Source organism: Gilliamella sp. X-60 (assembly GCF_057063585.1).
Genome location: NZ_JBXSQJ010000001.1, coordinates 57,672 through 115,342 on the forward strand (window position 1 = coordinate 57,672; position 57,671 = coordinate 115,342).

General features: G+C 35.3%; 60 protein-coding genes and 1 pseudogene (2 of these 61 cut by a window edge). 20 read left to right on the forward strand and 41 right to left on the reverse strand.

Annotation, left to right across the window (positions count from 1 at the left end):
* From hslU to sucC, 11 genes are all read right to left on the reverse strand, one after another.
* Positions 1 to 1,256, reverse strand: partial view of an HslU--HslV peptidase ATPase subunit gene (gene hslU, locus ACYIAM_RS00265; protein ID WP_065637340.1) — the 5' portion only. The gene continues 73 nt to the left of window position 1, outside the view; only the first 1,256 of its 1,329 coding nucleotides appear in the window; the start codon lies at positions 1,254 to 1,256; the stop codon falls past the left edge of the window.
* Between the two features lie 26 nt (positions 1,257 to 1,282).
* Positions 1,283 to 1,810, reverse strand: a complete 528-nt coding sequence (gene hslV / locus ACYIAM_RS00270) for an ATP-dependent protease subunit HslV (protein WP_025316169.1) — start codon at positions 1,808 to 1,810, stop codon at positions 1,283 to 1,285.
* Positions 1,811 to 1,958: 148 nt separating this feature from the next.
* Positions 1,959 to 3,050 (reverse strand): cell envelope integrity protein TolA, encoded by a 1,092-nt coding sequence (tolA, locus tag ACYIAM_RS00275; RefSeq protein ID WP_483746854.1) that lies wholly within the window; start codon positions 3,048 to 3,050, stop codon positions 1,959 to 1,961.
* 27 nt (positions 3,051 to 3,077) lie between these two features.
* The gene (gene tolR / locus ACYIAM_RS00280; RefSeq protein WP_174797347.1) at positions 3,078 to 3,497 is read right to left on the reverse strand and encodes a colicin uptake protein TolR; all 420 of its coding nucleotides are present in this window, start codon (positions 3,495 to 3,497) and stop codon (positions 3,078 to 3,080) included.
* A 2-nt stretch (positions 3,498 to 3,499) separates the two neighbouring features.
* Positions 3,500 to 4,171 carry a protein TolQ gene (gene tolQ, locus ACYIAM_RS00285; RefSeq protein WP_174797348.1) on the reverse strand — a complete coding sequence of 224 codons (672 nt, stop codon included), beginning with the start codon at positions 4,169 to 4,171 and terminating at the stop codon, positions 3,500 to 3,502.
* On the reverse strand, positions 4,168 to 4,569 hold the full coding sequence (gene ybgC / locus ACYIAM_RS00290; RefSeq protein ID WP_446718895.1) for a tol-pal system-associated acyl-CoA thioesterase: 402 nt from the start codon (positions 4,567 to 4,569) through the stop codon (positions 4,168 to 4,170). Before ybgC ends, tolQ begins: the two co-directional genes overlap by 4 nt.
* 170 nt (positions 4,570 to 4,739) lie before the next feature.
* On the reverse strand, positions 4,740 to 4,850 hold the full coding sequence (locus ACYIAM_RS00295) for a cytochrome bd oxidase small subunit, CydX/CbdX family (protein ID WP_174797350.1): 111 nt from the start codon (positions 4,848 to 4,850) through the stop codon (positions 4,740 to 4,742).
* A gap of 9 nt (positions 4,851 to 4,859) precedes the next feature.
* A complete protein-coding gene (gene cydB / locus ACYIAM_RS00300; protein ID WP_483746855.1) occupies positions 4,860 to 5,996 on the reverse strand; it encodes a cytochrome d ubiquinol oxidase subunit II in 1,137 nt (378 codons plus the stop codon).
* A gap of 19 nt (positions 5,997 to 6,015) precedes the next feature.
* Complete coding sequence (locus ACYIAM_RS00305) at positions 6,016 to 7,587, reverse strand: cytochrome ubiquinol oxidase subunit I (protein ID WP_174797352.1); 1,572 nt, start codon at positions 7,585 to 7,587, stop codon at positions 6,016 to 6,018.
* A gap of 100 nt (positions 7,588 to 7,687) precedes the next feature.
* On the reverse strand, positions 7,688 to 8,560 hold the full coding sequence (gene sucD / locus ACYIAM_RS00310; RefSeq protein ID WP_483746856.1) for a succinate--CoA ligase subunit alpha: 873 nt from the start codon (positions 8,558 to 8,560) through the stop codon (positions 7,688 to 7,690).
* 27 nt (positions 8,561 to 8,587) lie between these two features.
* The gene (gene sucC / locus ACYIAM_RS00315; protein WP_483746857.1) at positions 8,588 to 9,745 is read right to left on the reverse strand and encodes an ADP-forming succinate--CoA ligase subunit beta; all 1,158 of its coding nucleotides are present in this window, start codon (positions 9,743 to 9,745) and stop codon (positions 8,588 to 8,590) included.
* A gap of 176 nt (positions 9,746 to 9,921) precedes the next feature.
* Between sucC and fldA the strand changes: the two genes are divergently transcribed.
* The 5 genes from fldA (at position 9,922) to cls (ending at position 13,531) form a co-directional block, all read left to right on the forward strand.
* Positions 9,922 to 10,434, forward strand: coding sequence for a flavodoxin FldA (gene fldA, locus ACYIAM_RS00320; protein WP_174797355.1), 513 nt, complete (start codon positions 9,922 to 9,924; stop codon positions 10,432 to 10,434).
* 77 nt (positions 10,435 to 10,511) lie between these two features.
* On the forward strand, positions 10,512 to 10,964 hold the full coding sequence (fur, locus tag ACYIAM_RS00325; RefSeq protein ID WP_065637350.1) for a ferric iron uptake transcriptional regulator: 453 nt from the start codon (positions 10,512 to 10,514) through the stop codon (positions 10,962 to 10,964).
* Positions 10,965 to 11,034: 70 nt separating this feature from the next.
* The gene (locus ACYIAM_RS00330; RefSeq protein ID WP_174797356.1) at positions 11,035 to 11,580 is read left to right on the forward strand and encodes an inner membrane-spanning protein YciB; all 546 of its coding nucleotides are present in this window, start codon (positions 11,035 to 11,037) and stop codon (positions 11,578 to 11,580) included.
* Positions 11,581 to 11,605: 25 nt separating this feature from the next.
* Entirely contained in the window at positions 11,606 to 12,061 is a 456-nt protein-coding gene (gene yciA / locus ACYIAM_RS00335; protein WP_065637352.1) for an acyl-CoA thioester hydrolase YciA, read from the forward strand.
* A gap of 6 nt (positions 12,062 to 12,067) precedes the next feature.
* The gene (gene cls, locus ACYIAM_RS00340; RefSeq protein ID WP_483746858.1) at positions 12,068 to 13,531 is read left to right on the forward strand and encodes a cardiolipin synthase; all 1,464 of its coding nucleotides are present in this window, start codon (positions 12,068 to 12,070) and stop codon (positions 13,529 to 13,531) included.
* Between the two features lie 42 nt (positions 13,532 to 13,573).
* Here the strand turns inward: cls and cpdA are convergent, their stop codons facing one another.
* A complete protein-coding gene (cpdA, locus tag ACYIAM_RS00345; RefSeq protein ID WP_483746859.1) occupies positions 13,574 to 14,404 on the reverse strand; it encodes a 3',5'-cyclic-AMP phosphodiesterase in 831 nt (276 codons plus the stop codon).
* 169 nt (positions 14,405 to 14,573) lie between these two features.
* Positions 14,574 to 15,203 (reverse strand): ADP-ribose diphosphatase, encoded by a 630-nt coding sequence (gene nudF, locus ACYIAM_RS00350; RefSeq protein ID WP_174797359.1) that lies wholly within the window; start codon positions 15,201 to 15,203, stop codon positions 14,574 to 14,576.
* Positions 15,204 to 15,342: 139 nt separating this feature from the next.
* On the opposite strand from nudF, the gene tolC reads away from it, so the two are divergent.
* Positions 15,343 to 16,689, forward strand: a complete 1,347-nt coding sequence (tolC, locus tag ACYIAM_RS00355; protein ID WP_174797360.1) for an outer membrane channel protein TolC — start codon at positions 15,343 to 15,345, stop codon at positions 16,687 to 16,689.
* Between the two features lie 186 nt (positions 16,690 to 16,875).
* Here tolC and ACYIAM_RS00360 read toward each other — a convergent pair whose 3' ends face one another.
* From ACYIAM_RS00360 to metG, 3 genes are all read right to left on the reverse strand, one after another.
* Positions 16,876 to 17,187, reverse strand: a complete 312-nt coding sequence (locus ACYIAM_RS00360; protein WP_483746860.1) for a hypothetical protein — start codon at positions 17,185 to 17,187, stop codon at positions 16,876 to 16,878.
* Between the two features lie 120 nt (positions 17,188 to 17,307).
* Positions 17,308 to 17,757, reverse strand: coding sequence for a hypothetical protein (locus ACYIAM_RS00365; RefSeq protein ID WP_483746861.1), 450 nt, complete (start codon positions 17,755 to 17,757; stop codon positions 17,308 to 17,310).
* Positions 17,758 to 17,971: 214 nt separating this feature from the next.
* Positions 17,972 to 19,999 carry a methionine--tRNA ligase gene (gene metG / locus ACYIAM_RS00370; protein WP_483746862.1) on the reverse strand — a complete coding sequence of 676 codons (2,028 nt, stop codon included), beginning with the start codon at positions 19,997 to 19,999 and terminating at the stop codon, positions 17,972 to 17,974.
* A 226-nt stretch (positions 20,000 to 20,225) separates the two neighbouring features.
* Between metG and apbC the strand changes: the two genes are divergently transcribed.
* Entirely contained in the window at positions 20,226 to 21,299 is a 1,074-nt protein-coding gene (apbC, locus tag ACYIAM_RS00375; RefSeq protein WP_483746863.1) for an iron-sulfur cluster carrier protein ApbC, read from the forward strand.
* A gap of 103 nt (positions 21,300 to 21,402) precedes the next feature.
* On the opposite strand, the gene ACYIAM_RS00380 is transcribed toward apbC, so the two are convergent.
* Both ACYIAM_RS00380 and ACYIAM_RS00385 read right to left on the reverse strand, forming a co-directional pair.
* Positions 21,403 to 22,146 (reverse strand): acid phosphatase, encoded by a 744-nt coding sequence (locus ACYIAM_RS00380; RefSeq protein ID WP_483746864.1) that lies wholly within the window; start codon positions 22,144 to 22,146, stop codon positions 21,403 to 21,405.
* 285 nt (positions 22,147 to 22,431) lie between these two features.
* A complete protein-coding gene (locus ACYIAM_RS00385) occupies positions 22,432 to 22,785 on the reverse strand; it encodes a DMT family protein (RefSeq protein WP_065582439.1) in 354 nt (117 codons plus the stop codon).
* Between the two features lie 286 nt (positions 22,786 to 23,071).
* Here ACYIAM_RS00385 and tpx point away from each other — a divergent pair, with 286 nt between their 5' ends.
* Complete coding sequence (gene tpx, locus ACYIAM_RS00390) at positions 23,072 to 23,584, forward strand: thiol peroxidase (protein WP_174797367.1); 513 nt, start codon at positions 23,072 to 23,074, stop codon at positions 23,582 to 23,584.
* Between the two features lie 139 nt (positions 23,585 to 23,723).
* Positions 23,724 to 24,905 carry a sugar transporter gene (locus ACYIAM_RS00395; protein WP_174797368.1) on the forward strand — a complete coding sequence of 394 codons (1,182 nt, stop codon included), beginning with the start codon at positions 23,724 to 23,726 and terminating at the stop codon, positions 24,903 to 24,905.
* A gap of 74 nt (positions 24,906 to 24,979) precedes the next feature.
* Here ACYIAM_RS00395 and ACYIAM_RS00400 read toward each other — a convergent pair whose 3' ends face one another.
* On the reverse strand, positions 24,980 to 26,905 hold the full coding sequence (locus tag ACYIAM_RS00400) for an ABC transporter ATP-binding protein (protein ID WP_483746865.1): 1,926 nt from the start codon (positions 26,903 to 26,905) through the stop codon (positions 24,980 to 24,982).
* Positions 26,906 to 27,101: 196 nt separating this feature from the next.
* Here ACYIAM_RS00400 and ACYIAM_RS00405 point away from each other — a divergent pair, with 196 nt between their 5' ends.
* Entirely contained in the window at positions 27,102 to 29,279 is a 2,178-nt protein-coding gene (locus ACYIAM_RS00405) for a hypothetical protein (RefSeq protein WP_483746866.1), read from the forward strand.
* Positions 29,280 to 29,327: 48 nt separating this feature from the next.
* On the opposite strand, the gene glyA is transcribed toward ACYIAM_RS00405, so the two are convergent.
* The 8 genes from glyA to ACYIAM_RS00445 form a co-directional block, all read right to left on the reverse strand.
* On the reverse strand, positions 29,328 to 30,584 hold the full coding sequence (gene glyA / locus ACYIAM_RS00410; protein WP_483746867.1) for a serine hydroxymethyltransferase: 1,257 nt from the start codon (positions 30,582 to 30,584) through the stop codon (positions 29,328 to 29,330).
* Positions 30,585 to 31,091: 507 nt separating this feature from the next.
* Entirely contained in the window at positions 31,092 to 31,913 is an 822-nt protein-coding gene (locus tag ACYIAM_RS00415) for a transporter substrate-binding domain-containing protein (protein WP_483746868.1), read from the reverse strand.
* Positions 31,914 to 31,982: 69 nt separating this feature from the next.
* Positions 31,983 to 32,408, reverse strand: a complete 426-nt coding sequence (locus tag ACYIAM_RS00420) for a GNAT family N-acetyltransferase (RefSeq protein WP_483746869.1) — start codon at positions 32,406 to 32,408, stop codon at positions 31,983 to 31,985.
* 14 nt (positions 32,409 to 32,422) lie between these two features.
* A complete protein-coding gene (locus ACYIAM_RS00425; RefSeq protein WP_483746870.1) occupies positions 32,423 to 33,181 on the reverse strand; it encodes an amino acid ABC transporter ATP-binding protein in 759 nt (252 codons plus the stop codon).
* Positions 33,178 to 33,918 (reverse strand): amino acid ABC transporter permease, encoded by a 741-nt coding sequence (locus ACYIAM_RS00430; protein WP_483746871.1) that lies wholly within the window; start codon positions 33,916 to 33,918, stop codon positions 33,178 to 33,180. Before ACYIAM_RS00430 ends, ACYIAM_RS00425 begins: the two co-directional genes overlap by 4 nt.
* Positions 33,919 to 33,940: 22 nt before the next feature.
* Positions 33,941 to 34,912 (reverse strand): glutathione S-transferase family protein, encoded by a 972-nt coding sequence (locus ACYIAM_RS00435; protein WP_483746872.1) that lies wholly within the window; start codon positions 34,910 to 34,912, stop codon positions 33,941 to 33,943.
* Positions 34,913 to 35,082: 170 nt separating this feature from the next.
* Entirely contained in the window at positions 35,083 to 35,784 is a 702-nt protein-coding gene (locus ACYIAM_RS00440; protein ID WP_174797377.1) for a response regulator, read from the reverse strand.
* A gap of 12 nt (positions 35,785 to 35,796) precedes the next feature.
* Positions 35,797 to 37,389: an ATP-binding protein gene (locus ACYIAM_RS00445; protein WP_483746873.1), complete on the reverse strand. Its 1,593-nt coding sequence runs from the start codon at positions 37,387 to 37,389 to the stop codon at positions 35,797 to 35,799.
* A gap of 277 nt (positions 37,390 to 37,666) precedes the next feature.
* Between ACYIAM_RS00445 and ACYIAM_RS00450 the strand changes: the two are divergent.
* The 7 genes and pseudogenes from ACYIAM_RS00450 to citX form a co-directional block, all read left to right on the forward strand.
* A pseudogene (locus ACYIAM_RS00450) lies at positions 37,667 to 38,959 on the forward strand (2-hydroxycarboxylate transporter family protein); the annotation flags it as partial.
* 95 nt (positions 38,960 to 39,054) lie between these two features.
* Entirely contained in the window at positions 39,055 to 39,900 is an 846-nt protein-coding gene (locus tag ACYIAM_RS00455) for a fumarylacetoacetate hydrolase family protein (RefSeq protein ID WP_483746874.1), read from the forward strand.
* Positions 39,901 to 39,904: 4 nt separating this feature from the next.
* A complete protein-coding gene (gene citC, locus ACYIAM_RS00460) occupies positions 39,905 to 40,939 on the forward strand; it encodes a [citrate (pro-3S)-lyase] ligase (protein ID WP_483746875.1) in 1,035 nt (344 codons plus the stop codon).
* A gap of 21 nt (positions 40,940 to 40,960) precedes the next feature.
* Positions 40,961 to 41,251 carry a citrate lyase acyl carrier protein gene (gene citD, locus ACYIAM_RS00465; RefSeq protein ID WP_065637374.1) on the forward strand — a complete coding sequence of 97 codons (291 nt, stop codon included), beginning with the start codon at positions 40,961 to 40,963 and terminating at the stop codon, positions 41,249 to 41,251.
* Positions 41,248 to 42,135, forward strand: coding sequence for a citrate (pro-3S)-lyase subunit beta (gene citE / locus ACYIAM_RS00470; RefSeq protein ID WP_174797382.1), 888 nt, complete (start codon positions 41,248 to 41,250; stop codon positions 42,133 to 42,135). Before citD ends, citE begins: the two co-directional genes overlap by 4 nt.
* A 12-nt stretch (positions 42,136 to 42,147) precedes the next feature.
* Positions 42,148 to 43,677 (forward strand): citrate lyase subunit alpha, encoded by a 1,530-nt coding sequence (gene citF, locus ACYIAM_RS00475; protein ID WP_065587590.1) that lies wholly within the window; start codon positions 42,148 to 42,150, stop codon positions 43,675 to 43,677.
* A 77-nt stretch (positions 43,678 to 43,754) separates the two neighbouring features.
* Positions 43,755 to 44,315: a citrate lyase holo-[acyl-carrier protein] synthase gene (gene citX, locus ACYIAM_RS00480; RefSeq protein WP_174797383.1), complete on the forward strand. Its 561-nt coding sequence runs from the start codon at positions 43,755 to 43,757 to the stop codon at positions 44,313 to 44,315.
* Positions 44,316 to 44,387: 72 nt separating this feature from the next.
* On the opposite strand, the gene metB is transcribed toward citX, so the two are convergent.
* Complete coding sequence (gene metB / locus ACYIAM_RS00485) at positions 44,388 to 45,554, reverse strand: cystathionine gamma-synthase (protein ID WP_174797384.1); 1,167 nt, start codon at positions 45,552 to 45,554, stop codon at positions 44,388 to 44,390.
* A 177-nt stretch (positions 45,555 to 45,731) separates the two neighbouring features.
* Between metB and metJ the strand changes: the two genes are divergently transcribed.
* On the forward strand, positions 45,732 to 46,043 hold the full coding sequence (metJ, locus tag ACYIAM_RS00490) for a met regulon transcriptional regulator MetJ (protein ID WP_065587588.1): 312 nt from the start codon (positions 45,732 to 45,734) through the stop codon (positions 46,041 to 46,043).
* Positions 46,044 to 46,137: 94 nt separating this feature from the next.
* Here metJ and rpmE read toward each other — a convergent pair whose 3' ends face one another.
* The 5 genes from rpmE to ACYIAM_RS00515 all read right to left on the reverse strand — a co-directional run bounded on the left by rpmE (position 46,138) and on the right by ACYIAM_RS00515 (position 50,061).
* Entirely contained in the window at positions 46,138 to 46,353 is a 216-nt protein-coding gene (rpmE, locus tag ACYIAM_RS00495; protein WP_065636780.1) for a 50S ribosomal protein L31, read from the reverse strand.
* Positions 46,354 to 46,493: 140 nt separating this feature from the next.
* Complete coding sequence (degS, locus tag ACYIAM_RS00500) at positions 46,494 to 47,546, reverse strand: outer membrane-stress sensor serine endopeptidase DegS (protein WP_174797385.1); 1,053 nt, start codon at positions 47,544 to 47,546, stop codon at positions 46,494 to 46,496.
* 131 nt (positions 47,547 to 47,677) lie between these two features.
* Entirely contained in the window at positions 47,678 to 49,051 is a 1,374-nt protein-coding gene (locus tag ACYIAM_RS00505; RefSeq protein ID WP_174797386.1) for a Do family serine endopeptidase, read from the reverse strand.
* Positions 49,052 to 49,132: 81 nt separating this feature from the next.
* Positions 49,133 to 49,537, reverse strand: a complete 405-nt coding sequence (locus ACYIAM_RS00510; protein ID WP_174797387.1) for a Z-ring associated ZapG family protein — start codon at positions 49,535 to 49,537, stop codon at positions 49,133 to 49,135.
* A 62-nt stretch (positions 49,538 to 49,599) separates the two neighbouring features.
* Positions 49,600 to 50,061 (reverse strand): DUF721 domain-containing protein, encoded by a 462-nt coding sequence (locus ACYIAM_RS00515; protein WP_174797388.1) that lies wholly within the window; start codon positions 50,059 to 50,061, stop codon positions 49,600 to 49,602.
* Positions 50,062 to 50,569: 508 nt separating this feature from the next.
* Here ACYIAM_RS00515 and ACYIAM_RS00520 point away from each other — a divergent pair.
* Positions 50,570 to 51,001 carry a DUF3597 domain-containing protein gene (locus tag ACYIAM_RS00520; protein WP_174797389.1) on the forward strand — a complete coding sequence of 144 codons (432 nt, stop codon included), beginning with the start codon at positions 50,570 to 50,572 and terminating at the stop codon, positions 50,999 to 51,001.
* Positions 51,002 to 51,100: 99 nt separating this feature from the next.
* On the opposite strand, the gene pth is transcribed toward ACYIAM_RS00520, so the two are convergent.
* From pth to ACYIAM_RS00560, 8 genes are all read right to left on the reverse strand, one after another.
* Positions 51,101 to 51,685 (reverse strand): aminoacyl-tRNA hydrolase, encoded by a 585-nt coding sequence (gene pth / locus ACYIAM_RS00525; protein ID WP_483746876.1) that lies wholly within the window; start codon positions 51,683 to 51,685, stop codon positions 51,101 to 51,103.
* A 73-nt stretch (positions 51,686 to 51,758) separates the two neighbouring features.
* Positions 51,759 to 52,706, reverse strand: coding sequence for a ribose-phosphate pyrophosphokinase (locus ACYIAM_RS00530; RefSeq protein ID WP_160430613.1), 948 nt, complete (start codon positions 52,704 to 52,706; stop codon positions 51,759 to 51,761).
* Positions 52,707 to 52,961: 255 nt separating this feature from the next.
* Complete coding sequence (locus ACYIAM_RS00535) at positions 52,962 to 53,339, reverse strand: hypothetical protein (protein ID WP_483746877.1); 378 nt, start codon at positions 53,337 to 53,339, stop codon at positions 52,962 to 52,964.
* A gap of 203 nt (positions 53,340 to 53,542) precedes the next feature.
* A complete protein-coding gene (locus ACYIAM_RS00540) occupies positions 53,543 to 54,211 on the reverse strand; it encodes an SMI1/KNR4 family protein (protein ID WP_174797918.1) in 669 nt (222 codons plus the stop codon).
* Between the two features lie 484 nt (positions 54,212 to 54,695).
* Positions 54,696 to 55,130, reverse strand: coding sequence for a hypothetical protein (locus ACYIAM_RS00545; protein ID WP_174797917.1), 435 nt, complete (start codon positions 55,128 to 55,130; stop codon positions 54,696 to 54,698).
* Between the two features lie 169 nt (positions 55,131 to 55,299).
* A complete protein-coding gene (locus tag ACYIAM_RS00550; RefSeq protein ID WP_483746878.1) occupies positions 55,300 to 55,497 on the reverse strand; it encodes a hypothetical protein in 198 nt (65 codons plus the stop codon).
* Positions 55,498 to 55,660: 163 nt separating this feature from the next.
* A complete protein-coding gene (locus ACYIAM_RS00555) occupies positions 55,661 to 57,016 on the reverse strand; it encodes a PFL family protein (protein WP_174797916.1) in 1,356 nt (451 codons plus the stop codon).
* 35 nt (positions 57,017 to 57,051) lie between these two features.
* A complete protein-coding gene (locus ACYIAM_RS00560; RefSeq protein ID WP_160430619.1) occupies positions 57,052 to 57,321 on the reverse strand; it encodes an ACT domain-containing protein in 270 nt (89 codons plus the stop codon).
* A gap of 143 nt (positions 57,322 to 57,464) precedes the next feature.
* On the opposite strand from ACYIAM_RS00560, the gene ACYIAM_RS00565 reads away from it, so the two are divergent.
* A protein-coding gene (locus ACYIAM_RS00565; protein WP_483746879.1) for a pyridoxal phosphate-dependent aminotransferase crosses the window boundary here: on the forward strand, positions 57,465 to 57,671 show its beginning. 1,008 nt of this gene lie beyond the right edge of the window; the window shows 207 of its 1,215 coding nt (coding positions 1–207); it begins with the start codon at positions 57,465 to 57,467; its stop codon lies beyond the right edge, outside the window.

Genomic DNA, 57,671 nt, shown 5'->3' on the forward strand with positions numbered 1-57,671 from the left:
ATTGTAACAGTCTGTCCATCAAGTTCACTCGCCTCAAATGAGACTTCTTCCATCAAGCGTTCCAATACAGTATGTAGCCTACGAGCACCAATATTTTCATTTTGTTCATTCACTTGCCATGCTGATTCTGCTATTTTACGAATACCATCTGGAGTAAAATCGATATTGACACCTTCCGTTGCCATTAGCGCCTTATATTGAACAGTAAGCGAAGCATTTGGTTCTGTTAAAATACGCTCAAAATCTTCACTAGTTAGTGCTTGTAATTCAACTCGAATAGGTAATCGACCTTGCAATTCAGGGATTAAATCAGATGGATTTGCTGTTTGGAAAGCGCCTGAAGCAATAAACAATATATGATCTGTTTTAACAGAGCCATGTTTAGTCGACACAGTACAACCTTCAACTAATGGTAACAGATCTCGTTGCACTCCCTCACGTGAAACATCTGGACCTGATGAGTTACCACGTTTACAGACTTTATCTATCTCATCAATAAAAACAATTCCGTTTTGTTCAACTGCCTCAATAGCTTCATGTTTAAGCTCATCAGGATTAACTAATTTAGCAGCTTCTTCTTCAATTAGCTGTTTAAATGCATCTTTGATCTTCATTTTACGTGGTTTAGTTTTTTGTCCACCTAAATTTTGAAACATTGACTGCAACTGATTCGTCATCTCTTCCATACCTGGAGGCGCCATAATTTCAACACCAATATTGACACCTGCGACTTCAATTTCAATCTCTTTATCATCAAGTGCACCTTCACGTAGTTTTTTGCGAAAAGCTTGCCTTGCAGCTGAATCAGTATTATTTTCAACTTGTCCCCAACCATCTTTAGCCGGCGGTACAAGTACATCTAAAATACGATCCTCTGCTAATTCTTCCGCTCTATTACGGTTACGTTCAATCGCTTCTTGACGGATCATTTTTACCGCAGAATCAGTTAAATCACGAATAATGGAATCAACTTCTTTACCTACATAACCAACTTCAGTAAATTTAGTCGCTTCGACTTTAATAAACGGAGCATGTGCTAATTTTGCTAAACGTCTTGCAATTTCCGTTTTACCAACACCTGTTGGGCCAATCATAAGTATATTTTTGGGTGTAACCTCATGACGCAATGTTTCATCAAGTTGCATACGACGCCAGCGATTACGCAGTGCTATAGCCACAGAACGTTTTGCTTTATCTTGTCCTATGATGTGTTGGTTTAGTTCGCTTACAATTTCGCGAGGAGTCATTTCAGACATAATAATATTCTCTTTAATTCGGTTGATTAGTAATTGAGTTCTTCAATAGTTTGGAAGTTATTGGTATATACACAAATATCGCCCGCTATTGACAATGATTTTTGTACGATATCGTGTGCAGAAAGTGAGGTATTATCTAGTAAAGCTCGAGCCGCTGCTTGCGCATAAGGACCGCCAGACCCAATAGCAATTAAATCATCTTCTGGTTGGATAACATCACCAGTACCTGTAATAATCAATGATGCACTTTCATCAGCAACAGCAAGTAATGCTTCTAGTTTGCGTAACATTCTATCGGTTCGCCAATCTTTAGCGAGTTCAACAGCAGCCTTAGTTAAATGTCCTTGGTGCATCTCTAATTTCCGCTCAAACAGCTCAAATAGTGTAAAAGCATCAGCAGTACCACCAGCAAAACCTGCAATCACTTTGTTATTATATAAACGACGAACTTTACGGGCATTACCCTTCATAATAATACGTTCGCCTAACGTGACTTGACCATCACCACCAATAACGACTTGCCCCTCACGACGGACACTGACAATTGTTGTCATGTTCTGCTCCTTCTTTTACTTAAAAACTTGATTCGAAATGAATAGAGGATATATTGGGATGATTAATGTAATTTCAATATTCACATTTGAAGATATAGATAATTTATTGTAAAAAAGTTTCAGAAAACATCGTGTTTGCGTATAAAAATTATTTCGGTTGAAAGTCAATTGTCATCGTTTTGACTTGATTATAAAAACCACTTGCAGGTTTGGGAATTACAGCTTGTTTAGTCGCAGCAAGCGCTTCTCGACATAATGCGTCATCACCACCTTTTGCACTAACATCAAGTAATAAGCCATCAGGTGCTATTTGAATATCTAACACACAATTTCGACCACTATATAATTTGTTAGGATTAATAAACTTATTACTGATGGCATTTTGAACTAAAGATTTATATTTATTAAGTTCTCCATCTGAAACACCTTTACGAGCAGCGGCACCACCTGATGGAGTTGGTGCGCCTGATGTCAATCCACCTAGCAGATTATCAAGTTCTTTATCTTTTTTAGCTTGTGCGGCTTTTTTTGCTTTTTCGGCAGCAGCTTTGTCAGCGGCTTGCTTTTTTGCTTGTTCTTCTTTTTGCTTATTTAATTCTTCTTGTTTACGTTCATTTTCAATTCGTTGCTTTTCAATAAGTTCTTGTTCAGCTTTTTGTTTCGCCAATTCTTGTTGTTTACGCAAAGTTTCTTCTCGTTGTTTATCCAACAATTCTCGCTCTGCTTTTAATTTAGCTTCTTGCTCTGCTTTTTGTTTTGCTAATTCAGCCTGCTGTTGCTCTAAACGCTGTTTTTCAGCCTGTCTTTTTTGCTCTTCTAACTGTTCTTTTGCTTTGCGAGCTTCTTCTTCTTTCTGCCTTGCTACCTGCGCAGCTTGTGCAGCCTCTGCTTCTTGCTTTTGTTGCTGTTCAACTTTTAAGCGCTCCTTTTCTAGCTCTTTAAGTCGCTGTTGTTGGGCAAGCTGCTGCTCTTGTAGCTTCCGAGCCTGCTCATCTATTTGTTGCTGCCTTTGTTGTTCTGCTTGTTTTTGGCTCACCTGTGTCTTTAATTGTCTTTGATATTGTTCGGTCATGACGGAAGGATCAACCATAATAGCATCAATAGCATTTCCATTAACGCTACCATAGTTAGCATCGTTATCATACATAGCTCGGTAACCCAAAATAATAATTAAAATCACGTGTAATATAATGGATACGATAATAGCTATACTTAATTTTGAATTTGACTTATAAGACATTGCAGACTTCTTGCTATATTATTTTATTTAAATTGGTTGAGTCATTAAACCCACAGACTTAACACCTGCAGATTGTAATAAATTCAACGCTTTTATAATTTCTTCATAGGGAACATCTTTAGCACCACCAACTAAAAAAACAGCTTTTTCGTTAAGTGACATCTGTTGCTTAACTTCTGCAACAATTTGTTCTTGTGGTAAATTAGATTGACGGTTCTGATCAATAATCAGTGAATATATACCAATACCAGACACTTCAATAATGATTGGTTTATTTTCTGAAGGGGAGACCGTTTTAGATTCTGACGCTTGTGGCAGATCAACCTCGACACTTTGGCTAATAATTGGCGCTGTTGCCATAAAAATAAGCACTAAAACTAATAACACATCAAGCAAAGGTACTATATTGATTTCAGATTTAGTTGTATAACGTGAACGTCTACTCATAATTATTTCCTGACAGCAACTGCTTGACGTTGTAAAATTGCTGAAAATTCATCAATAAAGTTAAGGTAGCTTTGTTCAATTCGGTTCACACTTAATGACAAGCGGTTATAGGCAAGAACCGCAGGAATAGCGGCAAATAAACCAATTGCAGTGGCAATTAATGCCTCAGCAATCCCAGGTGCAACCATTTGTAATGTTGCTTGTTTAGCAGAGCCTAAAGAAATAAATGCATTCATAATACCCCAGACAGTACCAAACAAACCAATATATGGACTAATAGAACCCACTGTACCTAAAAAAGGGATATGCAATTCTAAAATATCAAGCTCACGATTCATTGCTAAACGCATAGAACGTGATGATCCATCTAAGGCTGATTCTGCCATATTTGGGTTAATTTGATAAAGTCGTGAAAACTCTTTAAAACCTGAATAGAAAATATGTTCTGTACCACTAATATCTTCTTTATTAAATTTTGCTTTATCAAATAAAACATTTAAATCATCTGCAACCCAAAAACTATTATCAAATTGCTCAATCTGTTTTTTAGCTTTACCTAAAATCTTAGTTCGTTGAAATATAATAGCCCACGACATAACAGAAAAAGTAAGTAACAACAACATAACGCATTTTACTAATAAACCTGCTTGCAAAAACAGATCAATAATATTCATATAAACTCCAAAACTAATAACTTAGGAAGCCCACATGGCTTCATCTTAGTGATATTCACACAAGCAATAAGAACATCCGCTGTGCTGATAACTTGGTTATTTTGATTAAAAATAGTCTGCTTAAAAATAATAGACGCCTTGCGAACTTGCTCAGCACTAGTCTTAATAGTCAGCATATCATCTAAACGAGCCGGGAAATGGTAGCTAATATCCATCTTTTTTACCACAAAAGCAATACCCTCTTGTAATAACTTTTGCTGGCTAATATCAAGTTGCCTTAGCATTTCGGTCCTAGCTCGTTCAAAAAAAGCAAGATACCTAGCATGGTAAACGACGCCACCCGCATCTGTATCTTCATAGTAAACTCTTGCATTCCATATAAATTGTTTCATGTCCAAATCGCACTAATTAAATTTGAGACTATTATATCTGAATACAAAATTCGCTGCACTATGATATGAAAAAAACCAAATGAAAACAATTATCATTTATCATTTATTTTTAACAGCCATACATAAAAATAAAAAGGTGGCTATTTGCCACCTTTTTTATTACTTTTTAAATCATATTATTTGTTATTAGACTCTTTTTCGCTACTGTCTCGCTCAACCCATAAGCCAATTATAGCTGATAGCATACACGCAGCAATAAGTCCTATAAACCATAAAACGTAATACATAATAGTTCCTTAATAAAGAGAATGTTTATTATTTTCGATATGATTTTTATCCAGTCTTCCAAACATTTTAATATATGACCAAATGGTATAAAAAAGAACAATAGGCAAAAATATAAGAACAACAACAAACATAATATTAAGTGTTAATTGACTTGATGATGCATCCCATATTGTCAAACTTGCATTTGGCATAATGCTTGAAGGCATAATGAATGGGAAAGTTGCAATACCATAGGTGAATAGAACACACGCAATGGTTAATGCTGATGAAATAAATACTAATGCATTTTTATTTAAACTAGAAAAAAGAATGGTTAATAGTGGTAACATTACCCCTGAAGCAGGCACTATCCATAAAATAGGATAATTCATATAGTTAGCTAACCACGATGCATCAGTAGATACTGTTTTATTCAATGGATTAGATGCGGCATTATAATCAATGACACTAGTAACTTCATAACCATGAATACCAAATGCCACCCAAACACCTGCTAACACAAATGCAATTAGCATAACCAAACTAGCGATTTGTGTAGCTTTTCTAGCTCTTAAATAGAGCTCGCCCGATGTTTTCATTTGTAACCATGCTCCACCATGAGCAACAAATAACATTAAACTCACAACACCTGTCAATAGTGCAAAAGGATTAAGCAAACCGAAGAAATTACCATCATAAAACACTCGATAAGAGTTATCAAACCTAAACGGAACACCCTCTAATAAGTTGCCAAAAGCGACACCAAAAACGAGTGCAGGTACAAAGCTACCTGCAAAAATGCCACCATCCCATAAATTACGCCATTTTGAGTTCTCTAGTTTACTACGATAATCAAAACCGATTGGTCTAAAAAACAGCGCGCAAAGCACTAAAATCATCGCAATATAAAAACCAGAAAATGACGCAGCATAGGCCATAGGCCAAGCGGCAAATATTCCCGCCCCAGCAGTAATTAACCAAACTTGGTTGCCATCCCAATGAGGAGCAATTGCATTAATCATAATACGACGTTCCGTATCTGTTTTACCGATAAAAGGTAATAAAATACCCACGCCCATATCAAAACCATCTGTGACAACAAAACCGATTAAAACAACACTAATCAGCACCCACCAGATGACGCGTACAATTTCGTAATCAATCATTGTGTATACTCCCTATGCCCTATTTTGTTATCGGTTGTGTTTTTTCATAATGATAGTTGCCCGTCCCTAACGAACTTGGTCCTAAGCGAGCAAACTTAAACATTAAGAATAATTCAGCAACTAAGAACAATGTATAAAGCCCACAAATAAGTACCATAGTGAATAACACTTCACCCGCTGTTAATGATGAATTGGCCACTCCAGTCGGTAAAATATCTTGAATCGCCCAAGGTTGACGTCCATATTCTGCAACAAACCAACCAGATTCACAAGCTAACCATGGGAACGGTAAAAATAGGACTAATAAACGATGTAACCAACGTTTTTCACCAATTTTATTTTTATAAGTTACCCATAATGCAAACCCCGTACCAAGAATCATTAGCAGACCTAAACCAACCATGACTCTAAACGCCCAAAATAGTGGCCATACTGTAGGAATTGAGTCCTCTGTCGCAGCTTTAATATGTTCTTCAGTCGCTTGAGGAATAGTTAGATTATCACGATCAGTAAAGCGTTTGACCAGATAACCATAGCCTAAATCAGCTTTATTATCCTCGAATGCTTTAAGGACGTCAGGATCTTGATTACCTTGTTGGATTTTTTCTAAATTTGTATAAGCTAAAATACCTTTACGAATCCTCGTTTCGTTATTCGCTAATATATCTTTTAAACCTGTTACTTGCGTGTCCAATGAACGCGTGGCCATTATGCCCATTGCATAAGGAATTTCTATTGCAAATAAATTTTCTTTATTCTTTTGTGATGGAAAGGCAATAGCATTGAATGATGCAGGTGCAGGTTGAGTTTCCCATTCAGCTTCAATGGCAGCAAGTTTAGCAGGTTGGACAGTTGTCAGTTCGTGCCCCGCTTCATCGCCCATAATAGCTACTGCAATTGACATGATAAGACCAAAGGGAGCAGCTACAGCAAAAGAACGTTTTGCAAATCCGACATCCCGTTTTTTTAGTAAATAATAAGAGCTGATGCTTAATACAAAGATCGCACCGGTCAAATAACCAGCAGCAACGGTATGAACAAATTTATATTGAGCAACGGTGTTAGTAATCAACTCAAAAAAGTTCGCCATTTCCATGCGTGAATTAATTGGGTTAAATTCAGATCCCACTGGGAATTGCATCCAACCATTAGCAACTAAGATCCAAAGTGCTGAAAGATTAGAACCAAATGCAACACACCAAGTTACCATTAAATGTTTACCACGGCTTAATCTATCCCAACCAAAAAAGAACAAACCTACCATGGTTGATTCTAAGAAAAATGCCATTAAACCTTCAATGGCTAATGGCGCACCAAAAATATCACCCACATAATGTGAATAATAAGACCAGTTAGTACCAAATTGAAATTCCATGGTCAAGCCAGTTGCGACCCCAACGGCGAAGTTGATAGCAAACAGCTTACCCCAGAATTTTGTCATATCTTTCCAAACTTGCTTGCCACTAACAACGTATACCGTTTCCATAATTGCTAGCATAAACGCTAAACCCAGCGTTAATGGTACAAAAATAAAATGATACATTGCAGTGAGTGCAAACTGGAGACGTGAAATTTCTACTATATCTAACATAAACGCTCCCTAAATCTTAAATGCTCACAAATTTTTTACGTTATTGATGAACATTATACACAGATAATTACAAAATAATAATTGATATACATCAAAAAAACTATATCGCAATTTGTTTTTTTACAGCATCGCCGATTTCGGCAAGACTTGTTACAACTGTAATACCTGCCGATTGCAATGCTTTAGATTTTTCCGCCGCGGTGCCTTTATTACCCGAAATAATGGCTCCTGCATGCCCCATGCGTTTGCCTGATGGGGCAGAAATACCCGCAATATAAGCAATCACAGGTTTAGTTACGTGCTTTTTAACATATTCAGCAGCTTCTTCTTCGGCACTCCCACCAATCTCGCCGATCATCACAATAACTTCAGTTTTAGGATCTTGTTCAAGTAACGCTAAAATAGAAATAAAATCGCTACCTGGAATAGGATCACCGCCGATGCCCACACACACAGATTGCCCTAAACCGATATCGGTTGTTTGTTTAACCGCTTCATAAGTTAAGGTACCGGAACGAGAAACAATTCCTACCTTTCCTGCACGATGGATATGACCTGGCATAATACCTATTTTACATTCATCAGGGACAATAATTCCCGGACAGTTCGGTCCAATCATTACAACATCATTTAACTGTAATTTTTCTTTAACAACAAGCATATCTAGAGTTGGGATACCTTCAGTAATACAAACAATGAGTTTAATACCTGCATCAATTGCTTCTAAAATCGAATCTTTACCAAAGGCTGCTGGCACATAAATGACACTTGCTGTTGCACCTGTTGCTTCAACCGCTTCTTTAACTGTATTAAAAACGGGTAAACCTAAATGAATTGTACCACCTTTGCCTGGCGTTACGCCACCGACTAACTTGGTACCATAATCAAGTGCTTGCTGTGAATGGAAAGATCCTTGACTCCCAGTGAATCCTTGGCAGATAACTTTGGTTTCTTTATTAACTAAAATTGACATAATAACTATTCTCCACGCACCCTATCATTAAGCAACAGCGACAATTTTTTGGGCCGCATCGGTTAAACTTTCTGCAGTAATAACATTTAATTTACTTTTCGCTAAAATTTCTCGAGCAAGCGGAGCATTATTACCTTCAAGACGGACAACAACGGGAACAGTCAGGCCTATTTCTTTAATTGCACTAATAACGCCATCGGCAATTAAATCACAACGAACAATGCCACCAAAAATATTAACCAAAATCGCTTTCACATTTGTATCAGATAATATTAACTTAAATGCTTCAGCAACGCGTTCTCTCGTTGTACCTCCACCGACATCCAAAAAGTTGGCTGGTTCACCACCATATAGTTTAATAATATCCATAGTTGCCATCGCAAGACCTGCGCCATTAACCATACAGCCAATATTGCCATTTAATGATACATAGCTAATACCTTGTTTTGCAGCAATTGACTCACGCTCATCCTCTTGAGTTGTATCTCTTAAAATAGTTAAATTAGGATGCCTAAAAAGCGCGTTATCGTCTAAAACAACTTTTGCATCTAAACAAATGAGTTCTTCTGAATCAGTAATCACTAACGGATTGATTTCAGCTAGTGAAACATCATTTTCTAAAAAGAGTTTTGCTAAATTAACAAATAATTTTGTAAACTGATTAACTAATTTTCCTGTTAACCCCAATTTAAACGCAAGTTCACGACCTTGATAAGCACAAGGACCGGTTAAAGGATCAAGTGAGGTTTTATAAATTAAGTGTGGTGATTTTTCGGCAACGCTTTCTATATCAACCCCCCCCTCTGTCGATGCCATAATCACAATACGCTTCGAACTGCGATCGACCACCGCCCCTAAATACAGTTCTTTGTGAATATTAGACGCCTTTTCAATTAAAATCTTATTAACTGGCTGACCTTTATCGGTGGTTTGATAAGTAACAAGGTATTGCCCCAACCAATTTTCAGCAAATTGCTTTATTTCATCATAATTTTGAGTACATATAACGCCACCGGCTTTACCTCTCCCGCCTGCATGAACTTGACATTTAGCAACCCAAGAACCTGAAGGTAATTGAGCTAATATATCTTGTATTTCACCAATTGAGTTACAAACGTACCCTTCTGGCACGGGTAAATTATATTGCTTAAAAAGATATTTAGATTGATATTCATGCAAATTCATAAAGAAATTCCATAGCCAATGTTAATATGAAAACAGGTAGTAATTCTAATGCAAGATGAATAAATTGTATAGCAAATAATAACTTATGTTCTGTGCAATTTAGAACGATTGCTGATAATAAATGACAATGATATACTCCTAAAATATTTAATAAGGTAAATAGTAAAGGTACAAATATGAAACAAGTTGGTATTTTTTTTGGTAGTGACACAGGTAATACAGAAAATGTAGCAAAGCAAATCCAACTCATTTTGGGTAGTGACAAAGCTGAACTTTTCGACATTGCAAAAGCCTCTAAAGAGAACATTGAACAATACAATTACCTATTTTTTGGTATTCCAACTTGGTACTATGGTGAGTCTCAAGCAGACTGGGACGACTTTTTCCCCAATTTAGAAAAAATAAATTTTAGTGGTAAAACCGTGGCGATTTTTGGTTGTGGCGATCAAGAAGACTATGCCGAATATTTTTGTGATGCCATGGGAACACTTCGCGATATTATTGAGCCTAAAGGTGCCAAAATTGTTGGGCATTGGTCAACTGAAGGTTATAGTTTTGAAGCGTCAAAAAGTTTAGTTGACGACACACATTTCGTTGGTTTAGCAATTGACGAAGATCGTCAACCAGAATTAACTGAACAGAGAATCAACAATTGGGTGAACCAAGTTAAAACCGAAATGAAAATTTAATCTATTAAAATGATTTCTTTTATTTACCGTATATAGTTCCTATAATAGGTAATTATTCATCACTAATGGGAAGTAATATGACAAATCATGATAATAATGCGGCACTCAAAAGCGCTGGTTTAAAGGTTACACTACCTCGATTAAAGATTTTAGAGTTATTACGAGATCCTTCATGTCAACATATTACAGTAGAAGATCTTTATAAAAAACTACTTGATATGGGTGAAGAAATCGGGCTTGCAACCGTTTATCGTGTTTTGAATCAATTTGACGATGCAGGAATTGTTACTCGCCATAACTTTGAGGGTGGCAAAGCAGTTTTCGAACTAGCTACACAGCAACATCACGATCATTTAATTTGTTTAGATTGTGGCGAAGTATTTGAGTTTCGCGATGATATTATTAATGCGAGACAAAAAGAAATCGCCGAACAATATGGTGTAAAATTGACTTTTCACAGTTTATATCTTTATGGGCATTGTCAATCTGGCAACTGTAAAGCGCATCCTGAACTTCATCACAAAAAATAAGCCTATTCCAATAGGCTTTTTACTTATTTTTAAATATGACAACTTACCTTTTTATTAGGTTAACAATCAAATGAAACAGCTTTTAAACTTTATTCCTCTGGTGTTCTTTTTTGTTTTTCTAACCATGTATGATGTCTTTGTTGGCGTTCAAGCATTGATGATCGCCGCAACAGTATGCTTTCTTCTCATTCTTATTCTATATAGAAAAATAGATAAAGTAGAATTGATCTCTTATCTAATGATCATGGTTTTCGGTGGATTTACACTTTATTTGCGTGACCCGAATATAATCAAATGGAAAGTCACTATTATTAATTTTTTATTTGCCACAGCCTTATTAATTAGCCAATACTTTTTCAAAAAAAACCTACTTCAAAAAATGCTAGGCAAAGAAATACAGCTTGATACTGCTATTTGGAATAAACTAAATTTATTATGGATCTTCTTTTTTATATTATGTGGCGCCATTAGTTTAGGTGCAACCTATTACACGACGGACGATTTCTTTTGGATATTTAAAGTATTTATTTTACCTGGCGCATCGTTACTATTATCGTTAATATCAGGTATTTATATTTACAAAAATATGAATAAAGATATAGATAATAAACAATAAGTTATAACAAACGGAGTATTTTAGCATGACACAAGATACAACCCCTAAAGGTCAATTAGTGCTTAGAACGCTTGCCATGCCGGCTGATACCAATCCTCACGGACACATTTTTGGTGGGTGGATCATGTCTCAAATGGATCTTGCTGGTGGTATTTTATCAAAAGAGATCGCAAGAAATCGGGTTGTAACAGTTAATGCTAGTAGCATTACATTTTACAAACCAGCAATGGTAGGTGATGTTGTTTGTTGTTATGCACATTGCATCAAAACAGGAAAAACATCAATCACGATAGGTATTGAAGTTTGGGTTAAAAAAGTCATTGATACATCTGACACTACACAACGTTTTTGCATAACAGATGCTGTATTCACTTATGTTTCAGTAGATAAACATAATAACCCAAAACCATTACCTGAGGTTTTTCAACATTATGATTGTACTAAAGATCCAATAGCTAAACTGAATCTAATTCATAGCTAAGTAAATATGCAATTTACCTCATTTCATGCTTTAATCAGTACTTTGATCTTCCTTGTTTATTGGCTGATTATTGTTTCAACAACATTACGAATTGTCTTCAAACGAAGACCAACGACTTATGTTATTGCATGGATGTTAGTCATTTATATCTTACCACTTGTTGGTGTGTTCCTTTATTTTACACTGGGTGAAGCTCACTTAGGGCAGCAACGCGCTAAGCGAGCGCAAAAAATGCGTCCAACGATTTCTAAGTTTATTAACCGACTAAGTGACTTTCCAGATATCTTCACTAAAAACGTAAGCCAAGTCAGCAAGCCGATTTTCCAGCTTTGTAAACACCAAACAGGGCTTGATGGAATTAATGGTAATCATATTGAGCTATTGAGTGAAACAAACGTCATTTTCGACCGCTTAATTGATGATATCAATCGAGCAACGTCCAATATTGAAATGGTATTTTATATCTGGAATGAAGGCGGTCGGGCTGATGATGTCGAGCAAGCACTCATTCAAGCAACTAAACGAGGCGTAACTTGTCGATTAATGGTTGATTCTGCTGGTAGCCGACATTTTATTAAGTCCAACGCAAGTAAAAGAATGCGTGATGCTGGTATTACCATTATTGAAGCTTTACAAGTCAACTTGCTTCGATTTATGTTTCGACGTCTGGACTTACGTCAACACCGCAAAGTAGCTATTATCGATAACTATATCACTTATACTGGCAGCATGAATATTGTCGATCCACGTTTTTTTAAACAAAATAAACATGTTGGCGAATGGGTTGATATCATGGTTAGAGTAAGTGGTCCAGTTACAACACTTATGGGCGCTATATATGCCTGCGATTGGCAGCTAGAAACAGGCAAATATTTAGCCCTACCACAAATCACTGATTTTGCCGAACCACCAGAAGATAAAAAACACATTATGCAATTAATCGCATCAGGTCCTGGCTATATGGAAAGCATGATACACCAAGTATTATTAACGGCAATTTATTCAGCGCAAGAACAAATTATTTTTACTACACCTTATTTAGTACCGACTGATGATATTTTACACGCTGTATGCACCGCAACTCAGCGAGGTGTTGAAGTCATCATCATTATTCCCAAAAATATTGATTCACTAATGGTAAAATGGGCAAGCCGGGCTTTCTTTTCAGAGTTATTAAACGGTGGTGTCAAACTTTATCAATTCAAAGATAACTTATTACATACCAAAAGTGTTTTAATCGATAATCAATTAAGCCTTGTTGGCACTGTAAATTTAGATATGCGCAGCTTATGGCTTAATTTTGAAATTACAACTGTAATTGATGATGCAGAATTTGCTCAGTCACTATCAATTCTCTTACAAAAATATTTATCTCATTCAGATAAAATAAGTACTGAAAAATGGAACCAACGCCCAATTTGGCAACGCATTGTTGAACGACTATTTTACTGTTTTGCTCCTTTGCTATGATTTTTAAGTTAATTTTAAGCTCTCAGCTATTATTACTAGTTGTTAATAACCACTTTGAGAAACATCGGGTAAAAACTGATTATCCGCTAAACGATAAACTTCGCTCTCGATAGAACCATCAACATTAAGTGTGATTTCTCGCCAACCTGGCGCATCATCACTAGATACTCGAAAATCATAACATTCAGGTTTAAATTGAAAACACGTTGAAGGAGTTGAAAATGCGTGACAATGATGCCAAACATAATCTTGTTTTTGATGAATGTGTCCCCAACCTATTCCCTTTACATTAACATTTTTTTGAATAATTTGCTCGAGTTGATCACTATTTTTTAAAATATGGTGATCTAACCAATGACATCCAGAATTAATTGGATGATGGTGTAAAAAAACTAATGCATTTCGAGCAAAATGCTCAGTTAAAGCATTTTGTAAAAATTCAAGTTCAGCTTCTGGTAAAAATCCATATGCTTGACCAATAACTTGGCTGTTTAATAAAACAACCAGCCAGTTATCCCCCAATAACACTATTTTATGATCAGCCAGCTGATAATTTGCAAACACATCTTGCATACTAGCATAGTTATCATGGTTGCCAGCTAACCACACACAAGGCGTATTAAACTTGTTTATTTGCTCGGCAAAACGGGCATAAGCTTTTTTAGAACCATCTTGTACAAAGTCACCTGTTGCCACAATCAAATCAAACTGCTTATTATTACGTCCAATTTCATTGATAACTGCTAAAAAACTTGCATTGGAATTAATACCAAGCAATGAACCATCTTCATCAGCAAAAAGATGAGTATCAGTTATATGCAATATTTTACCGTAATTTTTATTACGAATTGGAAGTTTTAACAATGACCTCAAAATTCACTCCAATTACTTATCAATCTATAATTATGGTTAATAGTGTCAGCAACAAAATAGGCATTGTGACAGGCAACATAATTTTTATTATAAATCTTAGTGTTATACAAAAGTGTAAAACAGTTCACACTTTTATGAAAGAAATAATTAAATTTGAATACTAAAAAAGTTATTCCCACTCTTTTTTTAATAATTGATAATTAAGTTCTAGCCATTGAAGCGCAATAATTGATGCAGCATTGTTAATCACTCCATCTTTCATCCATTGATAAGCTTGATTGCGACCAACAACATGAACTTTAATATCTTCGCTTTCTTCAGCAAGACCATGAATACCTTTGGCTGTTGATGAATCGACTTCACCCACTAAAATATGCAATTGTTCTGTTAACCCACCGGGTGATGCTAAATAACTGATGATAGGTTTACATCGACCAATAACGACTCCAGCTTCCTCCATTGCTTCACGTTTTGCTACTTCTTCAAATGATTCATTTTCATGATCTATCATGCCTGCAATGAGTTCTAGCATCCAAGGACTATCTTGCGTTTCAATAGCGGCAATCCGAATTTGTTCAATTAGCACAACTTCATCACGTTTTGCATCATATGCTAAAAGCACAACTGCATGTCCACGTTCTAAAATTTCGCGTGTTACAACCTCGCTCATTGAACCATCAAATTTGCGATATTGAAAACGATATTCAAACAAAGAAAAAAAACCTTTATACAAGATTCGTTTAGTTAGATTAAATACATCATTTTTGTCAAAATGTACCGGATTATTTTTAATTTTCATATATATTCTCGATTTTAAAATGAATTTGAATAAAAAGTGCGAATGGCATGCAAACTATGCTTACTATATACTAATTATCTGTTAAAATTATGCCATTAAAAATACTACTATATTTTAATGATTTTTAAAGAGAAGATTAATGAAAAAAACTTTAACCTTTTTAATTGGCTTAGCATTAAGTCAATCTGTCTTTGCTGAAAATTTAATTCAAGTTTATGAACAAGCAAAAGAAACCAACCCAGATCTGCGCAGTTCATTAGCTGAAAAAAATAAAGCATACGCGGCAATTTCAGGTTCTCGAGCGAGTTTACTACCGCAAGTTGGTTTAAGTGCTTCTTACGGTGTAACTCATGGTCGACGTGATACGAGTGGTATAAAATCCAAAAGTGGCAATTTATACCAAGTAACGGCATCTCAAAGCATTTTTAATTTCTCAAATTGGAAAGCCTTAGATATTACTAAAAAACAAGCAAGTGTTGCCGATATTGCTTATCAATACCAAGGTCAAACATTAATCTTAAATACTTCTGTTGCTTATTTTAATGTACTAAAAGCACTGGATGCATTGAGCTTTATTGATGCCCAGAAAAAAGCCATTGGACGTCAGTTAGAACAAACTCGTCAACAACATCAAGTTGGTTTAGTCGCCATTACTGATGTACAAAATGCCCAAGCTAACTATGACCTAACTGTTGCACAACAAGTTAACGCATTAAATGAACTAAACAATGCCATCGAAGATTTACGTCAAGTCAGTGGTCGTTTTTATTCTAATTTAGCAAGCGTTAACACCAACACTTTTAGAACGGAAAAACCAACGCAAATCAGTACATTGTTAAAGCAATCCGAAGCATCTAATCTTAATTTATTAACAATGAAATTAAATCGAGACATCGCACGTGAACAGATCAGACTTTCACAAGCAGGCCATCTGCCTACAGCAAGTGTAGATGCATCAACTAATTTAAATAAAACTGATAGATATGGTAATAACATAGCGCCAGGTGCACATGGTGGTAAATCTTATTCAGGAAATAACTATGTTGGTGTCAGTGTAAATCTACCTATCTTTTCGGGTGGTGCAACAATATCTAAAGTTGAACAAGCACAACAAAATTACGTGAGTTTCAGCGAAAAACTAGAAAGTACCAATCGTGGCGTAATTAATCAAGTACGTTCATCATACAACAATATTTCATCATCAATAAGTGCAATCAAAGCTTATCAACAAGCAGTAGTTTCTGCACAAAGTTCATTAGAAGCCAATAATTCAGGTTATCAAGTTGGAACACGAACAATTGTTGACGTATTAAATGCCACAACCCAGCTATACAATTCTAAACGAAATTTATCTGATGCAAAATATAATTATCTAACTAGCTTACTCCAATTAAAATATGCAGTAGGAACCTTAACTGCTAACGATTTAGTTTATCTAAACAATATGTTAGGTAAAGAAGTGAGCACTTTAGTGACGATAAAATAACTATTGGTTTTTTTATGACAACTGTTAAAAAGGCGAGCAAATCGCCTTTTTAACAGTTATTTAATAATTTAATATTTAAAAATCACATATCCTGCTAACTTTAACTTTGTTAATCATATTCTGCTATTTTAATTAAAAATATAGTAAACGCGAATTTTGTAACACGCTCCGATAAAACAGGTAAGCTTATATCCTAAATGTATCATTTGCTCGATAATAATTTATTTCGTCAATAAACCAATTATCATCATGTCCATAATTCGATTTATTTTGGGCTATATAGTCTAATGAACCAACTAACATCCACCCTCTTAAATTTAATCCTTGAACGATAAAAGGCATTTCCATACCCTCTTCATCCAGATATATTTCATCATCATTTAAATCTTGAATATAATCCCATGGAATATAATAAAACTCTGTATGTTTTGGATCACTATTCCACAATTCTAAGTTTGCATAAATCCATTCACCTTGATCTAAAAGATAGAGGTTCATGATTAATTCATCTATAGACTTAAAGCTATTCATTAGTATTTTTAAATTTGAATAGACAAAACAAAGTGTAAATATCCATTTTTCATAATAAAATTTTTAGGCGTTACCTGTTTCGGGATTTTATCTATCGATTTCACCACCAACAAACAGATCATCTGGTAATTCAGTGACAAATGTATGACTTAAATTCAAATCACCACCGACAGATAAGTTATTTGGCAATCGGGTTATTTGAGTATAACCAAGCCCTAAGTCACCACCGACAATAAGATTATTAGGCAATTGAGAAATGGCTGTTTCGCTTAAATCTAAATCACCGCCAACCATTAAATCATCAGGTAAAGCTGTGATCGCATTATTACATATATATAAATCACCATAGACAGTTAATTTTTTAGGCATTTTATAAACTGATCCATCAGGCCAATAAAAATCGCCCATTACAGTCAAATAGTCGCATAATTCACTGACTGACGCACCAACCAAATCCAAGCTTTCATAAATATACAATATACCATCACGTGCTGAGTAAATAACCCCATGCTTATTTAAATAATCAAAAAAATTCATTACACTTCCTAATATTTTTAGGTCAAAATTTTATATAATACCTACCGGAACTATTAAAATATCACATAAAAAATATCTATTTGTCATATCGAGAAATAGCGGACTTAGATATATCGATATATCATTTTTTATACTCAAACGTATAGTTTTCTGAAACTTCTTAACAAGCATATTAACTTGTTAAGATGTATTTTTTATATGATGAGAATAAAAATTACGAAATGCGCATTCCCGGTTTAGCACCACTATCTGGCGATAACAAATACACGCCGTCACCATCATCTTTACCACTGGCACAAAGCACCATACCTTCTGAAACACCAAAGCGCATTTTACGAGGGGCTAAGTTAGCAATCATAATGGTTAAACGCCCAATTAGTACTTCTGGATCAGGATAAAACTGCTTGATGCCTGAAAACACATTACGAGTTTCATCACCAATATCAAGCGTCAACTGGAGTAATTTATCGGATCCTTCAACAAAACAGGCATGTTTAATTAAAGCAACACGCATATCAACTTTGGCAAAATCGTCAAAATTAATCGTATCGGCAATAGGTTCGGCAACATTTGTTTTAGCTGGTGTTGCTAGGGCAACTTGTTCTTTTGTTTCTTCAATCATGGCAGTAATTTTATCCATATCAATACGGTTAAATAGGGCTTTAAACTGATTTATCTTATGGCCAGTTAACGCATTAGCAATAGTATTCCATTCTAATTTGCTATTTAAAAATGCTTCTGTTCGCTCAGCTAATGAAGGCACTATTGGTTTTAAATAGGTCATTAAAATACGGAATAGGTGAATACCCATTGAGCAAATATCTTGCAATGTTTGATCTTGCCCTTCTTGTTTAGCAACCACCCATGGCGCTTTTTCGTCAATATAACGATTAGCTTCGTCAGCAAGTGCCATAATTTCACGAATCGCCTTACTTGATTCACGTTGCTCAAAATAATCAGCAATGGTTTGAGATTTTTCAACAAAATACGCATAAATTGCTGGTTCAGCTACATTATCCGATAATTTGCCGTCAAAGCGTTTATAAATAAATCCAGCCGAACGTGAAGCAATATTAACAACTTTGTTAACTAAATCGCTATTTACACGTTGAACAAAGTCTTCTAAATTTAAATCAATATCATCAATATGTGGTGACAGCTTAGCGGCATAATAATAGCGTAAGCAATCAGGATCTAAGTGTTTTAGATAGGTACTTGCTTGAATAAAAGTACCTCGCGACTTAGACATTTTTGCGCCGTCAACAGTTACATAACCATGCACAAAAATATTCGATGGTTTGCGATGTTCGCTACCCTCTAGCATTGCCGGCCAAAATAAACTATGAAAGTAAACAATATCTTTACCAATAAAGTGATAAAGCTCAGTGCTTGAATCTTTATTCCAAAACTCATCAAAAATTGGTTTATTTTGTGTATTGCAGTAGTTTAAAAAAGAGCCCATATAACCAATTGGTGCATCTAACCAGACATAAAAATATTTACCTGGCGCATCGGGGATTTCAAAACCAAAATAAGGAGCATCACGGCTAATATCCCACGGCTGTAAGCCTGATTCAAACCACTCTTGCATTTTATTAGCGACTTGGTCTTGTAGTGTCCCTGAACGAATCCACTCTTGTAACATAATTGAAAAAGCCGGCAGATCAAAAAAGAAATGTTCTGACTCTTTTAAAATTGGCGTTGCCCCCGAAACCACAGACTTAGGATTAATTAAATCAATCGGATTGTAAGTTGCACTACACACTTCACAGTTATCGCCATATTGATCTGGGGCTTTACAACGTGGGCAAGTACCTTTTACAAAGCGATCAGGTAAAAACATCTGTTTTTCAGGATCAAATAGCTGTGAAATGACTTTGGTTTTAATATAACCATTGGCTTTTAAACGCTTATAAATTTGTGCTGATATTTCATGATTTTCTGAGCTATGGGTTGAATGGTAATTATCATAACTAATATTAAATCCAGCAAAATCACGCTGATGCTCAGTTTTTACTTCACTAATCATCTGTTCAGGCGTAATGCCAATTTGTTGTGCTTTGAGCATAATTGGTGTGCCATGCGCATCGTCGGCACAAATAAAATAGATCTCATTACCACGCATACGTTGATAACGTACCCATACATCAGCTTGAATATGTTCAAGCATATGACCTAAGTGAATTGCACCATTGGCATAAGGCAGTGCGCAAGTCACCAATATTTTGCGTTGAGTTGTCATGTTGATTTATTACCCTTTATTACATAATGGCAGAAATAGTACATCAATCGTGGGATTATCGCTAGATTTATGCCATAATTTGATAAAATTTCTATACTCGATTCACTTTGCAAATGGCAAATAATCCTTTTTGAAGAATGTAAAATATTATCATTTTTCCACCTCTTTAAAGAAGAGTATTGAAAATGAACAAGTATAAATATCAATGCATAAAGAGATAACAGCAATGAACATTGAAGTAAAAAAGATTCTTGAGAATTTTACTCATGCAACCTTACAAAAAAATTTACTTGAACTTGGTGCACTAACTAAATGCGAAATAGTTAATCAGCATTTATCCATTAATTTAACCATGCCCTTTGCTTGGCAAAACGCTTTTGACGAATTAAAAAAAATAGCCACCCCAAAATTACTTAAACTTAACGACATTAAAGACGTTGACTGGCACATTGACTATAAAATTGCCACATTAAAACGCGCTAATGACCAACATGCCATTAACAATATAAAAAATATTATCGCCATAAGTTCAGGCAAAGGTGGCGTGGGTAAATCATCAACAGCCGTCAATCTTGCACTAGCTTTACAAAAACAAGGCGCCAAAGTAGGTATTTTAGATGCAGATATTTATGGCCCTTCAATTCCAACTATGTTAGGCACAGAAAAACAGCAACCGTTAACACCTGACAATAAACACATGACCCCAATTATGTCACACGGATTAGCCAGTAACTCTATTGGTTATTTAGTCGATCCAGATAGCGCCATGGTATGGCGAGGACCAATGGCAAGCAAGGCTTTACTGCAAATATTACAAGATACATTATGGCCTGAACTTGATTATTTGGTTATTGATATGCCTCCGGGAACTGGGGACATCCAATTAACCCTAGCACAAAGCATTCCAGTAACGGCAGCAATCATTGTCAGTACACCGCAAGACATCGCATTAATTGATGCTAAAAAAGGCATGGCCATGTTTAATAAAGTCAACATCCCTACATTAGGCATTATTGAAAACATGAGTTACCACATTTGCGAAAATTGTGGTCATCACGAAGCCATTTTTGGCGAAGGTGGAGCACAGCGTTTAGCTGAGCAATATCAAACAAAATTACTCGGACAAATGCCACTCCATAAAATGTTACGCCAAGATCTCGATACAGGGCAACCTACTGTTATTAGCCATCCTGATAGCGAATTTACCCAGCTTTATTGCCAAATTGCCGGGCGTATTGCCAGTGAGTTATATTGGCAAGGCGAAGCAATTTTACCGGATATTTCCTTTAAGACGCTATAACAAAGAATAAGCTTGGCTGTCAACAACAGCCAATGCTATTGATATTTTATAATTAATTTGGCATAACATCGCCACGATCAGTCGCGCAATAACTGCCCCATTATCACCCTTTTAAATGGTGGAACTCGGCTTTTGCCTTCGTTAATTGTTGATTAAAAGCGGTATTCGTATGTAATTGAGCAACCACCGCAGCTGCCATCACCTTAGCAGCATCAACATCACTTTGCCAATGATAGCCGCAAATAACGCGGCTTTCGCCAATCTCATAACCTCGTTTTAAAATTTCATTTTGACGCGCTGGATTTATCTCTGCTAACACAAGTGAAATAGCAAACCCCATTGTTGTATGACCAGAGGGATAGGATCCATTGGTCGATAGCGTTTTTTCATCATCTGGGCGACAGGTTGGTTCATGGAAAAATGAAAACGGTCGAATACGATTATAATGGTTTTTAGCTGAGCGCGTTGCCAAATCCCCTGCATCTTCTTTCATTGTAGTAACTAATTTGTAAATTTCTGGCGTTTTCTTATCAGAAATTTCAAACCCAAAAGATGGTGAAAATTGCTTAGTTATATTATCTTTACTTGAATCAGCATCTAAGTAGGCCTGTTTTCCACGTTCTGTATTACGAACAGACTTACCCCAATCGTACATTGCTTTATCGCGTAAAAAATCAATGCTGTCAAAAGTAGGAGGCGGTGGCAAAAGCAGCAAGCTATTAGGTGCTTGTTCTTCTTTAAGGAAAAAATCATTAGGATCTGTTGTTACATCTTTTCCCCCAGAAGCAAAAACATTTGAACATATTAAAGAAGCAACAAATAACGAACAAAAAAATTTTTTTTGCATATACTTCTCCTTATACAAATAAGGGATAACTATCAAAACATGTTATCGAAACAAAAAACGCTTAAATAACATCTAATTAATTAATAATTTTGTATGAAACAACAACACGGTCAGCAAGATATCAATAGCTGTTCAACAATAAAATACAGCAACATATTAATAAAGATTGAGTATTTTTAATGTGATAGTCATCACAATTATATTTACCGTGGAATATTTGAAAGGCTAATTTAGATCATTACCGTGACAAATATGCTCAATATTTATCACGGTTCTAGAATGAATTTAAGCAAAAATCTTATCGCGGAACATAAAAAATACCGCACCTAAAAGACACAAACCCGCCCAAATATAGTCTGTCTTAAATGGCTCTTTTAAAATATAAATTGAAAAAGGGATAAAAACAGACAAACTAATTACTTCCTGAATAATCTTTAATTGACTTGCGCTGGCAACCTGAAAACCAATGCGATTAGCAGGCACTTGCAATAAATACTCAAATAACGCAATCCCCCAGCTAGCAAACACCGCCACTAGCCAAACTTGGTTATGTAAAAACCGCAAATGCCCATACCACGCAAAAGTCATAAAAACATTACTAAAAGTCAGTAAACAAACAGTAATAAGTAATTGATTCATAGTGTTGATATAAGAGTAAAGAAAGGGACTGGCATTATATACCATTGTCTAATAAACATACAAAACAGAAATAATTTAATTACATTAAAAAACAACATTATTAACAATAGCTGAAATTGGCTAATTCATCACTAAAAACATGATAGCGCTATTGCTCGGTAGCCTGTTTAGGTCTATATTGAATCAACGCCAATAGGTGCAAAAGCTTTAATGCATTGAACGTCGTTATCCTATCAACACTGAAATTTATTACAACACAATTATTATCCCCCCAAAGGAAACAGTTATGCAAAAAAGAGTCAATGAAGTTACTATGCGTGGAGCCCCTATTACTTTGTTAGGTTCCAAAATTAATGTTGGTGACATGGCACCTGATTTTATCGTGCAAGATTTAGCAATGAAACCCATTAAATTATCCGATTTTAAAGGTAAAATCAGAATTATTAATTCGGTACCATCCATTGATACTTCGGTATGTAGTGCCCAAGTTCACCGTTTCAATGTAGAAGCAGCAAAACTAAAAGATACCGTGATATTTTCAATTAGTGTTGATTTACCTTTTGCATTAAATCGCTATTGTGCGGCTGAAGGCATTGATGTGGTCAAAGTCATTTCTGACCATAAAGATCTGGATTTTGGTTTAAAATATGGCACTGTTATTGAAGAACTACGTTTACTTTCTCGTGCCGTATTTGTTATTGATAAAAATGACAAAATTGCTTATGTTGAATATGTTAAAGAAACATCTTCAGAACCTAATTATGATAAAGCCCTAGCGGCTGCTAAAGCATTAGCATAAATAGCAACAATGATACTTCGCCACCCAATCCCATAGTGGTGGCAGTTTACTTTAAGATTTATTCATGGCAGCTATTTTATAGACAAAAATATTCAGTTATAATCAAACATAATCTAATCTTCCCTCCATACTCTTAATCATGAACAATAGTATTACCCGATCTCGCATTTGGTCATCAATTCTTTGCCTTGCATTTGCGGCATTTATTTTTAATACAACGGAATTTGTTCCTGTTGGGCTATTGCCTAATATTGCTGAAAGCTTTTCAATGGATGTAGCTCATGCTGGATTATTACTCACCATTTATGCGTGGGCTGTCTCGTTATTATCATTGCCACTCACAGTATTAACGTCAAAAATGGAACGAAGAAAGCTACTCATCCTTTTATTTTACCTATTTATTGGTAGTCATATTTTAGCTGGATTTGCGTGGAATTTTTACAGTTTGATGGTAGCAAGAATTGGTATTGCTTGTGCACATGCGGTATTTTGGGCAATTACAACACCGCTTGCCGTTCGGTTAGCGCCCAATGGTAAAAAAGCTAAAGCAATGGGCTTTATTGTTATTGGCGTATCGATGGCAACCATTCTAGGCATTCCAATTGGCACCATCATAGGACAACTCGTTGGCTGGCGCGTAACTTTTTTATGTATTGCTGGTATCGCTTTTTGCGTGATGATATTACTACTCCGCTTATTGCCTACTGTACCAAGCATGGATATTCTCTCTATCAAAGATATTCCTATGGTATTAAAACGCCCAATACTGCTAAACATTTATCTATTAATAGCCATTATAATTGCTGGCCACTTCACTGCTTATACCTACATTACGCCATTTATGAAAGATGTTGGCGGATTTAATCAAAATGTTATCGTCGCTTTATTGTTAGTAGTCGGTTTTTCTGGCATGATTGGCAGCGTTATTTTTGCAAAATACGCCGAAAAAAATCCAACCGCCATTTTAGTGATCCCTATGTTGTCATTGATCGCTTGTTTATTATCACTTTATGTCTGTTCGTTCACACTTTATACCGCAATCATTCAATGTTTGATCTGGGGTCTTTCGATTACCATTATTGGCATGGTCATGCAAAGCAAAGTCATCGATGCAGCGCCCGATGCAACCGATATTGCCACATCTGTTTATTCAGGTATTTACAATATTGGAATAGGCGGAGGCGCTTTTATAGGTAGTAAAGTATTAATTTTACTATCAACGGAGGATATTGGTTTTGTTGGCGCCGTTTTCGTTATTATTGCGTTGTTATTTTTCTGTCTTTGTTCTAGAAAATTGTGGAATAATAAAACCATTTTATAAAAAACTTAAAGCTCAGAAACAGCATTATTTATTATATAACGCCAATAAATAATGCTGAAAATAACACTCTTACATTATGATTTACTTAAAGACTCTAACTGTTCCCAGCGTTCAAAAGCAGATTCTAATTCGGCTTCTTTGTCGGTCAAAGATTGTAAGATTGGACCTGTAACCTCGTGGGGTTGATTAAAAAAGTCACTTTGACCAATCTGTGCTTGTAAATCAGCAATAGCTAATTCTAATTGTTCTATTTTGCTTGGTAATTGTGTTAACTCTCGTTGCTCATTATAACTTAGCTTAACCTTCTTTTTAGTGGCTTGATCATTGCTTTTGTTATTCGCCGTGCTTAATGCTTTTTTAGGCTGTTTAACATCATTAACTGCCGCTACTTTAACCGGTTGTGCTTGTTGCTGTTGTTGCAGAGCATCGGCATAACCACCGGCATAAATACCAATATGCCCTTTGTCCTCAAAAAACCAACATTGGGTAACCACATTATCAACAAACTGCCGATCATGACTAACTAGTAAGACTGTTCCCTGATAATCATTAACCAACTCTTCTAACAATTCCAGCGTTTCAATATCCAGATCATTGGTCGGTTCATCAAGTATTAATAAATTACTAGGCTTTAAAAATAGTTTAGCCAGCAATAAACGATTACGCTCCCCACCTGATAATGCACGAACAGGTGTTCGGGCGCGTTTTGGCGGAAATAAAAAATCTTGCAGATAACCAAGTATATGACGTGATCGTCCATTAACCATCACTTCTTGTTTACCTTCAGCTAAATTATCCATCACGGTTTTTTCAGGATCAAGCTCTAATCGATATTGATCAAAATAGGCCACTTCAAGCTTTGTACCACAATGTACGCTACCTGATGTTGGCGCTAAATTGCCTAACATCAGTTTTAACAACGTCGTTTTACCAATACCATTAGGACCAATTAGAGCTATTTTATCGCCACGTAATACTTGTACAGTAAAATCATTAACTAGCAATTTATCTGCTATCTGATAGGTCACATTTTCAAGCTCAAAAACGATTTTTCCTGAACGTAATGCTTCTTCAATTTGCATTTTGGCACTGCCCATCACTTGGCGACGCTCACTATACTCTTGACGCATTGCTTTTAATGCTCGTACTCGCCCTTCATTACGTGTACGGCGTGCTTTAATACCTTGGCGAATCCAGACCTCTTCTTGGGCCAATTTTTTATCAAATTCAGCATTTTGCAACTCTTCAACGCGCAATGCTTCCTCTTTACCAAGTAAATAGTTATCGTAATTACCGCTCCAAGAGGCAATTTTACCTCGATCTAAATCAATAATACGCGTTGCCATTTGGCGAATAAACGAACGGTCATGAGAAATAAACACAATACTGCCATTAAAGCTTTTCAAAAACTCTTCCAACCATTTTATGGTTTGAATATCTAAATGGTTTGTTGGTTCATCAAGCAATAAAACCGATGGTTGACAAACCAATGCCTTGGCTAATGCAGCTTTACGAAGCCAGCCACCTGATAGCGAAGATAACAATGCATCACCATCAAGTGATAACGACGAAATAACATTACGAATACGACTATCTAATTGCCAGCCATTTTGATGATCTAACTGCTCTTGCATTTTCGCTAATTTAGCCAAGTTACTTTCGCAAGGATCGAGTTCAACGCGATGAGCCAAATCATAATAATCTCGTAATAACTGTGCTTGTTCGTGTAATCCTTCTGCCACAAAGTCAAACACATTGCCTTGCACATCGCGAGGAGGATCTTGCTGTAAACGTGAAACAATCACATTATTTTCATAAATAATTTGCCCTTCATCTAATGGCACTTCTTTATTTAACACTTTAAGTAACGTTGATTTGCCAGCACCATTACGACCAACAAGACAAACACGCTCGTTTGGTTCAATAGACATATCGATATGATCAAGCAATGGCGCATCGCTAAATGAAAGATAAGCATTGGTAAGATTAATTAATGACATATTAGTGATTTTTTTTGGATATTAAGTAATAAGGTATTATTCTATCATAAAGTTGCCAAAGGCAACTAAATCAAATACCAAAGATACACTAATAGGTGTCACAAATATTAGAAATTACTGTTCTATTCTATAAAAAAACACAAATACTGTTATATTAATTAATAAAAATATTAATTCGCTCGGTATGGAGATTATTATGAGCCATATGTGGACATTTCAACGTGTTGGTGGACTTGATCAAGTTGTATTTAAAAGTGCCAATGACATTATCAATTTACCTGATTTAGACCCTAAATTATGGGTTGCTCTAAGTTGCCCAACAACAGGCTTAGATTTTGATAAGCGAACTTTAGCCCTACTTGATTCGGACAATGATGGACGTATTCGTATACCTGATATTTTAGATGCCATCAGTTGGACTCGAGATAAAATTATTTCATTTGATAGTATTTTAAAAATGAATGAAACACTCCCATTATCACAAATTAACACATCAACTCCATCAGGAAAAAAGCTCTCTGTCACCGCTGATAGCATTTTAGCAAGCTTAAATAAAAGTCAGTTGGATTATTTAACGCAAGATGACATACAGCAATGTATAAAAATCAATGCTGACAAGCTTTACAATGGTGATTTAATCTTCCCAGCATCAAGCGAATTATCACCTGATATGCAAGCATTTATTCAAACGGCAATCAAAACCACGGGTGCGCAGAAAGATATGAGTGGACAAGATGGCATTGATTTAAACATAGCTACTACCTTTGTCGACAACCTAAAAACATGGTTACAATGGCAAACCAAAATAAATAACACACAAACACCATTTGGGAAAGATACCGCCGAAATTTGGAAATTAACCCAGCTATTAAAACCCAAAATTGATGATTATTTTTTACGTGTTGAACTGGCACAATACGCACCGCAAGCACAAACCGCGCTCAACGTCGACGAAAAATATATCGTACCAACACAAAATGGATTACTGTCTGACGAAGCTTTAGCCGAGTTACCACTATCAAAAATCGATACAACCAATGCGCTAGATCTTGTCAATGGCCTTAATCCACTTTGGAAAGCTAAAATAAGCCGGTTTAAAACATTAGTGGCGTCATCCTTATCTAATCCCGATCAACTAACACAGCAAGAATGGCAAGATATTCAACAAAGTTTGCAAGCTTACGCTACTCTGATTAGTGCTAAGCCTAAAATGGCACAATTAACGGTTGAAATTGAACCTTTTGCCACTATAGAAGATATGTCAAATAGCGTCAGTACCGATTTAGCTAACGATGATTTACTCAACGAATTTAAGCAGATGGTTGAACAGGACAACAAAACACCAATATCTGCATCAGATGTACTAGTGTTAGAAAAATTAGTCCTGTTTCATAAACATCTTTACCGTTTACTGGTTAACTTTGTCTCTTTTGCGGACTTCTTCACACCAAAAACTCGAGCTGCCTTTCAACTAGGTAATCTTTATATAGATGGCCGCTGTGCAACTCTTTGTGTTGCAGTTGATAATATCGCCAAACACGCAACCATGGCAAATTATTCTGAACTTTGTCTACTTTATTGTGAATGTACACGGCATGGGCAAAAACAACTGATTGCCGCTGCCATGACCGCAGGGCAAGGTGATTTATTAATTGAAGGTCGCAATGGTGTGTTTATCGACAATGAAGGTAACGATTGGGATGCCAATGTCGTTAAAATAATCACCAAACCAATTAGCATTCAGCAAGCGATTTTGGCACCATATCAGCGCATTGGGCGCTGTATTACCGAACAAATTAACAAATGGGCAAGCAGCAAAGATGCCGATGTTGAAAAATCGAGTGAACAAGCATTGCAAAACCCAGCTAATAAATTTGATATTGGCAAAAGCGTCGGTATTTTTGCGGCAATCGGTTTAGCCGTTGGCGCAATCGGCACGGCATTAGCTTCGATTTTTCAAGCGATCTTTTCGCTCACTTGGTGGCAATTCCCTTTGTTTTTTGTTGGGATATTCCTGATTATTTCTGGTCCTTCTGTTATTTTGGCATGGTTAAAATTACGCCGAAGAACTCTTGGACCACTGCTTGAAGCATCAGGCTGGGCTATTAACGGGCAAGTTAAAATCAACTTAATGCTAGGCGGGCTACTCACCAGCAAAGCCGAACTACCAACAAATGCAAAACGTAATTTGCATGACCCTATGAAACAGCGCCACCAAAAGCTGATCGTTACTTTTTGGTTAGCTATTTTACTTGGTGTTGGAGCGACAGCGGGATGGTTATGGCATGAAGGTCACCTTGACCGCTATATCGAGCAGCATAGTCAAGAACAAACCAAAAATAAAACTGACACAACCACCAATATTGACAAATAAAACCAACAAACCATTTCGCCGACAATAGTCGGCGAAATTAATCAGCCATTAATGCTGATAAACCGGCAAGCGGCGGCAAATAGCTAAAACTTTGTCTTTTACTACTTGAATGGTTTGCTCGTCATCAATATTATCTAAAACATCACAAATCCAATTTGCCAAATCGCGTGATTCGGCTTCTTTAAAGCCTCGGCGAGTAATAGCTGGCGTACCAATACGCACGCCTGATGTCACAAACGGACTTTGTGGATCTTTAGGTACACTATTTTTATTGACAGTAATATTGGCACTCCCCAAAGCAGCATCAGCTTCTTTACCGGTGATATTTTTATCGACTAAATCAATTAAAAACAGATGATTATGTGTTTCACCAGAAACCACTTTATAGCCACGTTGTACAATCACTTCAACCATCGTTTTGGCATTTTTAACCACTTGTTGTTGATATTCTTTATAAGCGGGTTCCATTGCTTCTTTTAATGCTACCGCTTTAGCGGCAATCACATGCATTAAAGGTCCGCCTTGCGCTCCAGGAAAGACCGCCGAATTTAACTTTTTATATAATTCTTCACTGCCACCTTTAGCTAAAATCAATCCACCGCGTGGGCCACCAAGGGTTTTATGGGTTGTTGTAGTCACAACGTGTGCATAAGGAACAGGATTTGGATAAACACCTGCGGCAACCAAACCAGCAACGTGCGCCATATCCACAAATAAATAAGCCCCCACACTATCAGCGATTTCACGCATACGCTTCCAATCCACCACACCAGAATAAGCCGAAAAACCACCAATAATCATTTTCGGTTTAGACTCTTGAGCTGTTTTAGCTAGCTTGTCATAATCAATGCGCCCTGAATCATCAACCCCATAATCCACAATATGATAAAGCTTGCCAGAAAAGCTAACTGGCGAACCATGCGTCAAATGCCCACCTTCTGATAAATTCATACCTAAAACAGTATCGCCAGTTTTTAACAGCGCCATATAAACCGCAAAATTGGCCTGCGAACCTGAATGCGGTTGCACATTAGCATAATCAGCGCCAAATAAGGCCTTAGCACGTTCAATTGCTAATTTTTCAACAATATCAACATATTCACAACCACCATAATAACGTTTCCCTGGATAACCTTCGGCATATTTGTTGGTGAGCTGTGATCCTTGCGCCTGCATTACACGTGGGCTGGTATAGTTTTCTGATGCGATCAGCTCAAGATGATCTTCTTGACGCTGCTCTTCGCCTTTAATGGCATCCCACAATTCCTTATCATACTCGGCAATAGTCATATCTTTATTAAACATGTTGACTCCTTATTATTTATTGCATCAGCCTTAAAGGCATAGTTGCACAATATGCGTATGCATAATGTGGTATAAAAAATCACAGTTAATTATCCTTACTTAATCAACGTGTGATTTCAATCTTTTTTTAGAGTTATAAAAAATATTTATATTAAATAGACAAATAAAAATGGTCTCAAGGAGGCAGGCATTATCGATAATATGAATCCTAAAGCAGTTTTGATTAGACTTTTAGTGAAAAGCTTTGGAAACAGTGTAAAAAAACGTCAAAGAATGTTTAGGTAGCTAATTTATTTTATTTAATTTTTGTTTTTTTAATAAAGTCAACCTATTAATTACTTGCCCGATATTTAACTTCCACAAAATGTGAACAAATGGGTGACTTTTATTCGATTTTTCATTACATCAATGTTGGCTTAAATATCCGACCTGATGAGAGGATAACCGATACTTATCTATTATGAGATAAAAGAATCGATTATCAATTCAAAAAAATAGGAAAATTGATTATTTAGGTGAATAATCAGCTCGAAAATAGTGATCACTTATTTTCGATAATTCACCATTACTAATGATCTTTTTGATACCCTCATTGATATCTTTGGTTAACTGTCCGCCTTTAGCTCCTTTACTGATTAACAAGTAACTATATGGCGAACCAATACGATCAGCATCTTCTTTGTTTAATTCTATTATTTTAAGATTAAGATTATGTTCGTTAATCAATTGTGATAGCATCACTTTATCGATTAATTGAAAATCATATTGTCCAGTTTCAACATGTTGCAGTACTGGCAATAAATCAGCTTCACTATACACAATTTTAACAGGATTATTGGGATGCTGTTCATTATAAAGCTCTAATGCGGTAGCATAATTCAGTCCCGGTGTTACTTCGGTTGATTTGCCATTTAGATCGGCAAAGTTTTTAATGTCGTTACTGTTTTTTGCCACCGCAATGACGTACTGGTTTTTAAAAATAGGATCAGAATAAAAATACTTTTCTTTGCGCTTTTCATTCATGGCATAATTATTGGCGCCTACCTGATAACGCTGCGCATCAAGCCCAGCTAAAACAGAAGGAAATTCTGTAATTTCAAAGCTAATCTCGTATTGCGGTAATTTTGCAAATATTGCTTTTACCACATCAATATCATATCCCATTAACTCACCTTTCTCATCTACTGTGGTGAAAGGGCTCGGTGCACCCGATGTTGCAATAATAATTGTTTCTTTACCTTTTGCTTCTTCGCCCTTATTTTGGTTATCACAACCAGTCAAAAATAAAGCCCCTACTGCTAAAATACTTAACCATTTTTTGTAATTCATAAAGCTATTCCCCCGTAAATTTAGCTCAATACCGCAAATGGATTTTTTGCACTCTTTTTTATCGATATTTTAAATAAAACCCATATGTCTCATTTCAGTTATATGATCGGCTTGATAACGCGCCATGCCAGTTTTCATTACTTCAAAGCCCAAATTTTTATAAAATTCGACGGTTTGTGGATGGGTGTAAAGGATGATATTGCACTGTTTTACTTGCTCAACAAGTTTATCAACAATCAGCCGTCCATACTGTTGTCCATGTAGGTGTTTCGCCAATGCAATGTTATATACAGCTGCCTGACAAACACCATCAGATAATGCACGCCCAACACCCACTACTCGGTTTTTTTCCAGTAAAAATACAACGGAATAGCTGTTACGAAACACTAGTTCTTGTGTTTTAGCATCCAATGAACTAAGTCCATAAAAAGCGAGTAAATCAGCGACATCTTGCCAATTAATTCCATCACAATGTTGTCGAATAATAATATTCATTTATACTCCATTTATTAAATTTCATAATCTATTTGCCCAGCAGAATAATATCTGGCAAAAAAATCTTTCGTTCTTGATTGAGTTGGATTTGAAAACACCTGCTGCGGTGAACCATCTTCAATGATTTGACCTTTATCTAAAAATAGCACCCGAGTTGCAATATCATGTACAAAACTCATTTCATGAGAAACTAAAATCATAGTAATGCCTGATTTAGCGGCTATTTTGATGGTTGCTAACACTTCACCCACCAGTTCAGGATCTAGTGCCGAGGTGGGTTCATCAAGCAACAACACTTTCGGTTCCATAGCTAACGCCCTAGCAATTGCAACTCTTTGCTGTTGCCCACCTGATAACTGTTTTGGATAATGATAAATTCGCTCCGCAAGACCAACCTGAGCCAATTTTTCATAGGCTATCTGCTGCGCTTTATCCTTTGGATATTTTTTCACAATCATTAACCCTTCCATAACATTTTCTAAAGCATTTTTTTGTTGAAATAAATTGAATTGTTGAAACACCATTGCTGTTTGCTGACGAAATGCGACAATTTCATGCCTTTTTCTACAACTAACATCAAATTCAAAATGATCAATACGGATCTGACCTTGTTGTGGTTTTTCTAATAAATTTAAACATCGTAAAAGTGTTGATTTACCGGCACCCGATGCCCCAATAATTGCGACAATTTCATGGGGGCGAATGTGAAAGTTAAGTTGATTCAATATCAGATTATGATGAAAAGATAATGTTAAATTTTGCACATTAATCATAATAATTTTCCTCGGCGATAACTTGGAGTGTTAACACTGTCAGAAATGGTTAAACGCTTTTCCAAATATTTCATAATCAGTTCAATAATAATGGTTAATGCCCAATAAATTAATGCTAATGAAATATAAACTTCAAAATAACGATAACTATGCCCAGCTAAAGTTTTCCCTCGACCGGTCATTTCGGTCACTGAACAGACAAACGCTAATGATGTGCCTTTTAGTAAACCAATTAGCGCATTACCTAAATTAGGTAAGGCCACAATAACGGCTTCAGGAATGACAATTCTTCGTAACAATTGGCTATAGGTCATGCCCAATGATTGCGCAGCTTCAATCTGACCTTTATTCACAGACTGTAATGCTGCGCGGATTGTTTCTGAATTATAAGCTGCCTCGTTTAACGAAAAGGCAATTAACACAAACAACATTGGAGATATGCCATTAATATTATAGTGAGTGTCATAAAAATAATTGATATAACGCAATAAGATAGGAATACCATAAAAGCTTAAATAGAGCTGTACTAATAATGGGGTTCCTCTTATAAAAGAGACAAATACCGCTGCTATTTGTGATAATATCGGTATTTTATTCATTTTGATGATAGCAATAATCAGACCGAGCATTACCCCAAGTAACATTGAGAAAAAAGTAATAAAAAGTGTTACAGGCAAATAAGCAAGTAACATTGGGATTTGAGTAAAAATTAATCCAATATCTAATATATTTGGCATTATAATTATCCCATTAATTAAATTAGTGACTTGAACTAAACTGTTTATCTCGGTTATGTGGTGTATGCCAATTACTCACATCTGGACCTAAGGGTAAAATATCATAAGGATTATGCGCATTATCACCCAAAAAATAGCCTTTCTTTATTGCTTCAAAATCAGTAGTTTCACCAAAAGCAGGTATTTGATAAAGATCTCGAGCATAGGCCCATAAGTTAGGATAGTCGATAATTCGATTACGATTGGTTTTAAAGGCGCCATAGTAGGCAACATCAAATCGAGCTAATGTCACATAGAGGCGAATATCAGAATCAGTTATCTTATCACCAAATAGATAACGTGATTGACTCAAACGCTGTTCTAGCTTATCTAAGCGATTAAAAACAAGATGATAAGCATCTTCATAAGCTTTTTGCGAACGAGCAAAACCTGCTTTGTACACGCCATTATTTACTTCATGAAATATTACATCGTTTAGTGCATCAATATCCACTCGTAATTGTTCAGGATAAAGGTCTGGTGCTCCCGTTTTATGGAAAGATTTAAATGCGGTTTCCCAATAATAAGTCAGCTTAAAATAATCATTATTGACAACTTTGCCTGTTTTTACATCGACAACGGTTGGCACTGTCGCCCTGCCATCATACTCAGGATCAGTTAAAGCATAAATTTCAGGTAGATAACGAATACCCAATACAGGATCAACACCACCAGCATCAAGCGAAAATTCCCAGCCATTAGAGGTTCTAACCGGGCTTACTTTACCGATACTAATTACATCATCTAACCCTAATAATTTGATAGCTATCATTGAGCGGTGTGCCCAAGGGCAAATAGCTGCCCAAATTAAACGATAACGACCCGCCTCAACGGGTAACTGTCCAGGTTTATCGCCAAATGGTGTACCAAAACGGTTAGCTTGGCGGACAAATGCCCCATTTTTGTCAATTTCATTATTTTCATTAGTAACGATCTTTCCTATAGCTAAAGACATACGCTTACTCCTTATTATTTAGTACTGCAAAATTTAACTCTCTAGACAACTAGGTTAGTTCAATCTAGCATCAAATATTTTGCAGTTAAAATAACAAATAAGCATATTTATATAATTATCAATTATATAGGAAATAAGCTACTATATAAAAATTGTCTTAATTTAATTATTTATTTACCTAAACGTCTATATAATCTTTCTGGACGACCAATTTTCCCATGATTAAGTTCAACTGTTAATAATTTGATTTGGACACAATATTCTAAATATCGCCTAGCAGTTGTTTTGCTAATATTGGCTTTTTCTACTATTTCGTCAACGGTGAGAGCGTTCTCGCTCTGCATAAAAATGTCTTTCACTTTTTGTAATGTGATTTCCTCAATGCCTTTTGAGTGTCGGTTCATATTAACAAAATCTTTGGTTTGCAAATTGAAAAGTTCATCAATTTTTCGTTGATTAACGTGTTTTTGTAAGCTTTGTCGATATAAAAAAAGTTCAAACCGTTCAAGCGAATGCTTTAATCGTTGATAAGAGACGGGTTTAATCAAATAATCAAACGCACCATAACGAATTGCTTTACTACACGTATCCATATCACTTGCAGCTGTCATAAAAATAACATAACAATCTAGATGATTGTTGATGATATATTCAAATAATTCTATTCCTTTTCCGTCAGGCAAGTAATTATCGAGCAAAATCAATGTTGGCTTTAATTTTTCTACCATCATTTTAGCTTCAGATAAATTCGAAGCAATACCGATTACTTTGACCCTTGTATCTTTTTGAATAAACTCGGCATTGAGTTCTGCTAAAATGGGCTCATCTTCAACAATCAGCACTTTAATGTTATCTTCTTGAAATTCTTTCATATAGTTGCCTTTCTATTGTTTAGGTATAAATACAGAAAAAATTGTTCCATAAGGGGTATTATCTTCAAATGTAATATAACCATTGGCCTTTTTTATATAGGTTGAAACAAGATGTAAACCTATGCCATGTTCTTTACCCTCTTGAGATGTGACGCCAGGTTCGAAAATTGAATCACGAATATTTTCATCGATACCACAACCTTGGTCACTGATCTCAAGTACAATTTCATCTGTTGCATCACTAAGATATAAATAAATTGTTTTATCACCACGTTCATTTTTTAAACTGGCATTAAAGGCATTATCAAGCAAATTACCTAAAATTGACATAAATTCTGTTTCGGTGATAAGTGAAGGTAATACACTTAATTGGCATGCAGGATCAAATAGTAGATTTAAACCTATTTCATGTGATTTTGCATATTTACCAATTAACAAACCACATACAGCTGGCATCTTAAAATGTGTGGTGATAAAATCTAAATTACTTTGGTTATCAGCAGAATGCAATGCGATAAAAGATTGCGCTTCTTCATACCGTTTCATATAAATTAAACCCGATAATGTTGCCAACCAATTTAGATGCTCATGCCTTAATGCGCGCAAATTATCGACATATTGTTTCACTTGTGATAATTGCATACTTAATATATTAATATCATCAAAGTTACGAAAAGTAATAACCCAACCTTGAATTTTATCATCGATGACCACACGAACTTTGCTTGCAATAACAATAATACTATTGAAATAACAAATATGATCATGCATGTCTTCGGTTTGGTTATCATTTTTATAAATAAAATCGCTTGATTTAATAAATGCCCTCAAATCATGTTCATGTAACTCATCATCACTTATCTTAATCTCTAACATAGCACGAGCAGATTGATTAATATTGATAATTTTATAATTAAGATCAATTGCGATAACCCCTTCAAAAATCGACTCCATGATCGACTTTTGGCTTTTCACCAATAGTGCAATGGCTTTAGGCTCTAAATTAAACATCTGTTTTTTAATTGCTTTTGAAAAACAATATGAAAAGATAAATAACGCTAAAAACAATAAGGAGCAAAAAAAGATAAACGGTATAAATTGCTGTATATGCAATGCATAAATATCATCAATCATATAACCGACCGAGACAATGCCGATAATTTTACCGTGATCAACAATCGGTGCTTTGCCTCTTAATGCTAAACCAAGAGATCCTTCACTGATGGATATGCTACTATTCCCGTTAAGAACCTCTTGATTATCACCACCAACCATGGGGGAGTGTAAAGGACTATTAGCGGTATGAAATAGACGGTTGGCATTCGCATCGCCAATAACAATATAGCTCGCATCGCTTTGTTCAAATATCTCTGTGATTAAATTAGCAATTTTATTTGTGTCTTTTTCTTTGACATATTCAATTAAACTTGGTAAAACAGATAACTCTTTTGCTTGAATCTGCGCTTTTTCGCCCAAGCTTCGATACAAATTTGTTTCTGTTGTGTTCCAAATATAGCTCTGTAATAGCGCAAGAACAATCAATGAAAAAAACAAAAGCGATAAAAAAAGCTTTGTTGTAAACGATAACGGGATTTTTTTTCGCATTTTTGCATTTACTTTTCAAATTAAATTCTAATAAGTGTAACACAGCATTAAAAAACATTTAGCCTTTAAAACCATAAAAACCACAGTTAATTTATGATTTATATCACAAAAATTTCATTAATTTTTTGTAAAGATACACTCCAACAATTTCGAATAAATTAAGACATTTTGGAGAAAAAAATAAATGGTGAATTTTAACTCATCTGAAAAAAATATTAATGGAAAAGAATCAACAGGTAAGCCTGTTGAAGAGAAGCTATATGGCTGGCCATATAATTGGTGGCGCCTTATGGACAACTATAAAATTGGTGTAATTCCACTTCCATTATTTATTATTGCCGGTATCCTTATTTGTGCAGAAGTGTTAGTAACTGGCAAGTTACCTAGCGAAATCGTTGTCATGGTGGTTACTTGTGCTTTCTTTGGTTTCCTATGTGGTGAAATAGGTAAACGTTTACCTATTGTAGGTAAAATGGGTGCAGCAGCAATTTGTGCAACTTTTATTCCATCTGCACTTGTTTATTATGGTATTTTGCCTACACCAGTTGTTGAAGCAACGACCAAATTCTATAAAGATACACATATCCTTTATTTATATATCTGCTGTATCATCGTAGGTAGTATAATGAATATGGATAAGAGAACACTTATTCAAGGCTTCTTAAGAATCTTTGCGCCAATGCTTTGCGGTGAAATTGTTGGTATGATTGTTGGTGTAGCTGTCGGTTATTTACTTGGTTTAACACCATTTGAAACATTTTTCTTCTTAGTTTTACCTATCATGGCTGGTGGTGTAGGTGAAGGTGCAATTCCACTTTCAATTGGTTATGCTGCAATTTTAGGTATGGAACAAGGTGATGCACTTGGTCGAGTATTACCGATTGTCATGCTTGGTGGTTTAACAGGTATTATTTGTGGCGGTATTCTTAACCGTATTGGTAAAATTTATCCTCACTTAACAGGTAACGGTCGATTATTACCCGCATCTAAAGATGATGATTCAATGGACAAAAAATCTGCTAAACCTGAAATGGCAATAGATGTTACAACATTTGCTTCAGGTGTTTTATTAGCGGCTATCCTTTATATGGTTGGTATGATTGGACACAAATTAATCGGTCTTCCTGCTCCAGTGGGTATGTTATTTGCAGCAGTTTTTGTTAAATTAGTATCAGGTGTTTCACCAAAAGTATTAAGTGGCTCACAAGTTGTTTATAAATTTTTCCAAACATCAGTAACTTACCCAATTCTATTTGCAGTAGGTGTGGCAATTACTCCATGGGAAAGAATTGTTGATGCTTTCACTATTACTAACTTAATTGTTATTGTTTGTACAGTAGTGAGCTTAGTGACCACTGGTTTCTTTGTGTCAAAAGCACTTGGTATGTATCCTGTTGATGCTGCTGTTATTTCTTGTTGTCAAAGTGGCCAAGGTGGAACTGGTGACGTGGCAATCTTAACTGCTGCAGAACGTATGGAGCTAATGCCATTTGCACAAATTGCAACTCGTATTGGTGGTGCAATTAATGTATCAGTATCATTACTTATTCTCGGCAATTTCTTAGTATAGATTTAACATATTAAAAAACAACCTTAGTTTATACTAAGGTTGTTTATTTTTATTTTATATTTACAATTAACACAAATAGCTTTTAAGGAGTTTTCATGAAGCTTGTCAGTTATCTTGTTTCTGGTAGAGCAAGTTTTGGTCTTCTTACTCACAACGGTATTGTTGATTTAAAGCAAAAATTAGGTGATAAATATGCCGATTTAAAATCACTACTTGCCGACAAAGAAGGATTATCTATTGCCAAAACCTATCTTGATGCCCCAAGTAACATTGATGAACAAGACATTACTTTTTTACCCGTCATTCCAAATCCAAATAAAATTTTATGTGTTGGTATGAACTATGCCGAAAAACGAGCAGAATTTAATGAAACCAGCTCCGCACCGACGCTTTTCGTTCGTTTTCCTGACTCACAAACTGGTCACAAAACCAATATTATAAAACCAGCCATTACTAATGAACTAGATTATGAGGGCGAATTAGCAATTATTATTGGTAAAACAGGTTTTCGTATTAAGCAAGAAGATGCGTTATCATATGTAGCAGGTTATAGCTGTTATATGGATGGTTCTATTCGCGACTGGCAGTATACATGGTTTACCGCTGGTAAAAATTGGCCAAGCACTGGCGCATTTGGCCCATGTATTACAACAAGTGATGAGATTCCTGATCCAAAAGAATTATCTTTAACCACTTATTTAAATGGCGAGCAAATGCAACATGATTCTATCAAAAATCTTGTGCATACTGTGCCTGAATTAATATCATATATCAGTACATTTACTCATTTATCGCCTGGGGATGTCATTCTTACTGGTTCACCTGGTGGAGTGGGTAAAAAACGTCACCCTCCTGTGTTTATGCAAGATGGGGATATTATTGAAGTTGAAATTACCAAGATTGGGCGTTTAACTAACTCTGTTGTAGCAGAAAAAGGGTAACATTATGTATGATTTAGCTGATTACACTGTTGTTGATATATCCAAATCAAAACAAGATTATCAAGAAATTGAGCAACTATTATCTCGCTCTGATCTCAATTTAGATTCACAAGTTACCATTTTTATGGTCATAAAAATTGACGCTAAAATTGTAGCTTGTGCAGGGATTGATCGTGATATTATAAAGTGCGTTGCTATTGATCCTGATTATCGTGGCAATCAACTAAATCTCACTTTAATGGATCACACCATAAAATATGCTAACGAAAGCGGCTATTTTCACCTTTTTTTATATACAAAGCCTGAAAATATAGATTTTTTTAAAGGATGTGGCTTTTACCCTATTGTTGAAATAACCGATCTTGCTGTCTTAATGGAAAATAATCCTGTTGGTATTAAACAGTATTGTAAGCAACTGCACACACAACAAAAAGACGGAAAAAAGATTGGCAGTATTGTTATGAATGCCAATCCTTTTACTAAAGGTCATCAATATCTTGTACAATATGCGGCCAGCCAATGTGATTGGTTACATGTTTTTGTCGTCAATGAAAATGCATCACAATTTTCATTTGATACACGTTTAAAATTAGTTCAAGATGGTACTAAACACATAAAAAATGTTACTGTGCATGCTAGCTCGCCTTATATTATTTCAAGAGCAACATTTCCGACTTATTTTCTAAAAGATAAGGCAAAAATTGATCAAGCCTATATGGGTATCGATCTGCTTATATTCCGAAATTATATTGCACCAACACTTAATATCGCTTATCGATTTGTTGGCGCGGAACCTTATGATGAAGTCACTAAAGCTTATAATGAAGCCATGTCTTATTGGCTTGAAGATAACACGGTCAGTGAACAATCCGCGATCACGGTTGTTGAAGTTCCACGGATAACTGAAGGCGATACTATAGTATCGGCCTCACTAGTGAGAAAATTATTGGCCTCTGGGCGATATGACGAGGTAAAAAAGCTAGTTCCATCTACTACATGGGATTACCTTTCAGCTAATTTGGATAAATTTAAAATTTAATACGTTTTAAAAGGTAAAAAAATGAAAATACAAAAAGAAGCCATGGCAGGGACTCTTGAATCAAGCGATTTGTTAGTCAAAGTCATGCCAAACGCGGGAATTGAAATTGTTATTAATAGTGATGTTAATAAACAATTTGGCGATCAAATCCGTGCAGTTGTTGAGCAAACTTTAAATGAGCTTAATGTAACTGACGGTTTAATCATTATTGATGATAAAGGAGCACTTGATTGTGCTATTAAAGCTAGAGTTCAATGTGCAGTATTACGTGGCGCAGAAGAAGAAAACTTAGATTGGAGCAAATTACTATGAAAAAATTACGTCGAAGTATGCTATTTCTTCCAGGTGCAAACGCCGCAATGTTATCGACTTCATTTGTTTATAAACCTGATTCAATCATGTTCGATCTTGAAGATGCGGTTTCAATTAAAGAAAAAGATTCAGCACGTTTATTAGTGGCACAAACATTGCTTCTTCCTGTTTATAAAGAGCATGGAATTGAAACAGTAGTACGAATCAACGCCCTTGATACTCCATTTGGTTTAAAAGACCTTGAAGCAGTGGTAAGAGCTGGTGTTGACGTAGTACGTTTACCGATGACTAACTGCGCTGAAGATATTCATGAGTTAGAAGCACATGTTGAAAGAATTGAAAAAGAGTGTGGGCGTGAAGTGGGCAGCACTAAATTAATGGCTGCGATTGAATCTGCTCAAGGCGTTGTTAATGCCGTTTCTATTGCTCAATCTTCTCCACGTTTAATCGGTATTGCACTAGCTGCATTTGACTATCTTGTTGATATGCAAACTGAGCGTGGCGACGGTACTGAGTTATTTTATGCTCGCTGCGCAGTATTACATGCAGCACGTGTAGCTGGCATTGATGCCTTTGATGTGGTGTATTCGAATGTTAATGATGATGAAGGTTTCTTAAAAGAAGTTAGCCTAATCAAAAAACTCGGATATAACGGTAAATCACTGATCAATCCAAGACAAATTGAACTATTACATAATGCGTATGCTCCAACAGCAGCTGAAGTTGATCATGCTCAAAAAGTAGTTGAAGCAGCAGAAGAAGGTGAAAGAAAAGGCCTTGGCGTTATTTCCTTAAACGGCAAAATGATTGATGCACCGATTATTGCTCGTGCTAGAAAAGTTATCGAGTTGGCTAAATATTCTGGTGTACGTAAAGAAATTTGATAGGATTGAAAAATGACTACTTCTATAAACAAAAAAATTGATGATTTGCTTAAACAGCACCCTGACCTCAAGAATATTACGCCTTTTGTTGATGCTAACGCAACAACACCATATTTAAAAGATGAGTCTAAATACACGCGTAAATTGTGTGATTCTATTGAACAGGCAATTAAAAAATGTGAATTACGTGATGGTATGACTATCTCTTTTCACCATGCATTCCGTGAAGGTGATAAGGTTATCAACAAAGTTGTTGAAACGATCAGTAAGTTAGGCATTAAAAACTTAACGTTAGCTTCAAGTTCATTATTAAGCTGTAATTCGGCTTTAATACCTCATATCGAATCAGGGGTCATTACTAAAATTTATACTTCTGGTCTACGTGGTAAATTAGCCGATGCAATTTCACACGGTTTAATGGAAAACCCTGTTCATATCCATTCTCATGGTGGTCGAGTAAAACTTATCCAAAGTGGTGAAATTAATATTGATATCGCATTTTTAGCTGTATCAACCGCTGATGAACAAGGTAACGCTAATGGGGTATCGGGTAAATCACAATGTGGTGCACTCGGTTATGCTATGGTCGATGCGCAATTTGCTAAAAAAGTGGTACTACTAACTGAAGATATCGTTGGATATCCTAACCATCCGGCAAGTATTCGCCAAGATCAAGTTGACTATATCGTTAAAGTTGATGAGGTGGGTGATCCAACTAAAATCAGTGTGGGGGCAGCACGTATCACTAGCAATCCACGCGAACTGATGATCGCGCGTTATGCAGCTGATGTTATTGAACATTCAGGCTATTTCAAAGATGGTTTTTCAATTCAAACTGGTTCGGGTGCATCGTCAACTGCGGCAACTCGCTTCCTTGAAAATCGTATGCGTGCAAAAAATATCACTGCATCATTTGCATTAGGTGGTATTACAGCAAGTATTGTTGATCTTCATGAAAAAGGATTAGTTAAACGTTTATTAGACACTCAAAGCTTTGATGGCACAGCTGGACAATCTTTAGGTAAAAATAAAGATCATATTGAAGTATCAACCAACGTTTATGCGAACCCAGCATCAAAAGGTGCAAGCGTTGATGAACTTGATATTGTTATTTTAAGTGCTTTAGAAATTGACCTTGATTACAATGTTAATGTATTAACTGGTTCTGACGGCGTTATGCGTGGTGCGTCTGGCGGTCACTGTGATACTGCTGCTGGTGCAAACTTAACAATCGTTGTTGCACCACTGATTCGTAGCCGTATTCCAACGGTAATTAAAAAGGTAACAACACTAGTCACTCCTGGTGAAAGCGTTGATGTGCTAGTAACTGACCATGGTATTGCGGTTAATCCTAACCGTCCAGAAATTGCTGAACGTTTAAAAGCAGCTAATTTACCAATTATGAGCATTGAAGAGCTTTATCAACGTGCTGTATCTTTAACTGGTGAGCCAAAACCAATCGAGTTTAAAGATAAAATTGTTGGTATTGTCCATTTCCGCGACGGTTCAGTTATTGATGTCGTGCGTGAAGTTAAAGACTAATTTTAGTTTTAATTAATAAAGTAATAGCCTGACATGTAAAAGTGTTATGCTATTACTGATTTTATCCAGTGGAAAAAATGCTAATTAAATTTGATGATGGCACTCCAATTAACCTTGAGCAGATGCTATTAGCCAAGGAACAGCGAGTAGAAAACCAAAAACAGGCAATGATATGTTATAAATATCCAATCATATCCTTAAGCCTAGTTATTCCAGGTGCTATAAAAAATAGTAGCGGTGCTCGTTATCTTTTTGACGAAGCAATCAAAGCATTACATCACTGTTTTTTTCAAAATGACATCGCAATAATCAATGAAGATCATTATCACTACATCACCGGTTCAGAAGCTATTATAGCAATAAAATGTTCAGCTAATTCCCTTAAAAAATACTGTATTGATATTGAAAATAATCACCCATTAGGACGTTTATGGGATATTGATGTTATTGACATTGTTACACAAAAAAGCCTGTCACGATCACAATTCGACAACCAACCAAGACAATGCTTAGTCTGTCATGAAACGGCAAAACTTTGCGGTAGAGCAAAACGTCATTCAATTGATGAAATTTTTACAGCGATTGAAAACAAGATAGCAAAATTTCAGAAAAATAATAGCGATAATACTCATTGCTAATAACGGATTGATAAAATAGCATAACTACATACATGATATATCATCAACCCTAATTATAATCTAAAAAATCAGTTATACTGTTTCAAGTGCTTGCTGTAAATCAGCCAGTAAATCAGTAATATCTTCTAAACCCACCGAAATACGTAATAATTGATCTGAAATCCCAGCCGTTTTTCGTGCTTCGGCACTAATACCTGAATGAGTCATTGTTGCTGGATGGCACACAAGACTTTCCACTCCACCAAGTGATTGAGCCAATGTAAAAATATTAAGCGCTTTTAAAAATTTCGGCATAACATCGGCATTGCCAACTAATTCAAAACTGAGTAACGAACCAAAGCCTTTCTGCTGTTTTTTAGCAATATCATGTCCAAGATTAGTTGGTAAAGAGGGATGAAATACTTTAGCTATTTTAGGATGATTAGCAAGAAACCCAACAACTTTTTGCGCATTGTCTTGTTGTAAATTTACACGCGCCGCAAGGGTTCGTAATCCACGTAATAAAAGATAACTATCAAATGATGAAGTCAGCGTACCAATATTATTAGCCCACCATAAAACATCTGTAGCAAGTTGTTGGTCCTTAAAAACTAAAATTCCTGCTAATAAATCCGAATGTCCGTTTAAAAATTTAGTACAAGAGTGGGTAACAATATCAGCACCAAGCTCCAATGGTTTTTGTAAAATAGGCGTCATAAATGTATTATCGACTAAAACCAAAGCACCTACATCATGCGCTTGTTGCGCAATTTTTTTTATATCAACAACACGCAGTAATGGATTACTTGGTGTCTCAATCAAAACTAATTTGGGATGTAAGCTTAATGCTTCTTGTAATGCGACCAAGTCAGACTGATCCACAAATTTTACCTTAAAATAACCTTTCTCGCTCAAACTATTAAACAAACGATAGCTACCACCATAACAATCATGGGGGGCAACAACTAAGTCATTTGGCGCTAATAAGGCAACACTAATAAGGTGAATTGCTGACATGCCACAGTTAGTTAAAATAGCATCGGCACCACCTTCTAATTTTGCAACTGTTTCTTCCACCAATCGCCGACTTGGATTTGCTTTTCGCGCATAATCAAATTTCCTGGGTTTAGCAAATTCTTCATAACGATAACATGTAGATGGAGTGATAACAGGTACGACACTGCCATATTGATCATCAGTATTGAGCCCACCACGAACAGCAATTGTTCCTTGGTTTAAATTGTTAGCTTGACTAGTCATAATAACATTCCTCTAAATAATGTTTTGCTTACTTCAAGAATAGATTGTATAAGAATAACACACTGAATATAGACGTCAACATGTCTAGATGTCTAACTATCTTGGTGTATAGATTGCAGAAAGATAAAAAAAACGTTAGAATTGCCCACATTATTTGTGATGTAATTTGGTGAAAATATGATGGAATGGAATGGCGAATATATAAGCCCTTATGCTGAACATGGTAAAAAAAGTGAGCAAGTAAAAAAAATTACAGTATCAATTCCGTTAAAAGTGTTAAAAATATTGACTGATGAGCGTACTCGCAGACAAGTTAATAATTTACGTCACGCAACAAATAGTGAATTATTGTGTGAAGCTTTTCTTCATGCTTATACTGGTCAACCTTTACCTTGTGATGATGATTTACAAAGAGATCGTGAAGACGGTATTCCCAAACAAGCTCAAAAAATGATGCAAGATTTAGGCATCACCCCAGAATTCGATTGATTATTAACTAAAAGTATTAATTTTCAAAAAGCAAAAAGGCGCACAATGCGCCTTTTCAACTACTATTGGTTTTCAGATACGGTTTTTCGGAAAATTATTTTTTACCGCCAACCATAGCAAAACGTTGTTTGAACTTATCTACACGTCCACCAGTTGCAACATCACGTTGTTTACCAGTATAGAATGGGTGACACTCACCACATACATCAAGATGAATATCATGACCAATAGTAGAATGAGTTTTAATAACATTACCACAAGAGCATGTTGCATTAATTGCAGTATATTCTGGATGGATACCTTCTTTCATAATAAACCTCTAAAGTTTGTTCGTATCGCTATATAAATGGCTAAAAGCAAAATCTATACACCATACGAGTGTTAAAAAACATGATAAGGTTGCGAATTATATGCCTTAAAGGTTAAATAATCAAGCCATAAAAAGACAAATTAAACGGGTAATTGCCCTATTGTCACTTGTAATTCAACCTTTTCACCATTCCGCAATACAATAATGGGGACAATCATACCCGGTTTCAACTCGGCAATTTGATCCATGGTTTCAACAATGGATTTAACAGGCTTATTATCTACCATAATCAAGATATCATTAGCTTGTATACCCGCTTGTAAAGAAGGTCCTTCAACATTGGTGACTAAAATACCTAATACCACTGGCATATCATTTGGATTTTGAGTGGGTGCAAATTCTAATCCATCAATACCGATATAACCACGAATAATTTTTCCATCCTGAATCAACTTATTCATGATCTTTACAGCTAAAGAAGTCGGAATTGCAAATCCAATCCCTTCCGGAACATCATTACCCAAATTTTTTGCAAAGGTGAGAGTATTAATTCCCATTAATTCACCTTTAGTATTAACTAGTGCTCCTCCAGAATTACCGTGATTTATTGATGCATCAGTTTGAATAAAATTCTGTCTTCTATATGGACTTAGCCCATCGCGACCTGTAGCACTAATAATACCTTGTGTGATAGTTTGCCCTATATTGTAAGGATTACCTATCGCTAAAACCACATCACCAATCTTCGGTTCACGCTGAGGATTAATGGTAATAGTTGGAATATTAGAGGCTTCTATTTTTAATACGGCAAGATCAACAAGTTTATCAGAGCCTACCGATAAAGCCTCAAAAATTCGTCCATCTTGCAGTGCAACAATAATTTGCTCTGCATCTTCAACAACGTGATAATTAGTAACAATATATCCCTGTTCACTCATTATTACCCCTGAACCAAGTGGAGTAATTGGACTATCTTGTGATTCTTGAGAAACAGAATTAATTGAGCGACTATAAATATTAACTACTGCGGGCGCTGCAGTTTTTACGGCATCAGAATAACTTAAAGGTTCGTTACTGAAAATAGAAACAAAAAAATGCAATTGCTTTCCGTTTCGTAATGAAGGAAAAATAATTAATAACGCAACGGCTAAAACTACACCGATTAATATTGGCCATAAAAATTTTTTAAGCATTGCCGTCAGATGATAGTAATTAGATATAGCAACGATTTTAGCATATATACAAAAGTGTTAAAATCACTGTTTTTCGCCGACGCCAAAGCATCGACGAAATAGAGTTAAATTATCTTCTAGTTTGAAAAAAATTATCTTAAAATGAGATAAATTCGGCTATCTCCTCGTACTATATTAAGCGCAATAACAGACGGATTACTATCAATGATTTTGCGAAGTTCTGCAATATTAGTTACTCGTCCTTTGTTAACGCCAGTAATCAGATCTCCCTCTTGTAAGCTAAGTCGAGAAGCAGGTGAATTTTTAGCAATCTTTTCAATTAAAACACCTTTTTGACCTTTTATTTCACCATTACTAAGTGTTGCACCATCAAGAGCAGTATGCAATGATTTTGCTTCGGTTACTGCCTCATCGCTATTTTTGAGTTTTACCTCAACAGACATTTGTTTACCATCTCGAATTAAGCCTAATTTTACAGTTCGCCCAGCACCAGTTGTGGCAATTTTTGCACGTAATTCAGCAAAACTATCAACGGGTTTACCGTCCATTGAAATAATAATATCGCCAGATTTAATTCCTGCAGCTTGTGCGGCTGAATTTTCAATCACTTCACTAACGAAAGCACCTTTTTGAACATCAACATCAAATGCTTTCGCTATATCCGATGTCAGTTCATTACCTTTGATGCCAAGCACACCACGTTTGACCTCACCAAACTCAATAAGCTGCGATGTTAAACTTTTTACCATATTACTAGGAATTGCAAAGCCAATCCCAACATTACCACCATTTGGCGCAATAATCGCAGTATTAATACCAACGAGTTCACCATTTAAATTAACAAGTGCTCCACCAGAGTTTCCTTGGTTAATTGAAGCATCTGTTTGAATAAAATTTTCAAAACCATTCATATTAAGCCCACTGCGAGCCAAAGCTGAAATAATCCCCGAAGTAACAGTCTGACCAATACCAAATGGGTTACCAATAGCAACAGTATAATCACCAACCCGCAAATTATCAGAATCAGCCAATTTAATCGCCGTTAATTTTTTTGCATCATCAAGTTTAAGCAATGCTATATCACTTTGTGGATCTTTACCGATTAGCTTTGCTTTATATTCATGTCCATCATTAAGAGCAACCGTGATTTTATCGGCACTATCAATAACATGATTATTCGTCACAACATAACCTTTTTCAGCATCAATAATCACACCAGAGCCTAGACCTGTAAACACTCTTGATTGACTATCAGGGTAACCAAAAAAACGTCTAAATTCTTCTGGCATATTATTTTGCATTTGCGCAGTACCCTCAACCTTAATACTAACAACTGAAGGTAATACCGTTTCGAGCATAGGTGCCAAACTTGGCTGCTGTGTATTACTGTCGGTTGAGGTAGGAGGAAAAGAAGCATAAGCATCGGGATGTGATGCTAAACTTAACCCTAAACTTAACGCTATAATACTTAATAATTTTTTTTGTTGTTTTAATGAATTAATCATCTTATAACTCTCGCTTTCACAAAAATTTAATCTCTATAAAATTGCTTGACCATTAGGAAACGGCGAATAAAACCATAGTAGTTAAGATTTGTGTTCATCCGCTTTAAATAAACCAGAAGAATTATCCGAATAATCTCTAGGCTGCTTATCAAGTATCATTTCTTTTGTTTCATCTGAATCAGAGTTGGAATCAAAATCCAAAGATGCGGCTTTATCGCCATCAATAAATTGACTAGAATTTTCAGCCATATGTTGATAAAGGCGACGAAAATCTTTAGCCATACTATCCAATATCTCAGCACTATGAGAAAAATGTTTAGCAATCATTTGTTTTTGCGCTATTAATTCATCTTTTGTTTGTTCTAGCTCATGTTTAACTTTGGTATATTTACGAGCCTTAGGGCTAATAACGCTTACAAAAATAAAACCAATAATAAAACCAATTACTAATCCAATTATAAGATAAGTAAGCATATCTTTATCCATTATTCACTCCTTATATCTTCAAGATATATCATTTTATAAAATTGAAATCCAATTATCAGCACTTATTTTGCATGGTTAGCAAGTTTTATCAATTGTTTTTTTAACTTATCTGGTGCATTTTCCGCTAATGCATATAAAAACATGGCACTTTTAGCTGTCATCACACTCGATACTAAAGAGGACTTAACAGTCTGAGAATGGCGATGTGACAACTTGACCGAAATATCCGGATTAATCTGATATTGGATAGACGATAGAGACGGTAAGATATTTTTTCGTATCTCTGATATTAAATTACTTTGTTCATATTTCAGTCTCGTTAACCAGCCAGCAGTGCTTACCTCTAAAATCAATACGCCTTCGCGATAATTAGCCACTCGACATTGTTGATTCAATGGGGATGGCAATAAATCGTTAACCTCTTTAGCCAATGTTTTTAATGCATTAGTTCTTTCTTGGATCTTAGAAAAACAAGAGGCTTGAGTTATTATTGACGTCAATACTTGTGGCTCATTAAAACGCATATCTTGACTTCCTCTCCTTTCTTAATCAATAAAAAAAGTTTCTCCTAAAAGCTAAAAATAAGTATTAGTTTAATAATTTACCCTATTTATCGTCAAAAGTCTTATTGAAAAAATTTATTTACTGTTTTATAAAAATTTCTTTACTAATATGATGTTCAAAACTTCAGTTAAAAAAAATAGATAACTGATAATGGATTGAAATTTATCAGAAATACTAAAAAGATTAACTGCAATTTAAAGGCATTTTTTCATAAAAGTTTTATAAATCTGCAGATGGATAATCCTTTTTTTGATTGTAATTAATTCGCTTAATATTAGAATAATATTTAAAATCATTAATTAACATCTTGGTAAGCATTGTATCGTAATACATAAAATGCTATTAAAGCATAACTCTTTTGACATTTTATCCTGTTAAGCGTTATATTGTTTTTTGATATTTTCTACATCTATATCATTAAGCAGTTAAGCAGTTTTTTATAAGCAGTTTAAACTTAAGAGGTGTAATATGGGTATCTTAAATAACATTTTTTCTAAAGTATTTCCTAACGCTCAAGCAACAGTAGAAAATGCAGTTGATGCTGTGAAAGATAAAGTCGGAAACATCACAGCATCTGTCAAAGACACAGTATCAGATGGCTCAAAACAAATTCAAGATAAGGTCGAGCAAGGCACATCCGCAACTAATGTTGATGTCACCTCGATTCTTGATAATCTAGCTAAAAAGCATCCTGAAGCACTCAACTGGAAAACGTCTATCGTCGATTTATTAAAATTACTCGGTATAGATAGTAGCTTAGATGCACGTAAAAAGTTAGCACAAGAACTAAATTATACTGGCAGTACTGATGATACTGCAGCAATGAATACATGGTTAATTAAAGAAGTCATGAAAAAAATCGCTGAAAAAGGCGGTAACATTACTCATCTCTTTTCTTAATCGAACAATCTAAGATAATGACGATCCACCCAATCTTGGGTGGATTTTTTATAATATTCGATCAGCTATCCATTAACCATTTGTTATTAAATCAATAAACTAAGCCTTAAAAGCGTGTAATTGATTCATCGCAGCATTAACACCTTGAGATAATAAAATATCCGTACAGCGCACTGATTCATCAATAGCTTGATCAATCAATGCTTGCTCAGGTTTAGAGGGTTTGTTAAGAACGTAGCCTACCACTTTATTTTTATCACCAGGATGACCTATACCAATCCTTAATCGATGAAAATTTAAATTATTACCCAATTTGCTGGCAATATCTTTTAGCCCATTATGCCCACCATGACTACCACCAAACTTAAGTTTAGCTATACCTGGATTCAAGTCGAGTTCATCATGGGCAACTAATATTTCTTCTGGCTTTATTTGGTAAAATGACGCCATAACTTGCACCGCCTTACCACTTAAATTCATAAATGTAGTTGGAACTAATAAACGCACATCATGACCAGAAATATTGATTCGTGATGTGTAACCAAAAAATTTTGGTTCATTTTTTAATGATTGATTATAACGCTGAGCCACTTGTTCAACAAACCATGCGCCTGCGTTGTGCCTTGTTGCTGCATATTCATTGCCGGGATTGGCAAGTCCTACTATCAGTTTTATTGTTGTCATAATATTTTTATTGTCACTGATTTTATTGTGAAAAATGCCCCAAAAGGGGCATTTAACTCAATGAAAAAATAGATTATTGATGGAACATAGCTGAAATCGATTCTTCATTACTGATTCGACGAATTGCTTCAGCAAGCATACCTGACAATGTTAATTGACGAACATTTTTCAATGCTTTTACTTCAGCCGTTAATGGAATTGTATCGCAAACAACAATTTCATCAATAGCACTGCTTTTAATGTTACTCACTGCTTTACCTGAAAAAATTGGATGCGTTGCATAAGCAAACACTCTTTTTGCTCCTCGTGCTTTTAAAGCGTCGGCTGCTTTACAAAGTGTTCCTGCTGTATCAATCATATCATCAACTAAGATACAATCTCTATCTGCAACATCACCAATAATATTCATCACTTCAGCTTCATTTGCACGTTGACGGCGTTTATCAATAATCGCCATATCAGTATCATTAAGTAGTTTAGCTATCGCGCGAGCACGCACCACACCACCAATATCTGGAGATACCACAATTGGACGTTCAAATTGACGTTGTAACATATCTTCTAAAATAACTGGGCTAGCAAATACGTTATCCACAGGCACATCAAAAAAACCTTGAATTTGCTCTGCATGAAGATCAACGGTTAATACCCTATCAACACCAACAGTTGATAAAAAATCAGCGACAACTTTAGCGGTAATAGGCACACGAGCCGAACGAACTCGACGATCTTGCCTTGCATAACCAAAATAAGGAATAACCGCAGTAATACGACCAGCAGATGCGCGACGCATTGCATCGATCATGACGAGCAATTCCATTAAATTGTCATTGGTTGGAGCACAAGTTGATTGAATAATAAAAACATCTTCACCACGGACATTTTCATTGATTTGGACATTAACTTCACCATCACTAAAACGGCTTACAACAATGTCACCAAGAGAAGTATAAAGACGATTAGCTATACGTTTTGCTAGTTCGGGTGTGGCATTACCAGCAAAAAGCTTCATATCAGGCACGAGAAATCCTCAAGCATGTATTCATGATTACTTAATTCGTAATCGGTTAAATCGGGGCTACAATTATATAATCATTTATCTATCATGCTCAACCACAATATAAAAATAAATCAAAAATATTTGATAGCGGATTATAAACAACACAACTACTTTTTACAGATAACTGCAACAAGTTATAAGCAAGGTATAATCCGATAGGCAAGCTCAAGTCATCTGAGACAAATAGACGGATCTAGTTATTCTTTTATTTAAAAATTATAGTTCTATAGGGTATAACATAACATTATCTGGAGTAGTAAAAAATGATACATAGCTACCCATTTCACAGCTATCAGATGCTTCTATAAAAATAATATTTTTTCCAAGTGACAAAACTAAAAGACCTTGATCTTCACAAGATATCACTTTTGCATTAAAAACTATGTGGTTATCAATTAAATTGATACTACAATTATGTTTTTCTGCAAGGATTATATTTTTATCCCACTCAAAAAAATCATTGATTTCTAATTCAATATGATAAGAAGTATTAGATAATAGTTTATTATCTTGCCAATGAGCAGCACCATGACCTAAATCAGATTTGAATGTGACTAAATGCTCGCCTATTTTACCGTTTAAAGTAATTTTCATTTTGTAATACTATATTCTAACTTAGATAAAATACACTAACTCATACAAATTTTTAGGAAATAGCTACACCCTAAGCTTATCGATAAAAGTCGCAACTTATTACTTTCAATATATTAATTAGTTACATTCACGAGTATTCTCAGGTTTGCAATTTTACTTGTCCACTTTTTTGACTAAGATTGATGTAGCTAGTTTGGTCATTGTTACAGAAAACCTTCCTCTTTCAATTTAGCAAGTACTTCGCGCCCTTTTTCAGATAACTCCATTTTTTTTAAATAAATAATAAGCCTGTTTTGTGGAGTCATTGATATACTTTTTGGATACTTTATGAAAGAATCTAATGCTTCATCAGGGAAAGGAATATTAGGATTATTATATTCATCTTCATCAGGATTATAATCATCTTCAATTTCTGTTCTGGTAATCATGGATAAAAATGCATCAAAGGAATTTGCGACAAGCTTTAAATTAGTATTTTGTTCTAGATAACCATTTTTTACAGACAAGTCAAAATAGAGATCATTAACTTCATGATCCCAATAATAAACTTCGCCATTTGGGCTTAAGCAAAGTAGATCACCATAATTAAGCGTGGCTATGGCAAAATAATTTTCGGGTATTCTATCTAAATAAGTATCATTAATCTCAATGAGATCTTCATAATATTTCTTTGAAAAACCCAAAATGACCTCTAAGGGCAATGATTCTCCATCACAATCAATACAGTAGTCAAAATTAACCTCAGTATTAAAAACAACTACATTATATTTTTTCAAGAAATCAATATAAGTATTGTTTGAATCTATTTTTAACTTTAACTTTGAAATACGTTTATCAATGTCCTTTGGAACATTGTATTTTGATTTAAACATGTTAACTCCTAATATTTTCATGAATAAAAATGAATGCGTTACTGGTATTAAGAAAGCTATTATGAAATTTTAGCGCCAAAATAATCATATAATTTTTATCGACATTATACCAGTCTGATGGAACGTTATAAAACTATCTGTTACAGCATTAAACCCTTGGTTAAATTTGAAAATCTATCGACAATAAGTTAAGACGACAAGCGGAATGTTTACTTTTTAGGCTGTAATTTTTTGTAAAAAATATTCAGGATTCTATACCGTTTGGTGATTAATTGAGATTTAGCTGTATTCCATTTGTTAGATTCACAAGATAGAAAATTATTTATTCAATATTATCATACGGTAAACAACATAAAACGATTTCGGGAAAGGCGTCTTATGCGTTTTTAAAGAATTATTTTAATCATGAAGTGTCAACAACTCGGCCTTTTTCTACACTTTAAGGATATTTAATGTGCTATAAGAAAATTTAATTTATTACCTGCTAATTTTCCATTTTTTTCTCATTAAGAATATTAGTAAATAAACGATGTATATTCTGACAAAACATTGAATTTTCAATTAAATCAGGTAATACAAGCACATAATAAAATACATGCTGAAAATGTAAATTTATATCATAAGGCTCAAAATCTGAATCATTATCAAACTTAAACAAAGTCGCAGTTCCATGTAGCTTTGTACTTTTTGCCTCAATGCAAAAACAGCCCTCACCATTAATATCTAAATTGTAGCCATACTCAAGGTGATGATTTTGCATCTCATCATTTTTATAACAAAATAGAAATTCAACATTTCGAAAACAACTTCGCTCACATTGATAATTCATTGATGCTAATTTTTTGAACCATGCAGAAAACACATCATCTATGGATTTATTAGTATAAAATCCATACATAACTCCAGTCCATTCAGCCATATGTCTCTCCTAAATAATTTTTTATTCAAATTTATTATTTTTTCTAAATTCATCCAATTTTAATGCATCTGGGGAAAAATCATCAATATATCCTAATAAGTATATATCGGTTTTATTATTTACCTCAGCTAACCATTGTCAAAAATGATTAAAAATCAAATCATCTTTTTCAGTTTGCAGCAAAAAAACCATGACCAATAGTGTAAGAGTCAGATAATATGTTTAGTGCATTAAGAAACTCATCTTTATTTTTAATAATCCAACTTATAGGTAAATTCATCATCATATCGATAAGTTTTAATTCATCGCTATAGTCCATCAATGAGGATTTATTGTTAAAAAAGTGGTAAAGTATATTATCTTCCATATTTGGCATCACATCATTGTTAATGAACAAAAGAACTATGATATAAAATAATGTATTAATTGAGATTATTTTATACCTCAAGCAATATAACCTTTTTAATATACCGCCTACTTTATGTGTAGACGGAATAAGAAAAGTCACTAGATTATAAAAAATTGATACATTAATTTTTAAATGAATGAATGGGAGCAGGAATTCGCCCACCACGATTGATGAAATCATATGAGCCAAATTTGCTTACCTGCATGACTGGTGCATGACCTAGTAAGCCACCAAATTCGATATTATCGCCAACTTTTAACCCCACCGCAGGAATAATTCGTATCGCGGTTGTTTTATGGTTAATCACCCCTATTGCAGCCTCATCAGCAATAATCGCTGAAATAGTTTCAGCTGGCGTATCGCCTGGAATAGCAATCATATCAAGCCCAACAGAGCATACACAGGTCATCGCTTCAAGTTTTTCAAGATTTAGTGCACCGTTATTGACAGCATCAATCATACCTGCATCTTCAGAAACAGGAATAAATGCACCACTTAACCCACCAACATGACCACATGCCATTACGCCACCTTTTTTAACAGCATCATTAAGCATGGCTAGTGCCGCCGTTGTGCCATGCGTGCCGACTGCTTCTAACCCCATTTCTTCTAAAATATGGGCAACCGAGTCACCAATGGCTGGCGTTGGTGCTAATGATAAATCGACAATGCCAAATTTAACACCTAAACGTTCAGAAGCTTCTTTACCAACCAGTTGTCCCATTCGTGTAATTTTAAATGCGGTTTTTTTGATGGTTTCGGCAACAATATCAAAAGGTTCACCTTTAACTTTTTCCAACGCTCGCTTAACTACACCCGGTCCACTAACCCCCACATTAATCACACAATCTGCTTCGCCAATCCCATGAAAAGCACCTGCCATAAAAGGGTTATCTTCAACCGCATTGGCAAACACAACTAACTTAGCACATGCCATACTACTATTATCTGCCGTTAATTTCGCCGCTTCTTTGATAATATGCCCCATTTGCTTTACGGCATCCATATTAATTCCCGTTTGGGTAGAACCCACATTAACTGATGAGCAAACCCGTTCGGTTTGTGCTAGTGCTTGAGGAATGGATTTAATTAAAATTTCATCGCCTTTATGATAGCCTTTTTGCACCAGTGCTGAAAAGCCACCAATAAAGTTCACGCCCACCGCTTTGGCCGCTTCATCAAGTGTTTTGGCAAACGCGACATAGTCTTTATCATCGCTTGCGCCAGCAATTAATGATATGGGTGTGACAGAAATACGCTTATTAATAATTGGAATACCGAATTCTGAGGTAATCTCATCGCCGACTTTGACCAAATTTTTAGCTAACCGTGTGATTTTGTCATAAATTTTTTGGCGTGCTTTTTCACCATTACTATCAATACAATCAAGGAGAGAAATACCCATGGTTATTGTACGGATATCGAGCTTTTCTTCCTCAATCATTTTAATGGTTTCGAGGATCTGTTTTGTTTCCATTAGAACTATCCTTTTAAATAAACAACGAATTAATATTACAAACGATGCATAGCATCAAAAATTTCTTCACGTTGTAAGTTGACCTTGACCTTAAGCTTATCGCCCGTTTGGATAAGAGCTGTTTTTACCTCATCAAATGACACTTTAATTTTAGATAAATCAAGTAACATAATCATCGTAAAATATTCATCCATAATGGTTTGGCTGACATCTAAAATATTAATATCTAATTCATACAATTGTTGGCTAATACCGGCAATAATTCCCGTTTGATCTTTCCCGATGACGGTTAAAATGGTTTTCATAATACACTCCGCACAAATTTTAGACATTTAAAAGGTATTTATTAAGCTAACTATAATAGCATCTTCAAAAATTATCGAAATAGGAGTAGATTGTTTTTTCATTAAAGCAAAAAAATTATCACAATAACAGAAAGGGCGATATTATGGTTAATTTCCAAAAATCCAATAAATTGGAACATGTTTGTTATGACATTCGTGGACCAATTCTTGAACATGCTAAACGACTAGAGGAAGAAGGACAAACTATCCTTAAACTCAACATTGGAAACCCCGCCCCTTTTGGTTTTGCAGCACCTGATGAATTATTAGTTGATGTGATTAGAAATTTATCTTCTTCACAAGGTTATTGT

Coding starts and splice junctions, on each gene's coding strand:
- tolC (WP_174797360.1), top strand. CDS start 15,343: ATGAAAAAAACTTTAACCTTTTTAATTGGCTTAGCATTAAGTCAATCT.
- rpmE (WP_065636780.1), bottom strand. CDS start 46,353: ATGAAAGAAGGTATCCATCCAGAATATACTGCAATTAATGCAACATGC.
- metJ (WP_065587588.1), top strand. CDS start 45,732: ATGATGGAATGGAATGGCGAATATATAAGCCCTTATGCTGAACATGGT.
- ACYIAM_RS00555 (WP_174797916.1), bottom strand. CDS start 57,016: ATGGAAACAAAACAGATCCTCGAAACCATTAAAATGATTGAGGAAGAA.
- ACYIAM_RS00505 (WP_174797386.1), bottom strand. CDS start 49,051: ATGATTAATTCATTAAAACAACAAAAAAAATTATTAAGTATTATAGCG.
- ACYIAM_RS00435 (WP_483746872.1), bottom strand. CDS start 34,912: ATGTCTTTAGCTATAGGAAAGATCGTTACTAATGAAAATAATGAAATT.
- glyA (WP_483746867.1), bottom strand. CDS start 30,584: ATGTTTAATAAAGATATGACTATTGCCGAGTATGATAAGGAATTGTGG.
- ACYIAM_RS00515 (WP_174797388.1), bottom strand. CDS start 50,061: ATGCGTTTTAATGAGCCACAAGTATTGACGTCAATAATAACTCAAGCC.
- fur (WP_065637350.1), top strand. CDS start 10,512: ATGACAAATCATGATAATAATGCGGCACTCAAAAGCGCTGGTTTAAAG.
- sucD (WP_483746856.1), bottom strand. CDS start 8,560: ATGTCAATTTTAGTTAATAAAGAAACCAAAGTTATCTGCCAAGGATTC.
- citC (WP_483746875.1), top strand. CDS start 39,905: ATGTATGATTTAGCTGATTACACTGTTGTTGATATATCCAAATCAAAA.
- tolA (WP_483746854.1), bottom strand. CDS start 3,050: ATGTCTTATAAGTCAAATTCAAAATTAAGTATAGCTATTATCGTATCC.
- apbC (WP_483746863.1), top strand. CDS start 20,226: ATGAACATTGAAGTAAAAAAGATTCTTGAGAATTTTACTCATGCAACC.
- sucC (WP_483746857.1), bottom strand. CDS start 9,745: ATGAATTTGCATGAATATCAATCTAAATATCTTTTTAAGCAATATAAT.
- ACYIAM_RS00560 (WP_160430619.1), bottom strand. CDS start 57,321: ATGAAAACCATTTTAACCGTCATCGGGAAAGATCAAACGGGAATTATT.
- ACYIAM_RS00395 (WP_174797368.1), top strand. CDS start 23,724: ATGAACAATAGTATTACCCGATCTCGCATTTGGTCATCAATTCTTTGC.
- citD (WP_065637374.1), top strand. CDS start 40,961: ATGAAAATACAAAAAGAAGCCATGGCAGGGACTCTTGAATCAAGCGAT.
- ACYIAM_RS00520 (WP_174797389.1), top strand. CDS start 50,570: ATGGGTATCTTAAATAACATTTTTTCTAAAGTATTTCCTAACGCTCAA.
- ACYIAM_RS00415 (WP_483746868.1), bottom strand. CDS start 31,913: ATGAATTACAAAAAATGGTTAAGTATTTTAGCAGTAGGGGCTTTATTT.
- degS (WP_174797385.1), bottom strand. CDS start 47,546: ATGCTTAAAAAATTTTTATGGCCAATATTAATCGGTGTAGTTTTAGCC.
- ACYIAM_RS00540 (WP_174797918.1), bottom strand. CDS start 54,211: ATGTTTAAATCAAAATACAATGTTCCAAAGGACATTGATAAACGTATT.
- citE (WP_174797382.1), top strand. CDS start 41,248: ATGAAAAAATTACGTCGAAGTATGCTATTTCTTCCAGGTGCAAACGCC.
- metB (WP_174797384.1), bottom strand. CDS start 45,554: ATGACTAGTCAAGCTAACAATTTAAACCAAGGAACAATTGCTGTTCGT.
- tpx (WP_174797367.1), top strand. CDS start 23,072: ATGCAAAAAAGAGTCAATGAAGTTACTATGCGTGGAGCCCCTATTACT.
- yciA (WP_065637352.1), top strand. CDS start 11,606: ATGACACAAGATACAACCCCTAAAGGTCAATTAGTGCTTAGAACGCTT.
- tolQ (WP_174797348.1), bottom strand. CDS start 4,171: ATGAATATTATTGATCTGTTTTTGCAAGCAGGTTTATTAGTAAAATGC.
- cydB (WP_483746855.1), bottom strand. CDS start 5,996: ATGATTGATTACGAAATTGTACGCGTCATCTGGTGGGTGCTGATTAGT.
- ACYIAM_RS00510 (WP_174797387.1), bottom strand. CDS start 49,537: ATGGATAAAGATATGCTTACTTATCTTATAATTGGATTAGTAATTGGT.
- ACYIAM_RS00440 (WP_174797377.1), bottom strand. CDS start 35,784: ATGAAAGAATTTCAAGAAGATAACATTAAAGTGCTGATTGTTGAAGAT.
- citF (WP_065587590.1), top strand. CDS start 42,148: ATGACTACTTCTATAAACAAAAAAATTGATGATTTGCTTAAACAGCAC.
- ACYIAM_RS00295 (WP_174797350.1), bottom strand. CDS start 4,850: ATGTATTACGTTTTATGGTTTATAGGACTTATTGCTGCGTGTATGCTA.
- citX (WP_174797383.1), top strand. CDS start 43,755: ATGCTAATTAAATTTGATGATGGCACTCCAATTAACCTTGAGCAGATG.
- ACYIAM_RS00380 (WP_483746864.1), bottom strand. CDS start 22,146: ATGCAAAAAAAATTTTTTTGTTCGTTATTTGTTGCTTCTTTAATATGT.
- ACYIAM_RS00330 (WP_174797356.1), top strand. CDS start 11,035: ATGAAACAGCTTTTAAACTTTATTCCTCTGGTGTTCTTTTTTGTTTTT.
- tolR (WP_174797347.1), bottom strand. CDS start 3,497: ATGAGTAGACGTTCACGTTATACAACTAAATCTGAAATCAATATAGTA.
- hslV (WP_025316169.1), bottom strand. CDS start 1,810: ATGACAACAATTGTCAGTGTCCGTCGTGAGGGGCAAGTCGTTATTGGT.
- ACYIAM_RS00420 (WP_483746869.1), bottom strand. CDS start 32,408: ATGAATATTATTATTCGACAACATTGTGATGGAATTAATTGGCAAGAT.
- fldA (WP_174797355.1), top strand. CDS start 9,922: ATGAAACAAGTTGGTATTTTTTTTGGTAGTGACACAGGTAATACAGAA.
- ACYIAM_RS00535 (WP_483746877.1), bottom strand. CDS start 53,339: ATGAAAATTACTTTAAACGGTAAAATAGGCGAGCATTTAGTCACATTC.
- ACYIAM_RS00385 (WP_065582439.1), bottom strand. CDS start 22,785: ATGAATCAATTACTTATTACTGTTTGTTTACTGACTTTTAGTAATGTT.
- ACYIAM_RS00365 (WP_483746861.1), bottom strand. CDS start 17,757: ATGAATTTTTTTGATTATTTAAATAAGCATGGGGTTATTTACTCAGCA.
- ACYIAM_RS00305 (WP_174797352.1), bottom strand. CDS start 7,587: ATGTTAGATATAGTAGAAATTTCACGTCTCCAGTTTGCACTCACTGCA.
- pth (WP_483746876.1), bottom strand. CDS start 51,685: ATGACAACAATAAAACTGATAGTAGGACTTGCCAATCCCGGCAATGAA.
- ACYIAM_RS00400 (WP_483746865.1), bottom strand. CDS start 26,905: ATGTCATTAATTAATCTTACCAATGCTTATCTTTCATTTAGCGATGCG.
- cls (WP_483746858.1), top strand. CDS start 12,068: ATGCAATTTACCTCATTTCATGCTTTAATCAGTACTTTGATCTTCCTT.
- metG (WP_483746862.1), bottom strand. CDS start 19,999: ATGACAACTCAACGCAAAATATTGGTGACTTGCGCACTGCCTTATGCC.
- ACYIAM_RS00455 (WP_483746874.1), top strand. CDS start 39,055: ATGAAGCTTGTCAGTTATCTTGTTTCTGGTAGAGCAAGTTTTGGTCTT.
- ACYIAM_RS00550 (WP_483746878.1), bottom strand. CDS start 55,497: ATGGAAGATAATATACTTTACCACTTTTTTAACAATAAATCCTCATTG.
- ACYIAM_RS00445 (WP_483746873.1), bottom strand. CDS start 37,389: ATGCGAAAAAAAATCCCGTTATCGTTTACAACAAAGCTTTTTTTATCG.
- ACYIAM_RS00360 (WP_483746860.1), bottom strand. CDS start 17,187: ATGAACCTCTATCTTTTAGATCAAGGTGAATGGATTTATGCAAACTTA.
- nudF (WP_174797359.1), bottom strand. CDS start 15,203: ATGAAAATTAAAAATAATCCGGTACATTTTGACAAAAATGATGTATTT.
- ACYIAM_RS00405 (WP_483746866.1), top strand. CDS start 27,102: ATGAGCCATATGTGGACATTTCAACGTGTTGGTGGACTTGATCAAGTT.
- ACYIAM_RS00545 (WP_174797917.1), bottom strand. CDS start 55,130: ATGGCTGAATGGACTGGAGTTATGTATGGATTTTATACTAATAAATCC.
- ACYIAM_RS00430 (WP_483746871.1), bottom strand. CDS start 33,918: ATGCCAAATATATTAGATATTGGATTAATTTTTACTCAAATCCCAATG.
- ACYIAM_RS00425 (WP_483746870.1), bottom strand. CDS start 33,181: ATGATTAATGTGCAAAATTTAACATTATCTTTTCATCATAATCTGATA.